50 protein-coding genes (1 of these 50 only partly in view) are annotated in these 57671 nt (G+C 37.0%); 28 read left to right on the forward strand and 22 right to left on the reverse strand.

Translation table 11 applies throughout. The features are described from left to right. Nucleotides 1-25: 25 nt before the first annotated feature. Complete coding sequence (rpsA, locus tag ACYT6F_RS18915) at nt 26-1819, reverse strand: 30S ribosomal protein S1 (RefSeq protein WP_472599158.1); 1794 nt, start codon at nt 1817-1819, stop codon at nt 26-28. A gap of 802 nt (nt 1820-2621) precedes the next feature. Between rpsA and ACYT6F_RS18920 the strand changes: the two genes are divergently transcribed. Next, nucleotides 2622-3929: a DEAD/DEAH box helicase gene (locus tag ACYT6F_RS18920; RefSeq protein ID WP_472601144.1), complete on the forward strand. Its 1308-nt coding sequence runs from the start codon at nt 2622-2624 to the stop codon at nt 3927-3929. A gap of 96 nt (nt 3930-4025) precedes the next feature. Here the strand turns inward: ACYT6F_RS18920 and ACYT6F_RS18925 are convergent, their stop codons facing one another. Then, nucleotides 4026-4919, reverse strand: coding sequence for an SMP-30/gluconolactonase/LRE family protein (locus tag ACYT6F_RS18925; protein WP_472599159.1), 894 nt, complete (start codon nt 4917-4919; stop codon nt 4026-4028). A 209-nt stretch (nt 4920-5128) separates the two neighbouring features. On the opposite strand from ACYT6F_RS18925, the gene ccoG reads away from it, so the two are divergent. Then, entirely contained in the window at nt 5129-6571 is a 1443-nt protein-coding gene (ccoG, locus tag ACYT6F_RS18930; protein WP_472599160.1) for a cytochrome c oxidase accessory protein CcoG, read from the forward strand. A gap of 5 nt (nt 6572-6576) precedes the next feature. Here ccoG and ACYT6F_RS18935 read toward each other — a convergent pair whose 3' ends face one another. Further along, nucleotides 6577-7458, reverse strand: coding sequence for an AraC family transcriptional regulator (locus ACYT6F_RS18935; protein ID WP_472599161.1), 882 nt, complete (start codon nt 7456-7458; stop codon nt 6577-6579). Between the two features lie 157 nt (nt 7459-7615). Here ACYT6F_RS18935 and ACYT6F_RS18940 point away from each other — a divergent pair, with 157 nt between their 5' ends. After that, nucleotides 7616-7960, forward strand: coding sequence for a MerR family transcriptional regulator (locus ACYT6F_RS18940; protein ID WP_029294276.1), 345 nt, complete (start codon nt 7616-7618; stop codon nt 7958-7960). 129 nt (nt 7961-8089) lie between these two features. Next, nucleotides 8090-9388 carry a helix-hairpin-helix domain-containing protein gene (locus ACYT6F_RS18945; RefSeq protein WP_472599162.1) on the forward strand — a complete coding sequence of 433 codons (1299 nt, stop codon included), beginning with the start codon at nt 8090-8092 and terminating at the stop codon, nt 9386-9388. Nucleotides 9389-9617: 229 nt separating this feature from the next. On the opposite strand, the gene rluF is transcribed toward ACYT6F_RS18945, so the two are convergent. The 6 genes from rluF to ACYT6F_RS18975 form a co-directional block, all read right to left on the reverse strand. Continuing rightward, nucleotides 9618-10340: a 23S rRNA pseudouridine(2604) synthase RluF gene (rluF, locus tag ACYT6F_RS18950; protein ID WP_472599163.1), complete on the reverse strand. Its 723-nt coding sequence runs from the start codon at nt 10338-10340 to the stop codon at nt 9618-9620. Further along, nucleotides 10340-10912 (reverse strand): hypothetical protein, encoded by a 573-nt coding sequence (locus ACYT6F_RS18955; RefSeq protein ID WP_472599164.1) that lies wholly within the window; start codon nt 10910-10912, stop codon nt 10340-10342. The genes rluF and ACYT6F_RS18955 overlap by 1 nt, the downstream gene beginning before the upstream one ends. Further along, nucleotides 10909-11607 carry a tRNA pseudouridine(55) synthase TruB gene (gene truB, locus ACYT6F_RS18960; RefSeq protein ID WP_472599165.1) on the reverse strand — a complete coding sequence of 233 codons (699 nt, stop codon included), beginning with the start codon at nt 11605-11607 and terminating at the stop codon, nt 10909-10911. Before truB ends, ACYT6F_RS18955 begins: the two co-directional genes overlap by 4 nt. A 45-nt stretch (nt 11608-11652) precedes the next feature. Beyond that, a complete protein-coding gene (locus ACYT6F_RS18965; protein WP_472599166.1) occupies nt 11653-12471 on the reverse strand; it encodes an undecaprenyl-diphosphate phosphatase in 819 nt (272 codons plus the stop codon). Between the two features lie 74 nt (nt 12472-12545). After that, entirely contained in the window at nt 12546-12845 is a 300-nt protein-coding gene (locus ACYT6F_RS18970; RefSeq protein ID WP_472599167.1) for a DUF3098 domain-containing protein, read from the reverse strand. Nucleotide 12846: 1 nt separating this feature from the next. Next, nucleotides 12847-13746, reverse strand: coding sequence for a cell division protein FtsX (locus ACYT6F_RS18975; RefSeq protein WP_472599168.1), 900 nt, complete (start codon nt 13744-13746; stop codon nt 12847-12849). Between the two features lie 92 nt (nt 13747-13838). On the opposite strand from ACYT6F_RS18975, the gene rsmA reads away from it, so the two are divergent. Further along, complete coding sequence (rsmA, locus tag ACYT6F_RS18980; protein WP_472599169.1) at nt 13839-14609, forward strand: 16S rRNA (adenine(1518)-N(6)/adenine(1519)-N(6))-dimethyltransferase RsmA; 771 nt, start codon at nt 13839-13841, stop codon at nt 14607-14609. Nucleotides 14610-14682: 73 nt separating this feature from the next. Here rsmA and ACYT6F_RS18985 read toward each other — a convergent pair whose 3' ends face one another. Next, nucleotides 14683-15843 carry a THUMP domain-containing class I SAM-dependent RNA methyltransferase gene (locus tag ACYT6F_RS18985; protein ID WP_472599170.1) on the reverse strand — a complete coding sequence of 387 codons (1161 nt, stop codon included), beginning with the start codon at nt 15841-15843 and terminating at the stop codon, nt 14683-14685. Between the two features lie 134 nt (nt 15844-15977). Here ACYT6F_RS18985 and ACYT6F_RS18990 point away from each other — a divergent pair, with 134 nt between their 5' ends. Continuing rightward, nucleotides 15978-16703 carry a class I SAM-dependent methyltransferase gene (locus ACYT6F_RS18990; protein WP_472599171.1) on the forward strand — a complete coding sequence of 242 codons (726 nt, stop codon included), beginning with the start codon at nt 15978-15980 and terminating at the stop codon, nt 16701-16703. Continuing rightward, on the forward strand, nt 16703-17431 hold the full coding sequence (locus ACYT6F_RS18995) for a ZIP family metal transporter (RefSeq protein WP_472601145.1): 729 nt from the start codon (nt 16703-16705) through the stop codon (nt 17429-17431). The genes ACYT6F_RS18990 and ACYT6F_RS18995 overlap by 1 nt, the downstream gene beginning before the upstream one ends. 76 nt (nt 17432-17507) lie before the next feature. Here ACYT6F_RS18995 and ACYT6F_RS19000 read toward each other — a convergent pair whose 3' ends face one another. Continuing rightward, nucleotides 17508-18887, reverse strand: a complete 1380-nt coding sequence (locus ACYT6F_RS19000; protein WP_472599172.1) for an OmpP1/FadL family transporter — start codon at nt 18885-18887, stop codon at nt 17508-17510. Nucleotides 18888-18937: 50 nt separating this feature from the next. Further along, nucleotides 18938-20008 (reverse strand): prolyl-tRNA synthetase, encoded by a 1071-nt coding sequence (locus tag ACYT6F_RS19005; protein WP_472599173.1) that lies wholly within the window; start codon nt 20006-20008, stop codon nt 18938-18940. A gap of 147 nt (nt 20009-20155) precedes the next feature. Between ACYT6F_RS19005 and proS the strand changes: the two genes are divergently transcribed. From proS to ACYT6F_RS19035, 6 genes are all read left to right on the forward strand, one after another. Next, nucleotides 20156-21631, forward strand: coding sequence for a proline--tRNA ligase (proS, locus tag ACYT6F_RS19010; protein WP_472599174.1), 1476 nt, complete (start codon nt 20156-20158; stop codon nt 21629-21631). Nucleotides 21632-21755: 124 nt separating this feature from the next. Further along, nucleotides 21756-23051: a DUF937 domain-containing protein gene (locus ACYT6F_RS19015; protein ID WP_472599175.1), complete on the forward strand. Its 1296-nt coding sequence runs from the start codon at nt 21756-21758 to the stop codon at nt 23049-23051. Nucleotides 23052-23158: 107 nt separating this feature from the next. Further along, nucleotides 23159-24499: an Nramp family divalent metal transporter gene (locus tag ACYT6F_RS19020; RefSeq protein ID WP_472599176.1), complete on the forward strand. Its 1341-nt coding sequence runs from the start codon at nt 23159-23161 to the stop codon at nt 24497-24499. 435 nt (nt 24500-24934) lie between these two features. Continuing rightward, nucleotides 24935-25471, forward strand: a complete 537-nt coding sequence (locus tag ACYT6F_RS19025) for a nucleotide exchange factor GrpE (protein ID WP_472599177.1) — start codon at nt 24935-24937, stop codon at nt 25469-25471. A gap of 103 nt (nt 25472-25574) precedes the next feature. Next, on the forward strand, nt 25575-26693 hold the full coding sequence (dnaJ, locus tag ACYT6F_RS19030) for a molecular chaperone DnaJ (RefSeq protein ID WP_472599178.1): 1119 nt from the start codon (nt 25575-25577) through the stop codon (nt 26691-26693). 114 nt (nt 26694-26807) lie between these two features. Continuing rightward, nucleotides 26808-27788 (forward strand): HNH endonuclease, encoded by a 981-nt coding sequence (locus ACYT6F_RS19035; RefSeq protein WP_472599179.1) that lies wholly within the window; start codon nt 26808-26810, stop codon nt 27786-27788. Between the two features lie 64 nt (nt 27789-27852). On the opposite strand, the gene ACYT6F_RS19040 is transcribed toward ACYT6F_RS19035, so the two are convergent. Next, the gene (locus ACYT6F_RS19040) at nt 27853-28743 is read right to left on the reverse strand and encodes a DUF808 domain-containing protein (protein ID WP_472599180.1); all 891 of its coding nucleotides are present in this window, start codon (nt 28741-28743) and stop codon (nt 27853-27855) included. 258 nt (nt 28744-29001) lie between these two features. On the opposite strand from ACYT6F_RS19040, the gene ACYT6F_RS19045 reads away from it, so the two are divergent. Then, nucleotides 29002-29871 carry an alpha/beta hydrolase gene (locus tag ACYT6F_RS19045; protein WP_472599181.1) on the forward strand — a complete coding sequence of 290 codons (870 nt, stop codon included), beginning with the start codon at nt 29002-29004 and terminating at the stop codon, nt 29869-29871. A gap of 159 nt (nt 29872-30030) precedes the next feature. On the opposite strand, the gene ACYT6F_RS19050 is transcribed toward ACYT6F_RS19045, so the two are convergent. From ACYT6F_RS19050 to ACYT6F_RS19065, 4 genes are all read right to left on the reverse strand, one after another. Further along, nucleotides 30031-30738, reverse strand: coding sequence for a DedA family protein (locus tag ACYT6F_RS19050; RefSeq protein WP_472599183.1), 708 nt, complete (start codon nt 30736-30738; stop codon nt 30031-30033). 85 nt (nt 30739-30823) lie between these two features. Continuing rightward, nucleotides 30824-31936, reverse strand: coding sequence for a peptide chain release factor 2 (gene prfB, locus ACYT6F_RS19055; protein ID WP_472599184.1), 1113 nt, complete (start codon nt 31934-31936; stop codon nt 30824-30826). Between the two features lie 86 nt (nt 31937-32022). Then, on the reverse strand, nt 32023-32499 hold the full coding sequence (locus ACYT6F_RS19060; RefSeq protein ID WP_472599185.1) for a hypothetical protein: 477 nt from the start codon (nt 32497-32499) through the stop codon (nt 32023-32025). Nucleotides 32500-32520: 21 nt separating this feature from the next. Beyond that, nucleotides 32521-33891, reverse strand: coding sequence for an AAA family ATPase (locus tag ACYT6F_RS19065; protein ID WP_472599186.1), 1371 nt, complete (start codon nt 33889-33891; stop codon nt 32521-32523). Nucleotides 33892-34116: 225 nt separating this feature from the next. Between ACYT6F_RS19065 and ACYT6F_RS19070 the strand changes: the two genes are divergently transcribed. The 4 genes from ACYT6F_RS19070 to ACYT6F_RS19085 all read left to right on the forward strand — a co-directional run bounded on the left by ACYT6F_RS19070 (nt 34117) and on the right by ACYT6F_RS19085 (nt 37350). After that, complete coding sequence (locus tag ACYT6F_RS19070) at nt 34117-35019, forward strand: ABC transporter ATP-binding protein (RefSeq protein WP_472599187.1); 903 nt, start codon at nt 34117-34119, stop codon at nt 35017-35019. Nucleotides 35020-35021: 2 nt separating this feature from the next. Beyond that, nucleotides 35022-35867: an ABC transporter permease gene (locus tag ACYT6F_RS19075; RefSeq protein ID WP_472599188.1), complete on the forward strand. Its 846-nt coding sequence runs from the start codon at nt 35022-35024 to the stop codon at nt 35865-35867. 167 nt (nt 35868-36034) lie between these two features. Beyond that, nucleotides 36035-36673, forward strand: coding sequence for a hypothetical protein (locus tag ACYT6F_RS19080; RefSeq protein ID WP_472599189.1), 639 nt, complete (start codon nt 36035-36037; stop codon nt 36671-36673). Continuing rightward, a complete protein-coding gene (locus ACYT6F_RS19085) occupies nt 36670-37350 on the forward strand; it encodes a hypothetical protein (RefSeq protein ID WP_472599190.1) in 681 nt (226 codons plus the stop codon). Before ACYT6F_RS19080 ends, ACYT6F_RS19085 begins: the two co-directional genes overlap by 4 nt. A 314-nt stretch (nt 37351-37664) precedes the next feature. Here the strand turns inward: ACYT6F_RS19085 and msrB are convergent, their stop codons facing one another. Together msrB and ACYT6F_RS19095 are read right to left on the reverse strand one after the other, a co-directional pair. Then, nucleotides 37665-38768 (reverse strand): peptide-methionine (R)-S-oxide reductase MsrB, encoded by a 1104-nt coding sequence (gene msrB / locus ACYT6F_RS19090; protein ID WP_472599191.1) that lies wholly within the window; start codon nt 38766-38768, stop codon nt 37665-37667. A gap of 14 nt (nt 38769-38782) precedes the next feature. Further along, nucleotides 38783-39232 (reverse strand): DUF417 family protein, encoded by a 450-nt coding sequence (locus ACYT6F_RS19095; protein ID WP_472599192.1) that lies wholly within the window; start codon nt 39230-39232, stop codon nt 38783-38785. Nucleotides 39233-39428: 196 nt separating this feature from the next. Here ACYT6F_RS19095 and ACYT6F_RS19100 point away from each other — a divergent pair, with 196 nt between their 5' ends. The 3 genes from ACYT6F_RS19100 (at nt 39429) to ACYT6F_RS19110 (ending at nt 44351) form a co-directional block, all read left to right on the forward strand. Then, nucleotides 39429-39677 carry a hypothetical protein gene (locus ACYT6F_RS19100; protein WP_472599193.1) on the forward strand — a complete coding sequence of 83 codons (249 nt, stop codon included), beginning with the start codon at nt 39429-39431 and terminating at the stop codon, nt 39675-39677. A 118-nt stretch (nt 39678-39795) separates the two neighbouring features. Next, a complete protein-coding gene (gene alaS, locus ACYT6F_RS19105; RefSeq protein WP_472599194.1) occupies nt 39796-42399 on the forward strand; it encodes an alanine--tRNA ligase in 2604 nt (867 codons plus the stop codon). A gap of 974 nt (nt 42400-43373) precedes the next feature. After that, on the forward strand, nt 43374-44351 hold the full coding sequence (locus ACYT6F_RS19110) for an IS110 family RNA-guided transposase (RefSeq protein ID WP_472597785.1): 978 nt from the start codon (nt 43374-43376) through the stop codon (nt 44349-44351). A 23-nt stretch (nt 44352-44374) separates the two neighbouring features. On the opposite strand, the gene ACYT6F_RS19115 is transcribed toward ACYT6F_RS19110, so the two are convergent. Together ACYT6F_RS19115 and ACYT6F_RS19120 are read right to left on the reverse strand one after the other, a co-directional pair. Then, nucleotides 44375-45067, reverse strand: coding sequence for a hypothetical protein (locus ACYT6F_RS19115; RefSeq protein WP_472599195.1), 693 nt, complete (start codon nt 45065-45067; stop codon nt 44375-44377). Between the two features lie 699 nt (nt 45068-45766). Continuing rightward, nucleotides 45767-48046, reverse strand: coding sequence for an nSTAND3 domain-containing NTPase (locus ACYT6F_RS19120; protein ID WP_472599196.1), 2280 nt, complete (start codon nt 48044-48046; stop codon nt 45767-45769). Between the two features lie 325 nt (nt 48047-48371). Between ACYT6F_RS19120 and ACYT6F_RS19125 the strand changes: the two genes are divergently transcribed. The 4 genes from ACYT6F_RS19125 (at nt 48372) to ACYT6F_RS19140 (ending at nt 54649) form a co-directional block, all read left to right on the forward strand. Continuing rightward, entirely contained in the window at nt 48372-49349 is a 978-nt protein-coding gene (locus ACYT6F_RS19125; protein ID WP_472597785.1) for an IS110 family RNA-guided transposase, read from the forward strand. Nucleotides 49350-49474: 125 nt separating this feature from the next. After that, nucleotides 49475-51931 carry a DUF5686 family protein gene (locus ACYT6F_RS19130; protein WP_472599197.1) on the forward strand — a complete coding sequence of 819 codons (2457 nt, stop codon included), beginning with the start codon at nt 49475-49477 and terminating at the stop codon, nt 51929-51931. A 277-nt stretch (nt 51932-52208) separates the two neighbouring features. Continuing rightward, nucleotides 52209-54383: a hypothetical protein gene (locus ACYT6F_RS19135; RefSeq protein WP_472599198.1), complete on the forward strand. Its 2175-nt coding sequence runs from the start codon at nt 52209-52211 to the stop codon at nt 54381-54383. Between the two features lie 29 nt (nt 54384-54412). Next, the gene (locus tag ACYT6F_RS19140) at nt 54413-54649 is read left to right on the forward strand and encodes a hypothetical protein (RefSeq protein ID WP_472599199.1); all 237 of its coding nucleotides are present in this window, start codon (nt 54413-54415) and stop codon (nt 54647-54649) included. A gap of 182 nt (nt 54650-54831) precedes the next feature. On the opposite strand, the gene folP is transcribed toward ACYT6F_RS19140, so the two are convergent. Beyond that, entirely contained in the window at nt 54832-55620 is a 789-nt protein-coding gene (gene folP / locus ACYT6F_RS19145; protein ID WP_472601146.1) for a dihydropteroate synthase, read from the reverse strand. Nucleotides 55621-55912: 292 nt separating this feature from the next. On the opposite strand from folP, the gene ACYT6F_RS19150 reads away from it, so the two are divergent. The 3 genes in view from ACYT6F_RS19150 to ACYT6F_RS19160 are tightly spaced (at most 45 nt apart) and all read left to right on the forward strand, a layout consistent with a single transcriptional unit that may run on beyond the window. Then, nucleotides 55913-56476 carry a DUF1599 domain-containing protein gene (locus ACYT6F_RS19150; protein ID WP_472599200.1) on the forward strand — a complete coding sequence of 188 codons (564 nt, stop codon included), beginning with the start codon at nt 55913-55915 and terminating at the stop codon, nt 56474-56476. 6 nt (nt 56477-56482) lie between these two features. Further along, nucleotides 56483-57592 (forward strand): BT_3928 family protein, encoded by a 1110-nt coding sequence (locus ACYT6F_RS19155; protein ID WP_472599201.1) that lies wholly within the window; start codon nt 56483-56485, stop codon nt 57590-57592. 45 nt (nt 57593-57637) lie between these two features. Next, nucleotides 57638-57671: the 5' portion of a tellurite resistance TerB family protein gene (locus ACYT6F_RS19160; RefSeq protein WP_472599202.1), read on the forward strand. Its footprint extends 317 nt past the window's final position; only the first 34 of its 351 coding nucleotides appear in the window; the start codon lies at nt 57638-57640; its stop codon lies off the right edge, out of view.

Raw genomic sequence — 57671 nt, forward strand, 5'->3', positions numbered from 1 at the left:
CCTTTTTTAAAAATATGTGTGAAGATTATTTACCTTCTTCCATTTTTCTTTTTAATTCTGCTAATGCATCGATATCTCCAAGAGTTGATCTTTCTTCATTGTTAGAAGATGTATTATTAGATCTGTTGTTAGAAGATTCTCTTGCATTCTTTTTCTCTTCATCTCTGAAGATTCCTGTATGAGAAACTACGACTCTCTTGAATTCCTTGTTGAACTCGATTACTTTGAAATCAGCTTCTTCACCTTTCTTGATCTTAGATCCGTCTTCCTTCTCTAATAATCTTGATGGGCAGAAAGCTTCCACTTCAGCATCTTCGAACTGTACAGAAGCACCTTTATCGTGTACCTCTACCGCTTTACCAGCGTGGATAGTTCCTTCAGCATACTTCGTTTCAAATGCATCCCAAGGATTTTCTGTCAATTGCTTGTGACCTAAAGATAATCTTCTAGCCTGGATGTCTAATTCAAGAACTACAACATCTAGTTTGTCACCAACTGCACAGAATTCAGATGGATGCTTGATTTTCTTAGTCCAAGAAAGATCAGAGATGTAGATTAATCCGTCGATACCTTCTTCCAACTCTACGAATACACCGAAGTTAGTGAAGTTTCTTACCGTTCCTACATGCTTAGATCCTACAGGATATTTAGCTTCGATATTTTCCCATGGATCTTTGCTTAATTGCTTGATACCCAAAGAAATTTTTCTTTCTTCTCTATCTAAAGTTAATACTTCAGCTTCCACTTCATCACCTACTTTCACGAAGTCTCCTGCAGATCTTAAGTGAGTAGACCAAGACATTTCAGAAACGTGGATTAATCCTTCTACACCAGGAGCGATTTCTACGAATGCACCATAGTCAGCAAGAACTACTACTTTTCCTTTTACTCTGTCTCCAACTTTAAGGTCAGCAGAAAGAGCATCCCAAGGATGAGCTTCTAACTGCTTCATACCTAACTGGATTCTTGTTTTCTCATCATCGAAGTCAAGGATAACCACTTTCACAGTTTGTCCGTCTTCAAGGATTTCAGACGGGTGGTTCACTCTAGACCAAGAAAGGTCTGTAATGTGGATCAATCCGTCTACACCACCTAAGTCGATGAATACACCGTAAGAAGTGATATTCTTAACAGTACCTTCAAGAACCTGACCTTTTTCAAGCTGAGCGATGATTTCTTTTTTCTGACCTTCGATATCTGCTTCGATCAATGCTTTGTGAGATACTACTACGTTTTTGAACTCAGGGTTGATTTTCACAACTTTGAACTCCATAGTTTTACCTACGAACTGATCGTAATCTTTGATTGGCTTAACATCAATTTGAGAACCAGGTAAGAATGCTTCGATTCCGTGTACGTCTACGATCATACCACCTTTAGTTCTTGATTTTACAAAACCGTTTACGATTTCACCTGTTTCGTGAAGTTCGTTTACTTTATCCCAAGCTTTAAGCGTTCTTGCTTTTCTGTGAGATAACTGTAACTGACCGGTTTTGTCTTCTCTCCTGTCTACCATTACTTCTACCTCGTCCCCTACTTTAAGGCCTTGGTTGTAACGGAATTCGTTAAGAGAAATAACACCTTCAGATTTGAAGTTGATGTCTACGATAGCCTCTTTGTCAGTTAATCTAACTACTTTACCAACCAATACGTCATTATCGTCCAGGTTGTTTAAAGATCCATTGTAGATTTCCTCAAGATCGCTTTTCTCTTTTCTAGCATCAGCATCAAGACCAGATTCGAAAGAATCCCAGTCAAATTGTTCAGGTGCTACGTTTTGATTTAATAATAATTCTGCTGAATTTGTCTCTTTTGACATAATTCTAATAAAATTTGTATTCCTTCTCTTTCAACGGTTTGAATGAATGTGAATTGAAAAATACGGAAGTAATTAATTTATAGTTATTTACTTTTCAAACCTTTAGCCACAAAAGTGGGTGCAAAAGTACAAAATTTATTTGAAATAAACAAGTCCTGTAATGAATGTATTCTTAATCATAACTCACTCATTGCCAATATCATTAAGGAGCTTTATCTTGCTATCCACTTTTACTCCTCGTTCCCACGCGCTCCTTCCCAAGTCATTTCACGCCCATTCTTACTGCGGGGTAACCGTTTCTATCAAGGCTAGGGTCTTTGGTCAGGTGGCTTCGGGAGCCTCAGCCACCTTTGAAATGGCAGTCTTTTCATTGTAAATTAATCTTTATGAATGATAGTGTTGAAAATTAGGAATTAGAATACTGATGAAATTCTATACATGACAAAAATTGAACGATCAACCTACATAGTAACTGCAAAGACAAGTATGTTGGTGAATAGGTTCCAAACTTGTGATGTTAGGTTCCCGAAGACGTTTCTTTAAATTAGCCCGGATTGCAGCAATTGTCTGAGCTCATTTCATTGTTTAGGGCGCGGCAGCTTCGCTGCCGCGCCCTAAACAATGAAATAGCGAGTGCGGAAAGCCGGAAAAAGCTACTGAAATTAAGTTTAAGGGTTGAGGATTTGAGAGTTTGAGAGTTCGGAATATAAATTAAATGGCTTCCTAAAACAATATTATACATTCATATAGGCCAAACCATTACGACTCCAAACTTTCAAACATGATTCAGTATCTTTGCACCATGGAACTACAATCAATCTACGAAAAACTGCAGATTCAGGATATGAATCAGATGCAGAAATCTACTTATAAAGCAACGAAAAACAGCCAGGATGTTGTTCTGCTTTCTCCTACCGGTTCGGGGAAAACACTTGCTTTTTTATTGCCTGTACTGAGAAATTTAAAGAAAAATACATCCGGAATTCAGACTTTAATTTTAGTTCCGGCAAGAGAACTGGCATTGCAGATTGAGCAGGTTTTTAAATCGATGGGAACAGATTTTAAAGTTTCGATCTGCTACGGCGGTCACGACAAAAAAATCGAAGTCAATAATCTCATCGAAGCTCCGGCAGTGTTGATAGGAACTCCCGGAAGAGTGGTTTACCATATAAGAAATAATAATTTTGATCCGAAAACGATTCAGACACTTGTTCTGGATGAGTTTGACAAAGCATTGGAACTTGGTTTTCATGATGATATGGAATTCATCTGTCAGTCATTAAAAAGTCTTTCGCAAAGAATTCTGACATCTGCAACCGCGATGGATGAAATTCCGGCCTTTACCGGACTTAAAGATGAAAAAGTTATCAACTTTTTAAAATTAAATGAAGCAAAGCCTGATATTCAGTTAAAAAAAGTAATGACGACATCCGAAGAAAAGCTCGATACCTTATTTAATTTAATCTGTAAGATAGGAAATAAGAGAACCCTGATTTTCTGTAACCACAGGGATGCCGTTGACAGAATTTCTGAGCTGCTGCGTCAGAAAGGAATTGACAGGGAAACTTTTCACGGTGGTATGGAGCAGGATGAAAGAGAACGTGCGCTTTTAAAGTTCAGAAATGATTCGGCGAGAATCTTAATCACAACCGATCTGGCAGCAAGAGGATTGGATGTTCCTGAAGTTGAATCAATCGTTCATTACCAATTACCCCCGAAAGAAGATGCTTTTATCCATAGAAACGGACGTACAGCGAGAATGAATGCCAAAGGTTTTGCTTACCTCATCATGACGGAGGAAGAGAATTTTCCATTCATTAAGAATGATACTCCCGTAGAAAATGTGGCCGGATTTGAGAAGGTTCCCGAGAAAACGCCGTTCCAGACCATTTACATCAGTGCCGGAAAGAAAGATAAAGTGAACAAAGTGGATATTGTAGGGTATCTGCTTAAAAAAGGCGAACTGCAAAAAGAAGACGTCGGTTTAATCGAAGTGAAGGACTCCACTTCCTATGTTGCGGTTTCCAGAAATAAAGTAAATTCTGTTTTACGCAAGCTGGCAAACGAGAAGCTGAAAGGTAAAAAAGTAAAAATGGAAGTTGCCTATTAATACAGTCACTGCAAGGAGCGAAGCGACGAAGCAATCCCGATTTATTTGATTAATTATTTTTGAGATTGCTTCACCGTTGGTTCGCAAGATTTTTATTTATTCCACTCCTTTTACCTTCGTTGGCAGAATATATACGGATTTGGATGCGGTTATAAACAATACATTATTGTCTTTTCCGCCGAAAGTAATATTGCCCGTCCAATCCTCATCGATCGGAATATGGTAAATCTTCTTTCCTTCGTGATTGAAAACATGCACGCCGTTTCCGGTAAGATATACGTTTCCATGCTTATCCAGAGTCATTCCGTCTGAACCCATTTCACAAAAAAGTTTCTTTTCAGACAGCTTTCCTTCACCCAACATATCGTAAACGTAGGTTTTTCCGGCGTCAATATCCGATACGTACAGCTTTTTGAATTTTTCGCTTCCTATGATACCGTTAGGCTGCGTAAAGGTTTCTATTTTTTTCACCGCTCCGTCTTTGCTTCTGTAATACAGACTTTTATGCGGCGTTTCTTTCTTAAAATCTACCCAATAATCCCTTTCATACAAAGGATCTGTAAAATACATGCCTCCGAATTTGTCATTCCATATGTCATTAGGACCATTCAGCCTTTTACCATCAACATTTTTCAGCAATACTTCAATTTTTTTATCTTTTGAAATTTTCCAGATTTCACCTTTATTATCAGAACAGGTGATAAGATTATCATCTTTGTCGAAATGGGTACCGTTGGCTCTTCCCGTATTGCTTAAAAATTCAACAATTTTATTGGTTTTCCAGTCCCAGTAATAAATCTTATCATTAGGCTGGTCTGTAAAATAAACATTTCCTTCTTTATCTGAGGAAGGACCTTCCGTAAAAGTAAACTGATCGGAAATTTTTTCCGGTTTTACATCTTCATAAAACATAGTATTGGTATTTACTGATTTGCAGTTGAGTACTGCTAAAACCAAACCAACGGAAGCAAACCGCAGAATATTTTTCATACAACATTAATTTTAAGGCCACAATTTACGATTTGTAAAATCAGATTCAAAGATTATTTCTTTATTTATGAATGATATCAACAACTTTAAAAATGTCCTGATAATCCTATTTAAAGAGCATATCATATTAGGAAAGAAAGTCATTATTAATGAGCTTTGCATATCCGGGACAATCATAATTTCCGGTTCATAACGTAATCGTAAAAAAGATGAATATGCAATCTAACAGCTTTCAGACAGTGGGAAAAGACGATGAGAATTTCAGAAATTCAGTAGGCACAATGGATGAAAGCGGAAAAAGAAAATGGGTATATCCCAGAAAGCCTAAGGGGAAATTTACCAATTACAGGAATTATACAAGCGTCCTTCTGCTCACTCTTTTTTTTGGACTGCCTTTTGTGAAAATCAATCACAATCCGTTTCTGCTGTTAAATGTGATCGACAGAAAATTTTTCATTTTCGGACAGCCGTTTTATCTGCAGGATTTTTTTATTCTGGCGTTGGGAGCCGTTACATCAGTAATATTCGTTATGCTTTTTACCGTGGTTTTCGGAAGGATATTCTGTGGATGGCTCTGCCCGCAAACCATTTTCATGGAAAGCGTATTCAGGAAAATAGAATATCTTATCGAGGGCGACCGAAATAAACAGATGAAACTCGACCGACAGGAATGGAATGCCGAAAAGGTCAGAAAGAGACTTTTAAAATGGTTCATATTTGCCATTATTTCAGTAACGATTACCAATTTTATGTTCATGTACATTGTCGGCTATGAGGAAGTCTTTAGAATTATTTCCGATGGACCCGTCGGCAATCCGTTGAAATTTCTGGGCATGATCGCTTTTGCGGCTGCTTTTTATTTCGTATTTGCCTGGCTGCGTGAGCAGGTCTGCACCCTCGTATGTCCGTACGGGAGACTGCAGGGTGTTCTCATTGATAAAAACACCATTAATGTCTATTATGATTTTAAAAGAGGTGAAAACCGTTCGAAATGGAGAAACAATGAAGACAGGAAAGCCACAGGAAAAGGAGACTGTATCGACTGCAACCAATGCGTTATCGTATGTCCTACCGGGATAGATATCAGAAACGGCCAGCAGCTGGAATGCGTAAACTGTACCGCCTGTATTGATGCCTGCGATGAAGTAATGGAAAAAGTAGGTCTCCCGAAAGGGCTCATCCGCTACGCTACGGAGGCTGAAATTGAAAACAGGGAAAAATTCATATTTACTTCCCGAATGAAAGCTACTGCTGTTTTCCTTGCCTTGCTGATCGGGTTTTTAGGATTTCTGATGTATGACAGAGGCTCCATGGAAGCAAAGTTCATCAAGCCTGCTGGCTCAACATTTTTCGTTAAAAATGGCAAAATAACAAATACTTTTATTTATACATTTTTAAATAAGTCCAATGAGAAGAAAACATTAACCATAAAGGTGCTACAGCCTAAGCATGCAGAAATACAATTTTTCGGTAATGAAAAAATTAGTGTGAAAGGAGATCAGATTTTAAAAGGAAATATTAATATTTCTTTCCCTGAAGAAGAGATTAAATTTTCAAAACAAAATATGACTATCGGTGTTTATGATGAAAAAGGTAATCTTGTAGACGCTTTCGAGACCGTTTTTGAAGGTCCTTTCCGACTGGTATTGTAGCAGGATTATGATGCATACATTTTAATAAACTGTGTAGGAGTGGTTCCCGAAGATTTCCTGAATACCCTCACAAAATAGGAATACTCTTCATATCCTAAACGGAACGCAATTTCCACCAGGCTTTCATCAAGATAGATCAGCATTCTTTTGGCTTCCAAAACGACTCTTTCTGTAATGAGATCTGTTGCCGTTTTATGAACGACAGTCTGAATGATCCGGTTTAAATGTTTCGGGGAGATTTTCATGGCTGACGCATAAAATGCTACCGATTTTTCCGCAGTAAAATTTTCTTCCAGCAAATGTTCAAAATCCTGATAATGCTTAAAATAAGAAAGTCCCGCCGAAGACGAGAGATGATCGAAATCTTTCGAAAAAAGCCTCGCTGAAGAAATAAAGATCTGTGACAATAGTGACAAGATCAGTCCGTTTTTCATATAATGCTGAGAATGGTATTCTTTTTCGAGCTGATGTATAACGGAAATGAACTCTTGTAAATGACCACCATCAAGCTGCAGCTTCCTGGGAAAATGTACCGATCCGAAGAAAGGAAAACTCCTGAGCTTCTGATTCACGTAGTGCATTTCATAAAAATCCTGGGAACAAAAGAAAATATAGCCGTCAATATCAGGAGAAAGCTCCCAGCTGTGGATCTGCCCCGGAGACATGAAAAAGAGACTTCCCGAAGAAACATCATATTTATGAAAATCTATTTCGTGAAATCCTTCACCCTGGGTAAAAAGAATAGCAGCATAAAAATCGTGCCGGTGAGGTTTTTCCAAATGCCGGTGACCGACAATCAAATGGTTTTTCAGGGTGCTGAAATAGAAATCTGAGGTATTTCTGCCTCCCTGAAACAAATCAATATTGAGAACTGAAATAGATTCCACGCCGGATGTAATTTAGATCAAAAATAGTAAAAACAACAATAAGTATCGGTTCTGAAGATGATTTGTTCTGTAAAATCAGGCAAAGATCAACTTTTAAGACCCAGTATTGCTGAAGAAAATCAAAAAATTTTTATCTTTGAAAATTAGGATTCTAAAAATGAAGATAAATTTACCCGATAAGCTGTATTATTCCATAGGAGAAGTTGCGAAAGCATTTGATGTGAACACTTCACTGATACGCTATTGGGAACAGGAATTCCCCATTATCAAGCCTAAAAAAAACAAAAAAGGCAACCGTTATTTCACGCCTGAAGACATCAAAAATCTTCAGATCATTTATCATCTGGTTAAAGAAAAAGGTTATACGCTGGACGGCGCAAAAATTGCCCTTACCACCAACAGTAAAATTTCTGAAACTATTACCCTTATCGACAGGCTGGAATTTGTAAAAGCGGAACTGCTGAAACTTAAGGATTCTTTGGTGGAAAAAGATTCTGAATAAGTAAATTTTAAACCCATTTTATTCTACCAACTTATTTTTTTCAATCATTTCTCTGAATTTATATTCTGAAATCATTCAATTGCAATCTGCTCATTGCTATTATTTGACAGAATTATTAAGTTTGGAGCAATGAAAAAAAATTATTATCAACAGCTGGCATTTATGGGCTTTCTGCTCATCATCTTATTTGCTTTTCAAAATTACAGAAGCAAACCGAAAGAAAATTTCTCAGATGTACATTTCATCACGAATAACACAGCAGCTTTACAGCTGACTGAATTTAACCCTAACGATCTGGATGATAAGCAATGGCAGAATTTAGGATTTACAGAGAAGCAGACCGCTACCATTCTTAACTATAAAAAGATCGTAGGCGGGAAATTTCTCTCCAAAGAACAGTTCCAAAAATGTTTTGCCGTTTCCAAAGAAAAATTTTCGGAACTGGCACCTTTTCTCTTATTGCCGGAAAGCAACCGTGAAGCAAAAATTAACCGTTTTAAATTTGAAAAGAAATCAATAGTCGTTTCACGAAAATTCAATCCGGATCTTTACACTAAGGATGACTGGGTAAAGATGAGGTTTTCAGAACGTCAGGCAGAAGCTATTGTAAAATATAAAAACTATCTGGGCGGCAGTTTTGTTAGTAAAGAAAAATTCAGGGAATGTTTTATCATCAGTGAAGAAAATTATCAAAAGCTGGCGAATTACCTTATTCTCCCCGAAAAGACACCTGCCGGATTTAGCCGTTATGCTAACAATTCAATTTCTAATACATCCAAAATTCAATACCGTCCTTTCGACCCGAATATATTAGATAAAGAAGGATGGAAATCGTTGGGTTTTTCCGATAAGCAGGCACAGACAATTGTCAATTATCGGGACCGCAATTTAAAAGGAAGCTTTAAAAGTATTGAGGATATTCAGAAATGTTTTGTTATTTCTGCCGAAAAGCTCAATGAAATGAAAACTTTTATCAGATTAAATGCTACATCTATGGGTACTATCGACAATACGCGGTCCGAAACGAAACAGCAGGAAAAAACAGACTTTTCAAAAGTTGATCTGAATGCTATTACTTTCAGACAGCTCCTGGAATTTGGATTTGACGAAAAAGCAGCCGGTTCAATGATCGGTTTCAGGAAAAAACTGGGTGGATTTATGAATAAAGATCAGATCTTAACTACCTACAATATTGATATTACACTGATGCAGAAACTGCTTTCAACAGCGCAGCTTAATACTTCGGGTGTTGCAAGATATACGATTTACGAAGCTCCCGAAGAATGGCTGAAGAATCATCCTTATTTCAAATATTCCGCAGATAAAATCATTTTTTACCGTCTGAGTGAAAAAGACGAGAAGAAACTCTGGAAACTCTTAAAGATCAAACCGGAATATGAGGCTAAAATGAGACTGTACCTTAACTAAATTGGGAAGTTAGATTTGTCGAAATTATGTATCCGGAGCGTCGGGCTTTAGCCCGACGTTTCAATAAGGAACAAAATAAAGGCTTTAGCTAAAACCTACAAATAAGTTTTTGGCTAAAGCCGTTATTTATTCACGATCTGAATGGGCTAAAGCCCATTTCTATTGATGTTACAAAATTATATTATTCTAAAACTTAGGTTAAAATAATATAATTCGGTTAATATCTTAGCTAATCAAAAGTTTTACTGGAATCTTCAACAAGCTTCTGCAGTGTGGCAAGCTCGTCATCGGTAAGGTCTCTCCATTTTCCGATGGGAAGATCCAGCTTGATATTCAGGACCCTGATCCGTTTCAGTTTTTTAACTTCATAACCGAGGTATTCGCACATTCTGCGGATCTGGCGGTTTAAACCTTGTGTCAGGACAATCCGGAAATTCATTTCATCAATTTTTTCGACCTCACACTTTTTGGTAACCGTATCTAAAATCGGAACACCATTCCGCATTTTGTCTAAAAATTTAGGCGTAATCGGCTTGTCGACCCTTACGATATATTCTTTCCCGTGGTTGTTTCTGGATCGCAGTATTTTATTGACAATATCACCGTCGCTGGTCAGAAGAATCAGGCCCTCACTCGGTTTATCAAGCCTTCCGATAGGAAAAATTCTTTTCGGATGGTTGATGTAATCAATGATATTATTTTGTTCCCTTTTGGTATCTGTAGTACAGACAATTCCCACAGGTTTATTGAATGCAATATACACATGGTCTTCCTGCGGCTCACGGATCGGCTTGCCGTCTACTTTTATCACATCTTCATCGGAAACTTTGGTTCCCATTTCCGGAACTTTTCCGTTGATCTTGATTCTGCCTTCTTCCAAAAGTTTATCTGCCGCTCTTCTGGAGCAGTAGCCGACTTCTGATAAATATTTATTGATACGCGTTTTTTCCATTAATCTTCTCCGTAACCTGTATAATTTTTATTACTGAAAATCGTCACCCCATAGCTTATCCCGATAAAAAATGGGTTTGAATTCCCTAATTTATGACTCTCCATGAAAATACCTCCCTCCTGGCTGATCCTTTTTGAATAAGAAACCTGTATTCCCAGTCTCGCTCCCCAAAATTCGGCATCAGAAACCACTGCATGATTAAGCTGTTTCCCATAATTCAGCTCAATATAGAATGGCCTGTCTCCCGGATCAAATATAAATTTAGGCTGCACTATCAGATAAATTAAATGATAATTATCCTCAATAAAGCTGTACCTGAAACCTGTTCCTAAAGCAAAGTTAGGAAGAAAATTGTAACCGCCGATTGCAGTAATGCCATAGGTAAATTTCCGTGGTGGTGTGGCTTGAATGTATTGTGTTGTATTCGGGGCTTCTTTTTCTTTATTCAGTTTAAACCCCAGATTCAGAGAAGGGTTAAAATAAAAGCCCATTGTCTGCTTTGAAATTCCGGTTTCCTGAGAGAAAGCTGCTGAAAAAGAAATTAAGGCAGATACTATTAGTAACCTTTTCATGGCTGATTAAATCTAAAATCTTTTTCTAAAAAATCGGATGTGGCATCTTTAATATGATACTCGCCGATTTTTGTTCTTCTTAATTGGGTAAGGTAAGCTCCAACACCAAGTTCCTGTCCGATATCATGTGCCAGGCTCCGGATATAAGTTCCCTTTGAACATCCTACAGTAAAGCTTATCAGTGGAAGATCAATTGTAACATCGTTGATATAGAAAATTGTTGTTTTCCGTGATTTCATTTCTACTTCTTCTCCTGCCCTCGCCAGATCATAAGCTCTTTTCCCTTCAATTTTTATCGCAGAAAAAACCGGCGGCGTCTGGTCAATTTCTCCTATAAACTTTTCCAAAGCATTATGAATCTCATCTTCCGTAATATGCGAAAAATCCTGATGAAGAGTTTCGGGTTTTTCGGTATCGTAAGATTCGGTCTGAACACCAATTTTTATCTCTGTCCAATACTCTTTAGGCGCATCCTGGATTTCCGGAATTTTTTTGGTGAACTTTCCGCAGCATACGATCAGAAGTCCGGTAGCTCTGGGATCTAATGTTCCGGCATGCCCTATCTTGAATTTCTTAGGTAGATCAAACTCTCTTTTGAGCTTGTATTTCATTTTATTGACCGCCTGAAAAGACGTCCAATCCAAAGGTTTGTCCAGTAAAAATATCTGTCCTGACTGTAAGTCTTCAGCTGTCATGGTCGAATGATAATGAGTAATGGGTAATAATTGATTTACTTTAGTTTACTGGAAAAAATAAAAATAAATCAGTAAAGCTACACCAACAAAGATACGATACCAGCCCCACGGCTTGAAACCATATTTATTCAAAACACCGATGAATGCTTTAATCGCAATTAACGCAACAATAAAAGCGACAATATTTCCTATAACAAAAATGATCATATGCTCCTGTGAAGACATGATCATCTCATATCCTTTCTGCGGATTTGCCGTTTCTTTGCCCCACGTTTTTACAAAAACGGAATAAACTGTAACCGCCAACATCGTTGGAACCGCCAGGAAAAATGAAAATTCTGCAGCTGCCTTTCTCGTCAGGCCCTGGGTCATTCCTCCGATAATAGAGGCTGCACTTCGGCTGGTTCCCGGCATCATGGCCAGACATTGCCAAAAACCGATTGTAACGGCTTTCTTTATGGTAATTCCTTTCTCGTCGTCAATTTTAGGATTTTTAAACCATCGGTCTGCAAATAAAAGAACGACACCACCCAATACCAAAACCGATGAGATCGCAATCTGGTTGCCAAGCACGGCTTCAATTTTATCGTCAAACAGATAACCCAGCACAAGAGCAGGAATTACTGCAAAACCGAGTTTGAAGTAAAACTGTAAATTTTTGAGATCAAAAAACTTTTTCCAGTAGGCAACAACTACGGAAAGTATCGCCCCAAACTGAATGGAAACCTGGAACATTTTTAAAAATTCATCTTCCGGCAAGCCTAGTAAGCTGGCCGTAAATCCCATGTGAGCCGTTGAAGAAATCGGGAGATATTCTGTTAATCCTTCGATAATCGCTATGATTATTGCTTCGATTAAATCCATAATTTTCTGTATTTATCAAAAAAAACTTTGTCAAAGTGCTTGAACTCTGACAAAGTTAACATGTAAAATATTGTTTATTTTCTTTTTAAAATCGCATATACTTCGATGGCAAAACCAATCACCACAAACAGAGGGGCAATTCTGATCCTGCGAATAGAAAATATCCCGTCGTTCCAGGAATTCGGGTCAAATTTCCCGTCTACCGTATTGGCATCAGGACCCATCATCAAAAGAAAACCTACGATGATAAATGCCAGACCTATCAGCATCCACTTAAAGTTTTGTTTCCCGAAATAAAAGGTGCTTTCCTGAGGAACTTCATTCGGTCCTTTTCCGAAGTCGTCTGCGGAAAATTTATTTGTTTTTTTGCTCATTTTAAGAATAGTATAAATCGTCAACGTTTGATCTTAAGAATCTCCAGGTAGCAACCACGGTACTCAGCACGGTAATGAATATTCCGACGCCGATTACCAGTAATACCAGCCAGAAATACTGATTATTGTCCTGTACAAAGGCAGAACCAATCTGGCTTGTAAAATAATACCAGATTCCGAATAGTGCCAAAAGCCCGATTAAGGAACCAATGGCTCCTAGAATCACCGCTTCGATGATGAAAGGTTTAAGAATAAATCTTCTTTTGGCCCCAACCAGCTGCATAGTCTTGATAATAAATCTTTTGGAGAATATTTTCAGACGGATCGAGTTATTAATCAGTACAACTGCCAGAATCAAAAACAGAATGGAAAAACCTAAGATCCACTTTAAAATCCTGCTCAGGTTGTTGTAGACATCCACCATCAGGGTACTGTCGTTTTTCACTTCAGCAATTCCCGGAACAGCTTTAATCACCTTTAGAGCCTGGTCAATTTTTGCAGGATCTACATATTCAGGTTTAAGGGCAATTTCTATAGATGAAGGAAAGATATTTTCTTCGAAAAGCGCATCCGTATCAATTCCCATGCTTTTTTTAGCTTCCTGAGATGCCATTTCCCGTGAAATATAAGTTGCCTTTTTCACCGGAGCAAGTGTCTGAATTTCCTTGAAAACCTCAGCTTCCATTTTCGCAATCTTTACAGAATCTTTAGCGTTATAATTTTCAGCAAAGTACGCATTGACAACGAGCTGCTCTTTGATATAATCGGAATATTTCTGGGCATTGATTAAAATAAGCCCCATTAATCCCAATAAAAATAACACTAAGGCGATACTTATTACGACTGTAATATTGCTAGACCTAAGCCTTTTCTTATTAAACTCCTCTACAGATTTAGCCATTAATATTAAAATTTTTGGCTAAAATAGAAAAAAACTTCCGAAATTTGGGAACGAAAAAGAGAAAATCACTGTTAATAAAATCATAAAAAACATTGAGTGTAAAAGCAAAAAAGCATCTTGGTCAGCACTTTCTGACAGATGAAAACATCGCAAGAAAAATCGTGGAAGGTCTGAGTTTTGAAGGCTATAAAAATACCATGGAAGTAGGACCGGGAATGGGTGTTCTTACCAAATATCTGCTGGAAAAAGAACAGCATATCTACCTCGCGGAAATCGATAATGAATCTATTGAATACCTTAAAAACAATTACGATAAAGTAACGGAAGAAACTTTCGTGGGTGATTTCCTGAAACAGGATTTTCAATTTACCAAAGGTGAGCAAATCGCTATTATCGGGAACTTTCCGTATAATATTTCTTCGCAGATCCTGTTCCAGATTGTAGATCATTACGAACTGATTCCTGAAATGGTAGGCATGTTCCAGAAAGAAGTAGCTGAAAGAACGGCTGCTGTACCGAGAACCAAAGATTACGGAATCCTTACTGTTTTAATACAGGCGTATTATGATACTACGTATTTGTTCACAGTTCATGAAAATGTGTTCAATCCGCCTCCCAAAGTAAAATCGGGAGTCATCCGCCTGACGAGAAATCCCAAAGAAGGACTCTCAGGAAATGAGGTATTATTTAAGCAAATCGTGAAAGCAGGATTCAATCAAAGAAGAAAAAAACTTTCAAACGCCCTGAAAGTACTGAATATTCCGGAAGCATTAAAAACCCATGAATTTATGGATAAAAGAGCGGAGGAACTGAGCGTTGGAGATTTCATTTCATTTACTCAACTATGGAAAAATAACTTGTAAGACATTTTTTAAAACTCATAAAAAAACCTCCTGGATTATTAGTTCAGGAGGTTTTTTACTATTTCAAAGTATTTTAATTTTCTAATTTATGGACTTTTTTAGTTCCTTCATACATTTCATACTGTAAAAAACGAGTCTCCAGTTTCCCATTAAAAAGCTTGATCTTTCTTGAAGGGCGAAGTCCTATTTTCTTTACCGCTTCCAGATCGGAAGAGATCAGCCAGGCTAAAGTATTCGGATAATTCGTTTTAAACGTATCGCCTATTTTCTTATAAAAATCGTCATCATTAATGGAAATCCTTTCATCATAAGGCGGATTGAAAACCATCAGTAACGGGAAAAGCTCTTTTTTAGAATCAAAGAAATTCTGCTTTTTCACTTCGATAACGTCTTCCATTTCTGCGGCTTCAATGTTAATTCTTGCGGCATTCAGCATTCTGGCGTCAATATCATATCCTACAATCTTTCCGGTAAATTCTTTAATCCTGTTGACCCTGAATTCTTTTATTTTGGAAAATAAATCTGCATCGTAATTTTTCCAGTTCTGGAAAGCAAATCTTTTCCTGAAAATCTGTGCCGGAAGATCCATAGCAATCATCGCCGCTTCAATCAACAGCGTCCCGGAACCGCACATCGGATCAAGGAAATTTCCTTTTCCGTCCCATCCTGCCAGCTGAAGCATTCCGCTTGCCAACACTTCGTTGATGGGTGCCTCACCCTGCTCTCTTCTGTACCCCCTTTTAAACAGAGGATCTCCGGATGAATCAAGAGAAATAGTAATCAGCTCCCGGTCGATATGTAGATGGAATTTAATATCCGGATTTCTTGTTTCAACATTCGGACGCCTTTTAAATTTGTCCTGAAAATAATCAACAATCGCGTCTTTCATTTTCAGGGTTACAAATTGTGAATGCTTAAACGTCTCCGAATTAACCGTAGAATCAATTGCAAACGACTGCTCAACATCCATAAATTCTTCCCAATTGAATTTGAAAAGCCTGTCATAAAACTGATGTTGATTAAACGCTTTAAATTCATGAATCGGCACCAGAATTTTCAACGCTGTTCTTGCAGAATAGTTTATTTTGTATAAAAAACCGAGATCGCCCTCGCAGTTGACAGCCCTGTTCTTCACTTCCACCTTTCTTCCGCCAAGCTTTTTAATTTCTTCCGCCAAAATCTGTTCTAATCCGAAAAATGTTTTTATTTGAATTTCTATATTTTCTGTATCCATATCTTGCTATTAAAAGTTTAAATATTTAAAAATTAAAAGATTAGGTATTCCGATTGTTGCATCATTGAATGTTTCAATCTTTCAATGTTAAATACTTTTTCCTTTTACCGCACAAATTTAGTTATTTTTGCATTATGGAATGGTTTGAATCTTGGTTTGATACCCCTTATTATCATTTGCTTTACAGTAACAGAGATTATACGGAAGCAGAAAACTTCATCACAAAACTTACGGCTGACCTTCAGTTACCGCCAAATGCCAAGATTATCGACCTTGCCTGCGGAAAAGGAAGACATTCTGTTTTTCTTAATAAATTAGGATTTAATGTTCTTGGGCTCGATCTCTCAAGAAAAAGTATTGAGTTTGACAAACAGTTTGAAAACGAAACATTAGTATTCGGTGTTCATGATATGAGAAATCCCATCGATGCAGATCCTAAGGATGCCGTATTCAATCTTTTTACAAGCTTTGGTTATTTCGATAATGAAAGTGATGACAAAAAAGTCTTTCAGTCGGTGTATGACGTTTTGAAACCCGGCGGTTTTTTTGTTCTTGATTATCTGAATGAAGAATTTGTACGAAAAAATATCATTCCCGAGTCGACCTTAATACGCGGAGATATTGAGTTTAAAATTACCAAGAAAATAGAAGGCAGACATGTGATTAAAGATATCCGGTTTGAGGACAATGGTAAGCCGTTTCATTTTTTTGAAAAGGTAAAACTTCACACACGGGAAACCATCAATATGTACGCCGAGGAGTGTGGCTTTGAAAGAGTTAAAATCTGGGGAGATTATCAGCTGAATGCATTTGACAAAGAAAATTCGTCCCGTTGTATTAATTTATTTAAGAAAAAATGATAACTGCTCTTTTACTTATTTTAAGTGTTATTTCCGGGGTATTTCTGGGAAAACATTTCGGCAAAAAGGAAAAATTGGCCAAAAACTTATTGATATTAAGTGCGGGATTTCTTATTACCATTTGCCTTAATGAAGTTTTTCCGCAGGTATATGCTGCAGAAACAGGAAGCAGCCTTGGAATCTTCGTGATTATCGGGGTTTTATTGCAGATGATCCTGGAAGCTCTGACCAAAGGTTTTGAGCATGGCCATTTCCATCATCACAGCGATCACAATATTCTTCCGGCAGCTTTAATGGTGGGACTATTCATTCATGCATTTATTGAGGGAATTCCTCTTGCCAGTGATGAACATCAGCTTTCTCCTTATCTCTGGGGAATTGTTTTTCATAACCTTCCGATCTCTTTTATTTTGGGAGCTTTTTTATTTAACAGAAAACATGAATCCAAATCTGCACCCTCTTATCCTTCTTTACTGATTGTGGCGCTGTTTGCATTGGCTTCGCCAATGGGAATGTTGTTGGGGAATTACTTTAACCCCGATTTGCAGCCTTATTTCTTAGCGATTGTAGGAGGGATTTTCCTGCATATTTCTTCCGTCATTATTTTTGAAAGCAACAAAAACCATAATATTGACTGGTTAAAGATCGGTCTTGTTATTCTCGGCGTTTCATTAGCTTTGGTAATGCATCTTTTCCATGATCATTCTCATTTGGAACACCATCATTAAAAAATTATTTTTTTTTAGATAAAATAAAAAGCTTCGAAAAATTTCGAAGCTTTTTTTATTTAGCTGTATTATTATCTTAGAATTTCCATCCGAAGGTAATAAAGAAATTATTTCTCACGTTTTTCACATCGGATACTGCATACGCATCACTTGAAATCAGACGGTTTGGAGAATAGTATCCTGCCTCATAGCTGTTGTTAACAATACCATATAAAAATGGATTGCTATACTTTGAAGTTATATTCTGATAAGATGCATCAATATAGAAGGATCTGAAATCATATCCCAAACCTACCGAAAGTGCATTTCTGTCATTAAGGATAAGTTTGTTATCAGAATACGCTGCTGCGATCCCTCCATCATTAGTATATCTGTCAGTAGAAAGAGCATCAAACGGGCTTGAAGAATAAGCATAACCACCTCGTAATCTGAACTGTTTCATGCGGTATTCTGCCCCGATTTTTAATTCTGAAAGATTTTTGTAGTTGTCCTTAAAGAAATCATTAAGTTCAGTTTCTGCATCTCCGTATACTTTGTATCTAGGTTTCGTAAGACCTAAGGTATAGTCAACGTTCAAGGCAAAACTTTTGCTGGCGATAAAAGCAGCACTTACGGTAGCTTTCATAGGTGATGTCAGCTTTCTGTCCTCAACTGCATAATCATCTCCGTAAATCGGGTCGTTGTAGAAATTATAGCTTCTGTCGATATTCCAAAAAGTAGGTGTTTCAACTGATGCACCCAATCTGAAGTTCGGACTTAATTTTCCGATTACCCCAAGTGAGGCTGAGAATCCATTTCCTCTTTCATAAAAAGGAGTATTCTGCTTACTGAAATATTCTGAGCTCCCGTTTGCTAAAGAGTTGAAAATAGCCGTATCGGACTGGTCGATGGATGAATTGAAGAAGTTCAATCCGGCTCCAAGGTATAGATTATTGTTATAATTTGCTCCTACACCAAAACTTGTTTTTGACATATAACCGTATCGGTCATAGGCATGTCTTCCAAATGAAGAAAGTGATGTATCTGGAAATTCATAAACCAAATTAGCATTTCCCGGAGTTTCAATATAATTATCTATTGACTGATTAGAATAGTTCACCCCGATATTGATAAACTTCCATGCACTTTCAGTCATCAGCTGAAAAGTCATTACTGCTCCTATATTTCCAAGATCACCTTTATTGATCGTGTATCCGTAAGATGATCCTGCATAAGATGAGGTGTTTTTGTTGCTTGTGATAGAAAGCGTTCCCGAAACCTCACCTGAAATAGCAACTCCTAAACCGGCCGGGTTAGTAAGAAGAGAATTCGCATCCCCTCCTAAAGCTCCGTTGGATCCGGCCATGGCATTAAATTTCGCTGAACCTACATTCGGTGCATTAGAATAAACATCCACCGTATTTCTTATTACTGAAACATCTTGAGCCTGCGCAAAAAATGCAGCAGAAATACTCATTATTGCTAAAGATTTTTTTAACATTATTTTTTGAATAGTTTTAATTTAAATTATCTGCCACCTCGGAAGCCTCCGCCTCCGCCGCCACCGGATCTGAAACCACCACCGCCGCTTCCGCCGCCGAAGCCACCGCCTCCTGACCGGAATCCGCCTCCACTGTTGGAATTATTGTAACCTCCGTTATTTCTGAAACCTCCGTCATTTCTCGGTTGAGATGGCTGCTGATAATTGTAATTTGGTCTCGGCTGCCCCTGATTACGGAATCCACCTTGAGGTCTTACACTATTTTGACCTCTGAATCCTCCGTTGGCACTATTTCCTTGTCTGAAACCACCGTTGTTGCCATTCCCTCTGAAACCGCCGTTATTTGAATTATCTCTGAAGCCTCCTGTACTGGCACCGGTATTGCTTCTTCTGAAGCCTCCAGAGCTGGTTACCCCATATTTATTGGCAAAACTTCCGTTGTAGGTGTTGAATCCTCTTCCATTGGTACTGCTTCTTCTGTAATAAGGTGCATAATAGTTACCGCCCCAGTAGCCGCCGCCCCAGCCCCAGTAAGGATTTCCTCCCCAGCCCCAGTAAGGGTTATAGCCCCAGAATGGTGAGTATCCCCAGCCCATATTCCAGCCGCCGCCCCAACCCCATGAGCCTCCCCACGAAAGTCCGATGCCCCAGCCTCCGCCGTAGCCCCAATACGGATTATATCCTCCGTACCAGCCGCCCCAGCCCCAAGGGTTTCCCCAACCCCAACCCCACGAATTATCGTAGTAATTGGTCTGGCTTCCTGCATACATTCCCCAGTCTGAATCGGTTGCGGTAGAATTCCAGTTGTAGTTATTCCAGTCTTCATAACGGCCTGTTTTCGAGTTGGCCTGTGCATTTTGAATAAGATTGGAATCATCCTGATAATAGTTATAATCCTGTCCTACTCTGTTTCCGCTGTCGTTAATAATAACTCCCTCCGGAAGGGTATCTTTATTCGGGTCGTAATAAACGCCATCTGTCTCGCTGTATCCACCCATCTGGGCGCCGCATGACACAAGTAATAATCCGCCTGCCACCGCTAAAATCCCTTTGGATTTAATAGCACCAAGCAAATTTTTATGTATATTTCTTTTCATGATAACGTAAAAATTTTTTATTTAAATTATATTTGCAAAATGTACCAAAAATGTACCATCACCAGAGGTACAAAAATCTATCAAAAATAGATTTTTATTTTTAGATAACAATAATAGCGAAAAGTTAAAAAAATTAAAAAAAAATTAATGGCAAAATTAACCTCAAGAAGCGAAGATTACAGCAAATGGTATAACGAATTGGTGGTAAAAGCCGATTTAGCTGAAAACTCAGGAGTAAGAGGATGCATGGTGATCAAACCATATGGCTATGCAATCTGGGAGAAAATGCGTGACGAAATGGATAAAAAATTCAAGGAGACAGGTCACGTAAATGCATATTTCCCGCTTTTTGTACCCAAGAGCTTGTTCGAGGCTGAAGAAAAGAATGCAGAAGGTTTTGCCAAAGAATGTGCTGTTGTTACCCACTACAGATTAAAAACGGACCCTAATAATCCTTCCAAACTTATCGTAGATCCTGATGCCAAGCTTGAAGAGGAACTGATTGTAAGGCCTACATCCGAAGCGATCATTTGGAGTACATATAAAAACTGGATTCAGTCTTACAGAGATTTACCTATATTGATTAACCAATGGGCGAATGTTGTACGTTGGGAAATGAGAACACGTCTTTTCCTGAGAACTGCTGAGTTTCTTTGGCAAGAAGGACACACCGCTCACGCTACAAAAGAAGAAGCCATTGAAGAAGCCGAAAAAATGAATAAAGTGTATGCTGATTTTGCAGAAAACTTTATGGCGATCCCTGTAATCCAGGGGTTAAAGACACCTTCTGAAAGATTTGCCGGAGCCGATGAGACTTATTGTATTGAAGCATTAATGCAGGATGGGAAAGCACTTCAGGCAGGAACTTCTCACTTTTTAGGCCAAAATTTCGCTAAAGCTTTTGATGTAAAATTCACCAACAAAGAAGGTAAAATTGAGCACGCATGGGCAACCTCATGGGGAACTTCAACACGTCTTATGGGAGCATTGATTATGACCCATTCTGACGATTTCGGATTAGTACTTCCGCCTACGCTGGCGCCAATTCAGGTTGTTATTGTTCCTATCTTTAAAGGAGAAGAGCAGCTGGAGCAAATCAGTGCAGTTGCTTTAGATATCCAGGCTAAATTGAGAGCGAAAGGAATTTCTGTGAAATTTGATAATGATACGCAGAACAAACCGGGATGGAAATTTGCAGAATATGAACTAAAAGGTGTTCCTGTAAGAATTGCAATGGGACCAAGAGACCTGGAAAACAGATCTGTTGAAATCGCAAGAAGAGATAACCTTACAAAAGAAGTACGGTCTATTGATGGTTTAGATTCTTACATTGAAGAATTATTGAAAACTATTCAACAGGATATTTACAATAAAGCCTTCGAATTCAGAAAGAACAACATTACCAAAGTGGATTCTTATGATGAATTCAAAAAAGTTCTGGAAGAAAAAGGCGGATTTATCTATGCACACTGGGATGGCACTGCAGAGGAAGAAGAACAGATCAAGGAAGAGACTAAAGCAACGATAAGATGTATTCCTTTGGATGATGACATCGAAGAAGGAGTTTCTTTAATTTCCGGGAAATCTTCAAAAAGAAGAGTTCTGTTTGCAAAAGCATACTAACTTATCTTAAATAAGATTTTGAATCTGCAAAAATCCGATGGATTTTTGCAGATTTTTTTTTATCACAACCGTTTGGACGAATTTTTGATAGCACTCTACAACATTAATATCAAAATAATTTACTATGTCTCTAAACATTATTGATCTTATTAAAGGGCAGCTGGGGCCGGCTTTCGTAACTCAGGCTGCTTCACAGTACGGAGAAAGCGAATCCGGAATTTCAAAAGCAATCGGAGGAATGCTGCCTGCTGTTGTAGGCGGATTGGCTAATAATTCTGATAACCCTCTTGTTCTGGACGCTATTATGAATTCTTCTTCTCCTGGTATGCTCGGAAACCTGGTGGGAAGCACCACAAATAATTCATTGATTTCCAGTGTTCTGACCCAGATATTTGGCGATAAACTGAATAGACTGGTTAATTCTGTTGCTACATACGCCGGAATCAGTAATAATTCTTCAAATTCTCTTTTGAATCTGGTTACCGGAGCAACTGTGGGCACCATAAGCAAATATTCTGTAGATAATAATCTGGATAAAGCAGGAATTTCAGGTATTCTTAATGATCAGCAGGGAGTTGTTTCTACGTTATTACCGGCAGGTCTTTCTTTCGCTTCTTTAAGTATGGGCGACTGGGATGCAAGATATAAATTTGACAATGACAGAGATGCCATTAATATGCCTGCTCATGAAGAACCAAAGCCTGAAGTTACAAGAAGTACCACCCTCAACGGAACTTTTCCTGACAGGAATAAAGATAAAGACGGATCTATCTGGAAATGGCTCCTGCCTCTTTTATTGCTGATCGCTGCTGCTTATTTCATCTGGAGACAGTGCGAGGAGAAAGAAACGACCACGACTACCATTGTAACTGACTCAGGAGAAGTAGTTACCGATACAGCAACAACTACTGTTAACAACACAGCAGCAGATATGTCGTCAACTAAGGTAGATGAAGATATTGATTTAAACGGTACTCCGTTAAAAGGCTACAGAGGCGGTATGGAAGATCGTATGATTGCTTTCCTAAAGTCTGACGGTTATAAAAATGCACAAAATGATGACGCATTAAAAGATACTTGGTACAATTTTGACCATGTAAATTTTAAAATGGGAAGCGCCAACCAGCTTGAAGCAGGATCTGAAGGGCAACTTCAAAATCTGACAGCTATTTTAAAAGCATATCCTGATGTTAAGGTTAAAATAGGAGGTTATACGGATAAAACCGGTGATGAAAACACTAACCAAAAATTATCTGACGATCGTGCAAAATTTATAAGATCATGGCTTGATAAGCAAGGCGTAGGATCACAGATTATTGGGGCAGACGGATACGGAAGTGAGTTTGCTACTGTTGATGCATCTGCTTCTGATGCTGAAAGAGCTATTGACCGTAAAATGGCGGTAAGGTTTGCAAAATAATCTGTGCTTAAAATATATGTAAAGTCCCGAAGTATTTCGGGATTTTTATTTGTGATTTTGTAGTTTTCATTTATTTAATTACATTTGTTAGTCATTCCTAACATTTTATGAGTCTGAATTTAAAAAACGCCTGGCGTAGAGATAAAACATCCAATTCATTGTCTGAAGTCTATTCTTCCGTAAAAGTTCCACAAAACGGAAGTTTCTGGAGGAAATACCTGGCTTTTGCAGGTCCGGGTTTAATGGTTGCCGTAGGTTATATGGATCCCGGAAACTGGGCAACCGATATTGCGGGAGGAGCCCAGTTTGGATATACCCTTCTTTCGGTGATTCTGATTTCAAATATCTTTGCAATGGTTTTGCAGCATTTATCGGTGAAATTGGGTGTTGTTGCAGAGAGAGATCTTGCTCAGGCATGCAGGGACCACTTTAGTCCCACCACTAATTTTATATTATGGATATTCTGCGAAATCGCTATTGCAGCCTGTGATCTTGCAGAAGTGATAGGTTCGGCTATTGCACTTAATCTTCTTTTTGGAATTCCTCTTACCTGGGGAATTGTAATAACAACTGTCGATGTACTGATAATCCTACTGCTTCAATCGAAAGGATTCCGATGGATCGAAAGTATTGTAGGAGGGCTTATTTTCATTATTCTTGCTTGTTTTATTTATGAACTTGTTATTTCAAAACCTTCTATTAACGAACTTCTGGGAGGCCTTGTTCCTAAAGCGGAAATTATGCAGAATCCTGCGATGCTTTATATTGCTATAGGAATTCTGGGAGCTACCGTAATGCCTCATAATTTATATTTACACAGCAGCATTGTTCAGACAAGAGATTACCCGAGAAATACCAAAGGAAAAAAAGAAGCCATAAAATTTGCCACGCTGGACAGTACTTTTTCCTTAATGCTGGCTTTTTTTATTAATGGAGCCATTCTCATTCTGGCAGCGGCCACCTTCCACATTTCGGGAAATCATGATGTAGCGGATATTCATGATGCTTACAAATTACTGACCCCTATTTTAGGAGCTTCCATGGCAAGCATTGTTTTCGCGATTGCTTTATTGGCTTCGGGACAGAATTCTACCTTAACGGGAACTCTTGCCGGGCAAATCGTAATGGAAGGTTTTCTGAATATTAAATTAAAACCCTGGCTACGGCGTCTTATCACAAGGTTAATAGCGGTAATTCCGGCGCTGATTGTGGCCATTCTGTATGGCGAACAGGGCACTACGGATCTTCTGGTTCTGAGTCAGGTTATATTATCCATGCAGCTGAGCTTTGCGGTGGTGCCTTTGGTGATGTTTACCAGTGACAAAGCGAAAATGGGAGAATTTGTGAATAAACCTTTCTTAAAGATATGTGTCTGGATTATTTCTTTTATTATTATAATCCTGAATGTTTATCTTTTGTATCAGACTTTTTTCGGAGAAGGAGTTTAAAGTGAATTTGTTAAGAACTTTTTATATTTAAAAATTCTCAGTTTTACAATTACCATTCTATTTAATTAATTTTAAACCACCCCGTCTTCTCTCATTGGTCGAATCCACCCCTCCAGAGCAGGGGAATTTCGCTATGCTAAATTATACATATTAAAATAATAGATTTAAACAGACTGCAATTTCAATGGTGGCTGAGTTCCCGTAGTCACCAAACCTACTACCCTAGCCGTGATAGTAACGGATACCCCACAGCACGCGTTGGCGATGAAAGTATGCGGCTGCGCGAGGAGTATGAGTGGATAGCGCGAAAAAGCTCCTTAAAAAGTCAATGTTGAGTTGTGAATTATGAATTTTAAATCACAATATCTGCCTAAATGTCACCCTTTCCCCTTTGGCAGAATGTTTGTCAATACTAACCCAAATAAATATTGAATTATGGAAAATCAGGATATCAACGAAGAAAGCATCAATAATCAGGAAGAAACGAATATTCAGAATGAGGCGGTATCAGAAGACAATGTGACAGCAAAACCTTCTGCTGAGGAACTTTTGGCAGAGGAAAAAGACCGTTACATCAGACTGTACGCAGAATTCGAAAACTATAAAAAAAGAACATCAAAGGAAAAAATGGAATTTTTCCAGTATGCCAATCAGGATATGATGGTTTCCATGCTGGGCGTTCTGGACGACTTTGAAAGAGCATTAAAGGAAATTGCCAAAAACGGTAATCCTTCGGATCTTCAGGGCGTTGAACTGATCTACAATAAATTTAAAAGCAAACTGACCGAAAAAGGACTGAAAGCGATGGAGGTAAATGCGGGAGACAGCTTTAATGTGGACTTCCATGAAGCAATCACTCAGATTCCTGCGCCATCGGAAGACCTTAAAGGTAAAATTGTGGACGTGATTGAAACAGGATATACTTTAGGAGACAAAGTGATCCGTTTTGCAAAAGTAGTAACAGGTAATTAAAATTTATGAATGATAAATGATGAGTGATAATTGATGTATATTCATTTATTTACCCATTTTAAATATCTATTATCATTTATCAATAATCAATTATAGAATAGAGATGTCAAAAAGAGATTATTACGAGGTTCTTGAGATCAGCAAATCTGCATCAGGCGACGAGATAAAGAAAGCATACCGTAAAATGGCCATCAAATATCACCCGGATAAAAATCCGGGCGACAAAGAGGCTGAAGAAAAGTTCAAAGAGGCTGCTGAAGCTTATGAAGTGCTGAGCGACGAACAGAAACGCGCGAGATACGACCAGTTCGGTCATGCCGGAGTGGGCGGAAACGGAGGTTTCGGCGGCGGCGGCTTTGGAGGCGGAATGAACATGGAAGATATTTTCAGTCAGTTTGGAGATATTTTCGGTGGCGGCTTCGGCGGATTTGGCGGCGGTGGCGGTGGACGTCAGCAGGTGAAAGGTTCCAATTTACGAATCCGAATCAAGCTGAACCTTGACGAAATGGTAAACGGAACGCAGAAGACCATCAAGGTAAAGAAAATGAAGTTAGCTGAAGGCGCAACTTCAAAAACCTGTCCGACCTGCGGCGGTTCAGGAGTTCAGCTGAAAGTTATGAATACGATGTTCGGGCAGATGCAGACACAGACTACCTGCGGAACCTGTCAGGGAATCGGTAAAGTAGCCGATAAAATACCGGCCGGAGCTAATGCACAGGGACTCGTTAAAGATGAAGAAGAAGTTACTATTAATATTCCTGCAGGAGCAAGAGACGGTATCCAGCTTAATGTGAGAGGAAAAGGGAATGATGCGCCTTTTGGCGGTATTCCGGGTGACCTTCTGGTGATCATTGAAGAGGAAGTTGATAAAACCATCAAAAGAGAAGGGGATAATCTTCATCAGGAACTGTATATTTCTTTTGCTGAAGCAGCCTTGGGAACAAAGAAAGAAGTACCAACCGTTGGCGGAAAAGTGAAAATTACCATCGATCCCGGAACACAGTCAGGTAAAATCCTGAGATTGGCAGGCAAAGGTCTGCCAAGCATCGACAGCTACGGAAAGGGCGATATGTTTATCCATATCAATGTTTGGACTCCACAAAAGCTTACTAAAGAACAGAAAGACTTCTTTGAAAGACAAATGGACAGCGGTGAAATGGTTGCAGAACCATCCGGAAAAGAAAAAACTTTTTTTGATAAAGTGAAAGACTTGTTCAATTAATATAAAAAAAGAGGCTTTAAGGCCTCTTTTTTTATTTAATAATTTTCAACATTTTTAATTATATTTTTGTTTTAAATTTAAAAAATAAACTAAAAACAAAAAAACAAAAGAAAAATGTTACCTCAAATTAAAGAAAACCAAAACGTCTATTTTGAAATTACAAACTTAAAACATGGAGGAATCGGATGGGAATTAGGATCTTGTTTATGGAGTCCAAAATTTAGCCGCAATTCTTACACTAGATCTTGGAAATTAATGGAAAGAGTAAATATAAATGATACTATAATACATCTTGTAAAAATCAAAAACAAATATCATTTCTATGGCATTTCTACAGCTAACTCTGAACTACTTGAAACGAATGAAGAACCACCATTATCCGAAGACTGGAGCAATAGAGGAATTTATCAAAGAATTAATATCACCAATTTTACAAAAGTTGAAGTCCCCTATCCAATCGATAAAATTTTTATCGAGTATCACCAAAGTTTAAAAGATATTCTTAAAAATAATAAAGGTGGACAATTCTATAATTTATATAGGGAAGAACTTAGAGTTGCACAAAAATATTTTGCTACATGTTCTCCAGAATTGTATAATGTTTTTGACTTGATTTCAAGATCAATTAGTTTTAAGCCCGAATTGGGTATAGAAAATAATATTAATGTACCAACTAAAAATGAACCACAGAGTCCAGATTACAATTCTGCAGGGCGTGTTAAAACAGTTATTTCAAGACTAATTAGGGATACTAAATTATCAAGATCAACTAAGTCTGAAAACAATTGGAAATGTCAAATATGTGGAAAAAGTATTCAACTGCCAAATGGGTTTTATTATTCTGAAGGTCATCATTTGAAACCATTAGGTGGAGAACATCAAGGACCAGACGCTAAGGGAAATATAATTATCCTTTGTCCTTATCACCATACTGAATTTGATTATGGAAGCATTGCCATAAATCCTGAGACAAATTTAATAGAGCATATTGATTCTAATAATCAATATCACCTTAAAGAATTAGCTTACAATCGAGAAAATCTAGGATCTGAATTCTTGCGATATCATTATAGTCTTATTTTTAACAAATCATAAATTTAGTTTCGGGGGGCGGCTTCTTCGAAGCCGCCCCCCGAAACTAAAGATTATAAAAATAAAATTAATTCCTTTTAAAAGCCAATGAATAAATCCCCTTCCCAGCTGTAAAAAGCGCTACCGCAAGCAATCCGCCACTTAAACCAAAGACAAGCTCTTTCAGAATAGAAGGCCAGGTTGGTAACAGGTGATGAAAATAATCGATTCTATGGGCAAAAATCCCTCCGGCAACGAGGATCAGTGCAATCGTACCAATGATTCCCAATGCTTTAATGACAATCGGTAATGATTTTACCAAAAGATGTCCCAGCTTTCCAAAGAATCCTTTATTATTGCTTTTTTTAATCAATTTGAATCCTGCATCGTCCATTCTTACGATTAACGCAACAATACCATATACCCCTACTGTTGCAATAAATGCGACAAGAGTAGTTACAAGAATCTGGGTGATGAAAGGGTGTTTTTCTTCTAAAACCGTTCCCAACGCAATAATCACAATTTCAACAGATAAAATAAAATCTGTTGTAATGGCTGATTTGATTTTGGATTTTTCAATTTCCTCCGGACTTTCGCCTTTTGGATTTTCAATTTCCTCTTCCACTTCATGTCCTTTTTTGTCACGGTGGAAAAGAAATTCAATTATTTTTTCCATTCCTTCAAAGGCGAGGTACAGTCCGCCGAGAATCAGCACATAATTAATTGCGGGAGGATATAACCAGTTCAATACAAATACAACAGGCAGAATAATGAGCTTATTAACGAAAGAGCCTTTGGTGATTGCCCACAATACGGGAAGCTCGCGGGATGAAAGAAATCCCGTTGCCTTTTCGGCATTTACGGCCAGGTCATCCCCCAGAATTCCTGCCGTTTTTTGAGTTGCAATCTTACTCGTTACCGCTACATCGTCCATCAGAGCTGCGATGTCGTCCAGAATAGCAAAAAATCCAGATGCCATATATTTTAATATTTTTTTAATAATTGTTAAACAAAAATAATTATTTAATTTGACTTGCTCTATGATGCATTCGCGTTTTAGAAAGAATTATTATCATTAATTTTAATAAAATTGATTGTGAGCATTTCAAAAAGATACGTAGCCAACTGCAAGATCAAATTATCATCTAACATTATCAACTTCCATGCAAAAGAAAAAGCGATGAAGTGTAAATCCCTTACGGATATTACTTTTGTAATTTTTATGTACCTTTAATTTATGAAAAAGCTGGTTCTAAAGTATCATTTTTTCGTCCTGGGATTAATCAGCTTTGTATTCCAATCGTGCAATACAAGATTCAGAGTCTGGGTGGGAACGAATAACGAACAGAAAATATACAATCTTAAATACGGTGAACATAAAAGGCAGAAAATGGATGTTTTCCTTCCTTCGGATTATCCTCAGGATGCACCCGTAGTTTTGCTCATTCACGGCGGCGCCTGGAAATACGGAAAGAAGGAGCATATGATCCACATTCAGAAAATGCTTTTTAACCACAATATTCCGAGCATCAATATAAATTACCGGCTGGTTTCAAAATCAAAAAAAATCACGTACCGGGAACAGCTGGAAGATATTAATGCCGTAATTACAAAGTTCAACAAACTGGCAGATAAAGCTGAACTACAGCCTGACAATTATATTCTTCTCGGCGAAAGTGCAGGCGGGCATCTTGCTTTGCTCTACGGATATCAGAATCCTGAACGGATTAAAAAGATTATCTCTATGAGTGCACCCACCGATTTTTATTCCCCGGAATATTTAAATTTATTTTATTCAAAATATTCATCTCCGACTGTTCAGGCCGTTGTAGGAGCGAAATTTCACAGGAAAAATATGTCGGAGGAATTCAGAAAAGCAAGTCCGATAGCCAATGTCTCCAATGTTCCCACTCTGATCTTTCAGGGAAATCAGGATTTTTTGGTGAATAAGCAACAGGGATTGGCTTTAGATTCCGTATTAACGGCACGAGACATTCCGCATAAACTTATCTTTATGAAAAATACGGGGCACGCTCCAAGGTTTTTTAACAAGAAAAAGAGAGACAGCATTATTTATCCGAATATCAGGGATTGGATAAGATCATGAGCAATGATTGATGATTAATGGTTGTTTGTTGATGGTTGATGGTTGACGACAATGGTGGATTGTTTTGAAATTGCATTTTTGCAGGCTTTTAGATTTTTAAAACATACTTCATAAAAAAGCCTGCTCATTAAGCAGGCCTGTATTATTTAATTTAATGAATTAATCTTCGTCTTCATCAAATTTATAATTTTCATATTTCGAAAAATCTTCTTTTTTGCCGAATAAAAACTTTAGGATTACCGGTACTGTAGTAATCAGAACAATAACGATAATTATCAGTTCCAGCTTTGTCTTAAGATCAATTCCAAATTCTTCCTGAAAGAGTTTATCTAGATAATGTCCTGCAAAAATCAAAAGGAAAGACCATAAAATTGCTCCGATGATGTTATCTCTTAAGAAATCTTTTTTATCCATCTTTACGATTCCGGCTACAATCGGTGTAAATGTTCTTACCACCGGAAGGAATCTTGCCATGATGATCGCCAACGCCCCATTTTTTTCAAAGAAATTGTGTGCCTGATATAGATATTTCTTTTTAAATAACCAGGTATCCTGCTTTTTGTATAAGGCAGATCCAGCCTTTCTTCCGAAATAATATCCCACTTCATTTCCTATGATTGCAGCAAGTGCTACAGAAGAAGCTAAAATTGTTGTATCTAAAAGATCGCTTCCCGTTGATCCAAAAGTTTCTGAAACAATTCTAACCGCATAAATTCCCGAAACAAAAAGAAGCGAGTCCCCCGGCAGGAAAAAACCTACAAAAAGACCTGTTTCAGCAAAAATAATAAACAGAATAAGCCAAAATCCTCCAAGTTTGATATAAAACTCAGGATTTAATAAATCTTTCCAACTATTGAAATCTTCCATACGTTTTGATAAGTAACAAAAATAGGATTAATAAACGTCATTCCGAAATTTATTATAAGATTTTAACGAAAATTAAACATCGGTTTTATAAGTCCATATCATCGTCTGAAACCGCGGTTCCATCGGCCATGAGAAATGCTTTCAGGAATGGGGTGAGATTTCCGTTCATGACCGAATCCACATCCGAAGTTTCATATCCGGAACGTACATCTTTTACCAATTTATAAGGATGCATTACGTAATTTCGGATCTGGCTTCCCCACTCGATTTTCATTTTGTTGGCTTCAATTTCATTTCTGGCCTTCATTCTTTCTTCGAGCTCCATTTCATATAACCTGGAACGAAGCAACTGCATCGCCTTCTCTTTGTTCTGAAGCTGTGAACGGGATTCGGAGTTTTCAATAATGATCCCTGTCGGCGCATGGCGTAAACGAACAGCTGTTTCCACCTTGTTGACGTTCTGCCCTCCCGCTCCGGACGACCTCATCGTTTCAAAGGAAATATCGGCAGGATTAATGTTGATTTCTATCGTATCATCTACCAAAGGATAAACATACACCGAAACGAAACTGGTATGTCTTTTAGCATTGGAATCAAAAGGTGAAATTCTTACCAGCCTGTGAACGCCGTTTTCTCCCCGAAGATATCCGAATGCAAATTCACCGTCAATTTCAAGCGTTACGGTTTTTACACCCGCAACATCGCCTTCCTGGTAGTTGAGTTCACGTATTTTGTAACCCTGCTTTTCCGCCCACATGGTGTACATTCTCATCAGCATGGAAGCCCAGTCGCAGCTTTCGGTTCCTCCGGCTCCGGCTGTAATCTGCAATACGGCGGAAAGCTCGTCGCCTTCATTAGAAAGCATATTCTTAAATTCAAGATCTTCGATCTTTTCTACCAGTTGGGGAAAGGTTTCATCAAGCTCTTTTTCAGAATCAGGATCTTCTTTGGCAAAATCCATCAGTACCTGAATGTCTTCAAACTGGGTATGGATCTCTTCGTAGGCTTCCACCCATTTTTTCTTGGAACGGAGCTGTTTCAGGAAAGCTTCTGCTTCCTTTGGGTTGTCCCAGAATTCCGGAGCGGCGGTTTTTTCGTCATCATTCGCAATTTCAATCTTCTTTTTGTCGATCTGAAGATATTTATGAAGGTCGTCGATTCTTGACTGAATTTCTTTTATCTGGTCGGTGTTTATCACGATTTTTTATTTTTGCAAAAATAAGAAATTTTTATTCCTTCTTTATGAATTCATACAATCTGAAGAATCTCTTATTTTTCTATTACTTATTGGGCCTTAAAAATTTTCATCAGCTCAGCTTTTGATTTTGTGCTTTCATACCTGAAACAAAAGAGGGTTAAAAAATAAATAAAAGCGAGCATTACTAAAGGCACAAATGAATCTATTGTAATTTCTGCTGTTGAAAAAACGGCAAACAGAAACGACAGCAAAACCATTGAACAGCAAAATATTACAAGTACAGTAACCATCATATCTAGCTGCATTTTAACTTCCACCTGTGTTGTGCGGCCGTCATTTCGTACTGTTCCTGTAATTTGAGGCAGAAAAGAGTTTCTATATTTTATGATCCTGCTGATCTTAAAAGTGTTTTCATCAATAAAGCCTTCATACTTTTTCAGAGGATTATCAGTCCGAAAAAAACGGATTTTTTTATCCTGAACGCAATCTGAAAGTTTTCCGAGAACTTCCTGTTCGGATAATTCGGTCTCATAAACCACTAATTCGAAGGGTAAATATTTCATTATGTGATAATTTGGAGTACACTATCCTTTTTCCTTACCTGTGTTTTTGTCTTCCTCCTCATTGTGAGCAAAACCGATGACCCTTCTCGGTTCCTCAACAGCTCTGTAAGAATCCAGCTCGGTTTTAAGGTCTTTCACCCTGTTCTGAAACTGGTCAAAATTATTGACAATGACATCCGCCAAAAATCGGGCAATCTGATCCAGATATTCTTTGGTCAGCTTTCCTGCAGCATCTCGTAAAGCGGCTTTCAGGAGATTCTGATCGATCTTAAGATTTTCATTTCTGGTTTTATGATACAGATTTTTAATTCTTTTCTTGAGGCTTTGTGTAAAATCGATCAGCATGGTGTTGCTGAAAACCTTCATCTGGGAAGAGATTTCGTACCAGAAAGGAATTTTATCGGCTTTGTTATTTTTTAAAATTTTAAACAAAAGAGAATCACTTTCCAGGTTTCTGGTCATGGCGTAAAGGATTATTTCTGATCTTTCTGCGAGGTTGGGCGGAAAAACAGGAATCATGACATCAAATCTTCCCGGAGCCAGGATTTCTTCGTCGATTTCAGAAACCGAATTGGCAGAACCCACCATCAGCAGTTTTTCCTGCTCAAATTTCGAAATATAATGCAAAATAATCTCCTGGGTTTCAAGATTGCAGGAAGTCACGTTGTTTTCGGCTTTTCTGGCCATCATAATATTATCAAAGTCTTCCAGGAACAGCAGTACTTTTTCTTCTTTCATCATGGCAACAAGGAAATCATTAAAATTTGTACGGTTCCCGTCCACAAAGGAAGTTCCGAGATAATGTTTTTTCACTTCTTTAAATTGATACCCGATAATTTCTGCGATTTTGGTAGCCCAGAAAATTTTCCCGCTTCCAGGAGGACCGTATAAAATAATTCCCGCAGGCTTATTGATTCCCCAGTCTTTGATCTGCTGCGGATTAAGAAAAGGCTCCAAGATACCGGAAATATAGAAAAATAAGTCTCTGTATCCTATAAAATCTCTTTTCTGAAGACTGGTTTTATGCCCGAAGTAATCATAAACGAATTTATAATTCCCTCCCAGCCTGTTATCGATCCCGTAGCTGGAAACGGAAGATTTGAAGAAGCCGTTATCAAAAATATTGGGATCTGCTTCTTTGATTGCCTTTTCTACTTTTTCTTTAGGCTGATTGATCTTTTCGGCGATTTGCTCAAGGGTTTTTGCCTTGTCGAGGTCTTTTTCGTAAAGCCTTAAAAACTCTATATTTTCACGGGCAAACTTTTCAAAGTCTTTTTTTATTTCAAAATTGGTACTGATACATTCTGCAAGATCAAGATCAAAATCCTGAATGAACTGTTTTATTGCTTCTGCCGAAACGTTCAGTTCTTTTGCCAAATCAATTAATTTCATAACGATACATTAATGCTAAACTGTTTTAAACTTATTTTAACCACAATGACAATAATTTTCTGAATCTATTGAATCCGTCGAACTTTCGGTGTGGTAAAATTTAAATTGTTTTAAACAGATTTAATACCAAAAATAGCGTATTTGAAATTAAATTTAAATTGATTTATCGTAATTTCTGTAACAATTCAATATTTATATAGACTACTACTATGTAAAACAAATTACATGGAAAAAGTTTTGTCAGTAAAGAATTTGACTAAAAAATTCAAGAGAATCGTTGTAAACAATATCTCTTTCGACGTCGAGAAAGGTAATGTTTATGGCCTTTTGGGCCCTAACGGAAGCGGAAAATCCACAACCTTCGGTATGTTGCTCTCCACCATTAATCCTACAAGCGGAGAATGGTACTGGTTTGGTAAAAAAGGAACTGATCCCGATACGCTGAAAAGAATCGGCGCTATTATCGAGCAGCCGAATTTTTATCCGTACCTGAGTGCGGAAACGAATCTTAAAATTGTGGCCGAGATCAAGGGAACGCCATATCACAGAATTGATGAGGTTCTTAAGACGGTAGGCTTACTTGAAAGAAAAAAGGACACCTTCAAAACCTTTTCACTGGGCATGAAGCAGCGTCTGGCGATTGCTTCTGCGATGCTGAACAATCCTGACGTGATGATCCTGGATGAACCAACCAATGGTCTCGATCCTGAAGGAATTATCCAGATCCGTGAAATCATCAGCAATATTGCAAAACAGGGAATCACGATTATAATTGCAAGCCATCTTTTGGATGAGATCGAAAAAATCTGCAGCCATGTGATTGTACTGAAAGAAGGAAATTCCATTTATAGCGGAAGGGTGGATGAAATGACTGCCAATAATGGTTATTTTGAACTGAAAGCAGACAACAACACATTGCTTCTGAATGCGTTAAATTCGCTTGGGTGGTTTACAGCCGTTCATCCGGAGGGAGATCTTCTGAAAGCCCAGATCCGTGATGATGCTTCTATTTCTGCTTCTTCTTTAAATCAGAAGCTGGCCGAACAGGGAATATTTCTTTCTCATTTAACCAAGAAAAAAATGTCTCTTGAATCTCAATTCCTTGAACTTGTAAAAAACACGAACTAATCATGATCAAATTATTAAAACTAGAATATTATAAAAATCTGAATTACAAACCGTTCAAGATTTTTACCATCCTTTATTTTGCAATTCTTATTGCATTGCTTTTTATAGGACTTATTGACTTCGACCTTTTCGGGGGAACCATCAATCTTAAAGAACAGGGCATTTATAATTTTCCCGGAATATGGAACTTTACGACGTGGATTGTTGCATTGCTGAAAATATTCCTGGGTCTGATTATCGTTTTTTCGATTTCACAGGAGTTCAGCAACCGCATGTTTAAGCAGAATACAATTGACGGATTAAGCAGAAAGGAATTTATTTTCTCAAAATTGCTAACGATCAGCTTTTTTACTATTGTTTCAACAATTATCGTTTTTGGAATTACAATCTTCCTGGGATATAAATATTCTGATACTACGGAATCTGCCAAGGTTTTTGAAGAGATCTTTTTTATCGGAAATTATTTTGTAAAACTGTTCACTTTCTTTTGTTTTTTAATGTTTCTCTCTGTTTTATTGAGAAAGTCGGTTTTTGTTTTTCTCGCACTTTTTGTCTTCTGGATAGGAGAAGCGATTTTATCAGGAGTAGAAGTTTTTATGAAAGTACGCGGACTGCAGGAAGCTCAAAGAAATGCAGTACTTCAGAATGATTTCTTTATTACCCATCTTTTGCCACTGGAAAGTATGTCCAGCCTGATTCCGAATCCGATAATGAGGCTGAAAATGGCAAAAATGATAGGCCTTAAATACGAGTTCCACTATCCTACGGAAAGCTTAATTGCCTGTTTGGTTTGGTGCGGTATTTTTATTTTCGGATCGTACTGGATTTTAAGAAAGAGAGACTGGTAATTATTGATTCAAGGTTCAAGATTTAAAGTTTAAAGTTTAAAGTTTAAAGTTTAAAGTTTAAAGTTTAAAGTTAGAATTTATTCATTACATAATAAAGTGATCCGTTTTTCGGGTCACTTTTTTTATTTTTATTGAAGTTTTATTTTATATTTAATAAAATTAATCCCATGAAGAGAATATATTACGTGCCCGGACTCATCAGCGCTTTGCTGATTCCGGTTTTGTTTTGGTTTTACGGGAGCCAAAGAACTCATGAACCATACACCGTGATGGATCTGGGACTTCCCGCAAAAGTAAACAAAGGAGGGGAAAATTCATTGAATACTTTTGAACCCTACCGAAAATGGAATTATAAAAAAATTATTGTTCAGCCTAACACCGCTCTTCAAAATCAACAATATTACGTTTCTGAATTGCAACAGCTTCAGGCAAGAAATGAAAAGGAAACTGGAATTGAATTTGTGATCGGAAATAAAAATAATTATCAGGATTTTATTGCCTTAATTGATGCCATGAAGCTGGCAAAGCAGGAAACCTACGGAGTAGACGTGGAGAAAACCAATCATTTCTTTGCGGTCCATATGTACAAAGATCCGAACGCTGTAGAGAGAGAATATATTTGTGGAGGCGTTGTAGGGGGCGAGAATTATGAAGAGAAAATTGCATTGAATTTTCTTAAACCTGAGACCTTCATCAATCATGTTCCCAACCAAACTTATTACATCATCTTTGGGTTTTTGTTATTCTTAAATATTTCAATGTTTAGCATTAAAGAAAATCTTCAACTCAAAAAAAAATTTGCATGAAAAAGATATATTATTTCCCCGGGCTTATCAGCGCTTTGATTGTACCTGTTTTATTTTGGTACTATATTAATCCCTACATTGATAAAACTAAATATAATGTAGTTGATATTTGGCTTCCCCCAAAATTAACAGGAGATAAAATCAATAGTACTCTTAGTTTTGAATCCGTACGAAACTGGGATTATAAAAAAATAAAAGTTGATCCTTCAAAAGCTAAAGAAAATTCGAAATTTTATGTTTCGGAAATTAAGTCACTTCAAAAACGCAATGAAAAAGATACCGGAATAGAATTTATTTTAGAAAACAATAATACGTACGGTGACTTTGTTTCTTTACTAAATGATATGGCCATTGCAAAACATGAAACGTATGCCTTAGATCTGGAAAAAACAGGACATTTATTTGCCACGGTAAATTACATGGATCCCAAAGCGGAAAAATTTGAAGAAATGGATTGTCTTCTGTGTAATGACGTGATCGATAATTTTTATGAACCGACTTTTTCTGATAAAATTTACGATTTTATTAACCGTCAATATTATCAGACAGTTTTTGAAAATGTTTCTAAACTCCCAAAAGGAGCTTACTACATCATGTTTGGATTTTTGCTGTTCTTAAATATTTCCATGCTCAGCATTAAGGAAAGGTTTCAGATCCAAAGATTCCGTTTCGTATAATGAATCCTTTTAAAAAAATGGGAAGATGTATTTTACCGCAAAGTTTATCATAATTAGCATTTTTATTTCAGGATCAAAGAATAATCAACAAGTTGATCTGATAAAGCTCATGATTGAATTGCACTAACTATATCTGTTATATACATTTAAAGTCTGCGTAATCCGTGAAATCTGTGGGATATTTTATTTCGGAAGCTATACTATTTGTTTTATAGATTCTTCACTGCGATAAGTTAAGAATGACATTTTTCAAAAATAAAATAAAGAGAAAGGACTGCCTTTCGGCAGCCCCCTCAATCACTTCACTTAAAATACTATTTTTTATCTTTTTCAAGAAGAGCAATATACTCTCCGTACCCTTTTTCTTTCATTTCCGCTTTCGGGATAAACTTCAGGGAAGCACTGTTGATACAGTAACGAAGTCCGCCTTTGTCCGCAGGGCCATCATTGAAAACGTGTCCCAAATGCGCATCTCCGGTTTTACTTCTTACCTCTACCCTTGTCATTCCGTGTGAACGGTCCAGCTTTTCATCGATGAGTTGTTTTGTGATCGGTTTTGAGAAACTTGGCCATCCACATCCGGATTCAAATTTATCAGTAGAGATAAACAAAGGCTCTCCGGTAGTGATATCCACATAAATTCCTTCACGCGTTTCGTCCCAGTATTCATTTTGGAAAGCGCGCTCCGTACCATTTTCCTGGGTTACATTATATTGTTCGGCAGTCAGTTTTTCTTTTAAAACTTTTTTATCCTGCTTCTGATATTTGGTTTCTTTTTTCTTAGGAGGGTTTGCATTTCTTGCCATTTCAAATAATCCCGGTTCAATGTGGCAGTAACCTCCCGGATTTTTATCCAGGTAATCCTGATGGTAGTCTTCTGCTTTATAAAAGTTCTTCAACGGAATCGTTTCTACCAGCACAGGCTTGCTGTAATTTTTAGCCAGTCTCGCCACTTCGGCTTTTACAATAGCTTCCGTTTCTTTGTCAGTAGAGTAAATTCCTGTTCTGTACTGATCTCCCCTGTCATTTCCCTGCTTGTTTAAACTTGTAGGATCAATGGTTTTGAAGTAAAGATCAATTAACAGCTTAAGGTCTACTTCTTCAGGATCGTATTTTACTTTTACCGTTTCTGCAAAACCTGTAGTATGGCTTACAACTTCTTCATAAGTAGGATTTTCTTTATTCCCATTCGCATATCCCACTTCAGTTCCGACGACACCTCTAATCTGTTGAAAAAAATGTTCTGTTCCCCAAAAGCATCCTCCTGCAAAATACACTTCTTTTAAATTTCTATTGTCCATAATGGTCTCATTTTCTTTTTTTGTTTCAGCGGACTTCATTTTTTTTGAATCTCCGCAGCTTGTTGCAAATACTGCTATTCCCAGCACCACGCCGAGTAAAATCAATATGTTCTTCATTTTTATATTTTTTTTCATTTTTTCAGATCTAAAATCATTAAACCAAATCCTAAAAGCATCACATCTTTTACAATAAAGAAATCGGTTACCGGAATTCCGTCGACTGTTTTCCAGATTCCGGGGGTTGTAAATAGATAGCTCAATGTTATCAGGAAGGTAATAATCATTCCGGCTGCGGCATACTTTCTCAGTGATGCAAATTTCGCACTAAACAGCAGAAGTACAGCAATGATAATTTCTATCACTCCGATAGTATCAGACACTGCCTGAACGCTTACAATATCATATACGAAAAAAGTAAGGAAGTGGTTTTCCACTAAAGGTTTTATGGCATTTGCTTCTGTTGGGGTAAATTTGAAGATTCCGATCCAGAGCAGAATTACAGCGGCTCCGAAAAGCGAAATATAATATCCGGCCTTCCCGACGAGGTTATTGTTGTCAATTTTAAGTACAGTTCCGTTCATTTTTTTAAGATTTTGATTGAATACTTTATTGTCTTCCAGGATATAGTCGGAATGTTTTCATAATCCTGACAATTTATTTTATGAAATATCAATATTGTAGGCATTTTCTCTTTAAAACCCTGAATTTCAGAATCATTAATTTTCAACAGTATGCGCTCCGATGGCCATCCTGCTAAGCATAAACTGTTTCAGGATTATGATAAACTATATCGGGATGCATGACAAATCTTTTGGGAAACTGCAAAAACAAGTATACATTGATCTGATATTTACAACTCATTATTCAGGATTTTGTACTTCAATTGATAATGATGACTGCAGCCTAGCCCCGATTGCAGTGAAAATCCCGGAATGGAGCGTGTTAGCCAAAGGCCAGGCTTACGCCCGGCCTTTGGCTAACACGCGAAATGAGGAATTGCAACGGAAAGCGGGAAACAGCTCCTGAAAAATGTTCAGATTATTAAAACATTCTTCGCAAAAGTGTCAAATATTTCAACCTAAATCCCCCAAAAATCTTAAATTTGCATCTTATCAAAAATGTAAAAAGCAAAGCAACATAAATTATGACATCACAAGAGATTCGTCAAAAATTTTTAGATTATTTTAAAAGCAAAGGCCACCTCATCGTTCCTTCAGCACCAATTGTTCTGAAAGACGACCCTACCCTTATGTTTTCCAATTCGGGGATGACGCAGTTCAAGGATTTTTTCCTGGGCTACAAGACTCCTACTGCACCGAGAATTGCCGATACCCAGAAGTGTCTGCGGGTTTCCGGGAAACATAATGACCTGGATGATGTGGGCCGTGATACGTACCACCACACCATGTTTGAAATGTTGGGGAACTGGTCTTTCGGGGATTATTTTAAAAAAGATGCTATTGCTTTTGCCTGGGAATTGCTGACGGAAGTGTACGGAATTCCTAAAGAAAACCTGTATGTAACGATTTTTGAAGGAGACGCTTCCGAGAATCTTGACAGAGACCAGGATGCTTATGATTTCTGGAAATCCCACATTTCCGAAGACAGAATTATCAATGGAAATAAAAAAGATAATTTCTGGGAAATGGGTGAAAGCGGACCGTGCGGGCCGTGTTCGGAAATTCATGTGGATTTGAGAACTGAGGAAGAGAAAGCTAAAGTTTCTGGATTAGAACTGGTGAATAACGATCATCCGCAGGTGGTGGAAGTGTGGAACCTGGTTTTTATGGAATTTAACAGGAAAGCGGATAAAAGCCTTGAAAAGCTTCCTGCACAGCATGTGGATACAGGAATGGGCTTTGAGCGTCTTTGTATGGCGCTTCAGGGTAAATCTTCCAATTACGATACTGATGTTTTCACGCCTTTAATTGCTAAAGTGGAAGAACTTTCAGGAAAAAAATACACCGGGATTTTAGAAGACGAAAAAGATATCGCCATCCGCGTGGTGGTAGACCATATCAGAGCGGTTTCTTTTGCAATTGCCGACGGGCAGCTGCCTTCCAACGGAGGAGCAGGTTATGTGATCAGAAGGATTTTGAGAAGGGGAATTTCCTATTCTTACCGTTTCTTAGGAATGAAAGAACCTTTCCTTTATCAATTGGTTGCTGTTTTACAGGAGCAGATGGGTACATTCTTCCCTGAACTTGAAAAACAAGGAAAACTTGTTTCTGAGGTGATTAAAAGTGAGGAGGAATCTTTTTTAAGAACCATTGAAAACGGACTGATCCGGGTTGAAAAATTAATTCAGCAGACGATTGCCAATAATGCGAAGGTTTTGCCAACGGAAGAAGTTTTTGAATTGTATGATACGTATGGTTTCCCGGACGATCTTACCAGAATCATTGCGGAAGAAAAGGGTTTAACAATTGACCAGGAAGGATTTAAACACGCTTTAAATGAACAGAAACAGCGTTCAAAGGCCGATTCTGCTCAGAAAGTCTATGACTGGGTAACATTAGAAGAAAAACCTGAAAACTTCGTAGGTTATGATCAATTTGAATCTGAAACCTATATTACCAGATACCGGAAAGTAGAAAATAAAGACGGAGAATTTTACCAGGTGGTTTTAAGCGAATCTCCTTTCTATCCGGAAGGCGGTGGCCAGGTTGGAGATAAAGGAATCCTGGAAAACGCTGTAGAAAGCTTTGAGGTATTAGAAACAAAGAAGGAAAACGGACTGATTATTTCTTTAATCAACGGTCTTCCGAAAGATGCGGGCGCTGTTTTCTATGCTAAAGTAAATGCAACGGAAAGAAAAAATTCCCAGGCCAACCATTCGGTAACGCACTTACTGCATGAAGCGCTTAGAGAAGTTCTGGGAACTCACGTAGAGCAGAAAGGATCTTTTGTTGGTCCGGATTACCTGCGTTTCGACTTCTCTCATTTCAATAAAATGACGGAGGAGGAATTAGCCTTAGTAGAAGAAAAGGTTAATGCCAGGATCAAGGAAAATATTGCTTTACAGGAATTCAGAAACATTCCGATTCGGGAAGCTCTGGACAGAGGCGCCATGGCTTTGTTCGGCGAAAAGTATGGGGACAGTGTAAGAATGATCCAGTTTGGAACTTCTATGGAACTTTGTGGAGGAACCCATGTGAAAAGCACCAGCGAAATCGGACATTTCAAAATCATTTCGGAAAGTTCCGCAGCCGCAGGAATCAGAAGAATTGAAGCGATTTCTGGAGATAAGGCTGAAGAATATTTCAAAAATCTTGAAAAGCAGATTGCTGAGCTTTCACAGTTGCTGAAATCAAAAGATGTCGTACGTTCTATTGAGAAATTAATGGAGGAGAATGCAACATTGAGGGCTGAAGTAGATGCGATGAAGAAGGAAAAAGCCAAAGGAGAAATTGGCAACTGGAAAGGAGCTTACGAGCAAAAAGGCGATAAATTACTTCTGGTAAAAAGAACTTCTCTGGATGCCGGTTCGGTAAAAGACATCGTCTTCCAGTTAAAGAAAGAGATCCCGACTTCCATTACGATTATTCTGTCCGACGCAGACGGAAAACCAATGATTACCGTTGGCGTTTCTGATGATTTAGCCGGAATTTATCAGGCAGGAGCATTGATTAAAGATTTGGCTAAAGAAATCCAGGGCGGCGGCGGTGGAAATCCGGGCTTTGCCACAGCAGGAGGAAAAAATCTTGAAGGACTGGAAAATGCCTATCAGAAAGCGTTGAATCTATAAGAGAATATTTTTAATAAAATTTAAATAATAATCATCCCTTTCAGTTTTGAAAGGGGTGATTTTGTTACACGTCACTTCGGGTAGCTTTGAAAAAGCGTATCGAGAAGTTATTGCTATAAGTCTTTTTATTTACTCGTTCTCGATACATTTTTCTCCGCTCTGCTGCGAAAAACACTCGAACTGACGTAGGAATAATTCTTATTGATATCGTACCCAACGTCACTTCGAGTAGCTTTGAAAAAGCGTATCGAGAAGTACCTCCACCAGTTTTTTTCATTCACAAGTTCTCGATACATTTTTCTCCGCTGCGCTGCAAAAAACACTCGAACTGACGGAGTATTGATTATTATGACATTATGCTCAACGTCACTTCGAGTAGCTTTTGAAAAAGCGTATTGAGAAGTACTTCCACCAGTCTGTTCATTCACAGGTTCTCGATACATTTTTCTCCGCTGCGCTGCAAAAAACACTCGAACTGACGGAGTATTGATTATTATGACATTATGCTCAACGTCACTTCGAGTAGCTTTTGAAAAAAGCGTATCGAGAAGTTACTTCCATCAGTCTGTTCATTCACAGGTTCTCGATACATTTTTCTCCGCTGCACTGCGAAAAACACTCGAACTGACGAAATATTGATTATTATGACATTATGCTCAACGTCACTTCGAGTAGCTTTGAAAAAGCGTATCGAGAAGTTACTTCCACCAGTCTTTCCATTCACAGGTTCTCGATACATTTTTCTCCGCTGCGCTGCGAAAAACACTCCTTTAGATTTGTAAAAAGAAATTAATACATTTATTAACAAGAGAAAAGTGTTTAAGTAAACTAATATCTACTCAGAGAAAAACTCATAGTTCGATTGAGACTTAAACACTTTCTTATCAAAAACTCAGATAGAAATTAGGGATTGGAGCCCATTATTAAGGAGTTGAGATGATGATAAGTTTCTCTTTATTAATCAAAACAAATTTATGGAAAAAGTTTTTATTGGAATTGACATTAGTAAGCTAACTCTGGATGTTTTTGTTAACAGTTGCTCTAAAACACAACATTATCAAATTGAAAATTGTTCAAAAGCGATTAAAAAGTTTTTTAAAAGCTTCTCCAATGATGCAAATACCGTTGTAGGCATGGAAAATACCGGAAGATACAATTTTGAACTTTACGAAGTTTTAAGTAGTACGAACATACCGGTTTTTGTTATAAACCCACTTCATTTAAAGAAAAGCATCGGTCTTTTAAGAGGTAAAAACGATAAATTAGACAGTCAAAGAATCTGTGCGTTTTTGGAAAAAAATTACATGGATCTACAACCTTGGGTTCCTAAATCCTTGGATATTCAAAAAATAAGCTTACTTAATACGGAACGCAGACACAGAGTGAAAATAAGAGCAGGTTTATTGAGACAGATGAAAGATTTAAGCTTTCTTAAAAATCATGCAGATAAAGAAATTATAAAGCTTAACAAGCAATTGATTTTACTTTTAGATAAACAGATTAAAACAATTGAAAAAAAGATGGTAGAGATCATTGAGTCAAATACAGAACTGAAGGATCAATATATAAGAATCCAGACCGTTCCAGGTGTTGGGAAAGTGTTGGCTACTATGCTCATTGTTAAGACCAATGGTTTTACAGAAATTCAATCGGCAAGGAAGATGGCTTGCTATTCTGGTGTTGTTCCATTTGATCATCGCTCCGGTTCGTCAATTTATTATAAACCCAGGGTCTCTACAATGGCTGATAAAGAACTAAAAAAGATCTTACACTTAGCTGCTCTGAGTTCCATAAGATTAAAGAATGATCTCGCTTTATATTTTCAAAGAAAAGTTTTAGAAGGGAAGAATAAGATGTCTGTTTTAAATGCAATTAGAAATAAAATCATACACAGAGTTTATGCTTTGATAAAAAATAATTCTGTGTATGAAAATAATTTGCAGATGTCATAGAAATCGAACTGACGGGAGACTTTTCATACAGGATTCACAGGCGGAACTTCCGGTAAGCCGCTTGGGGTGTCATAGATAATGTAGTCGTTATATTTCGCTTCATTTATTTCATAGAAAATATCCTGACCTGTTCCTGCATATTTGGTAAGCAGCTGGTAAAGTTTATTCAGAGCTTCAATACGTCCTTCGGTAGCGACATCCCTATCGGAAATACCCTGAGCCTGTGCATCAATCGCGAGATCCAGTGCCTCCCGCTGGGCAACGAGGGTATTGATTTTATCTGAAGTAAGTCCTTCATCCGAAAGCTCGGTAAGATATTTCTGAGCTGTGGCAGTCATTATTTTAGCGGTACGAACGATTTCCGCATCACTTTGCTGACTGATTGCAGCATTGCCAAACTCCTTATATTTGGCAGCATACAGTCCGAAAACATTTTCGGCCATATTGAAAATACTGCGCATGGTCTTTTCAAGGGCATCTCTGGCGGCATCTTTTTTTTCGGTGAGATTCATTTTGATGGCTTCCAGCTGTTCATCTTTGGGGAAATCATCTACCGCGTTTCGTGCGGCCATCAGTTCAGTCCTTTTTTCAGCGTTGTAGCCACGGTCAGTAAATTCGGCGATATCTCTGTCGATTAAAGCGATTAATTCATCTGCTTTTTGTTTCAGGACAGCATCTGCCAGATTAAAATCACGTTTTACCTGATCTTTTTTCATAATGGTATTGATTATTTGTGTTTAAAAATATAATTGAAGTCTAATGTATATGGATTGCTGAATACATTCATTTCCTTAAAAACGGCTGTAAAGCACTGTAAAATAACAAATTGTACTTGATTGCCTCTTCGGAGTGGTTGATCGCTTCTTCGGAACGGTTGATTTTGTCTTCGGAATGCTTGACGGGCTCAACGGAACGGTTGATTGCCGTTACTAAACACTTGAACGTCCTAACAAAGTGGTTGCTGATCCCTACTGAATGCCTGAACACCGTTTCTAAACGATTGAAGCTGTCTTCAAACTCCTTGAAAGATCTAACGTACTACTCTACCGGTTTTTAGAATCAGTAAGTTGCTTATTAAAGTTGAAATTTTTGTGGAAACCAGTAGTACCGGAAGCCTGCGCATGAACTGCGGGATTATTTTTATAGATCATCATTTTGTTTTTTCGTTGTTCGTACAGCAAATATAAAAATATTTTTGAATGGGATGGGATTGGGAGGTTGTTTTTTTAGTGAGAATCTTGCAAGTTGCTTGAGTTTTTTATTTATTGATAACTTTTTTAATGGTTAGGATTCTAACTAAATCTCATGTTAACGAGGAAATATAATAAGCTGTTGCAACAGAAGGAGAAACATTAAATTTCTCTCTTATAATTTCCATTTCGTCAATTAATGTTAAAATAGTTTCACTTACCTTATTAACGTTCAAATATGCCATCAATATCATCTTCACCTGAGCTTCCTGAATAATAACTGCCATAACTATCACGGTCATAGTCAGGTTCATAACTCTCCAAATATCTTGTAACTTTGTAATCTATATCTATGCTTGAAACTATGTTAGATGTAGAGAAAGAAATTTTTTCTAAAACATTTTCGTTGAAGCCATCTAAACAAGAATCAAGGTTCTCTCTGATTTCATCTTCAATACCATGTATATCAACATCTACTTCAGGATAATCTTCGTAATAGTTGTAAGTTTGATTAATATGTTTATTATAATCTATATCTAAATCGTTGCTATCAATAAAGCTTCTCAAATATCGTTCAATTAAAATATCAATTTGCATTAAAATATACTCATCTTCAATTTTGTATTCATCTACAAAATCTAATAGCTTTTTTAATGTTTCTTCATCATATACGTCATTTATGAAATTGTATAAAAATTCAAAATTTTTAAATTCAATTCTTGGTTCAAAATCTGTTAAAATTATTAATAATTCCCATAATCTACTTCCATTCGGATTATTGGTATTTATTAATTTATTTAAAAAGAACTCTACTTTTTTATTATAAGAATGAAAATAGCATAAGGAGATTAAAAAATCCCAATTTTCCTCTTTTAATTTACGTTCAAAAAAATAATCAAATAAATTTTCAAAAATTCTATTATTATATGATTTATTAATCTTATTAGACGTTAACAGAACATGTAGATAATCTATGGAAACTTCGTTATCTAATGCCTTAATAATATTACAAATCAAATCAATTTCATTAGAATATGTACTTATAACGAAATCAGCAATTGATGGGTTGAATAAAATATATTCATATCTGTTTTCTTCAATTTGATTTCTGTTTAGCAGTGATTTTGTAGCTAATTTTCTTACTGCTTCAAAGCTTTTATCAGAACTATCTCCCATATTTACTGGGTGAATCTTCAGAAAGATTGTGTAAGAGTTTCGTAAATTATCCTCACTTATTTTTCCATTATTAAAAACAGTTAAATATGTGAGAGCTCTTATGCAATCATCAGATTGATTTTGAAAATAATCTGCCCAAATAACCTCGGGCTCATTTAGACTTTTGATTATATATGTCCAATAATTTTCGGGTTTTAAATTTCCAATAAAAGAAGAGTCTGTTATAAAATCTATTATTCGGGGATTAAAATTTTGATGTTTAATTATTTCCTTATATCTTTTATCATCGTATATAACATCAATAAATTCTTCCGGTAAATTTGAATGATATATGTGATTGTAAAGAATTTTTGCTTTATCTATATTAGTCAAATTTTTAATTGTTAATAAAAATTCATTATCGCGAATTTTTAGATTTTGGAAGCTGTGACTTAAGCTGTATGCTTTGTTTAAAATATTTGTTCTTGATGTAAGAATAAATTTTTTGCTTTTGTCTTTTTTGATTCTATTTATAAATTTGACAATGTGAGAATCTTTTTTATTGTTGATTGCATCATACATATTACTTCCTAAAAAATCATCACAATAAAATAGAATTTTCTTTTTTTCATTTTCGCGAAACAAACTTTCAGCTTCACTAACATTTTCTTCTATATCACAGAATTCATATCCTTTTGCTATGTAATAAATTGCCAAGTTATCAGCAAGCGTCGTTTTACCTATTCCGGGTTCACCAGTCAAAATGATTACATTATTTTCTTCTAGTATTGTTAGCCCTTTATTATGATTTTCAGTTACTACATATTTATAAGCCTTTTCTTCAATTTCAAGTATTGTAGCTTGGCTTCTTCCTTTTATAGCACTGTTATAAAGAATATTTAATACGCTTGTACTGGTAATCCATAGTTTATAATTTCTTTCAACAATATCTTGATTTTCCTTTTTAGATAAAAAATTATTTAAATCTTCTAGTCCCCAAATATCTCCCTCTGTATGAATATATGCTTGGAAGACTTCTTTAATTTCTTGCTTATTTCTTATAGAAAGCTTTTTTGAAGTAACAAAAATATACTTACTTGGGTTTAGTTTTTTTACTTTAGCGAACTCTTCAGTTTTTAATTTTAAAATCAATTGAGAATAAGGTGTTTCTAAATAATGCTTACATTGTATAATGCCTTCGTTGTTTTCACCAATCCAAAATCTACCGTCAACACCACCATCTCGTCCGGACTTAAAGGTTTCTACTTTAACTTTTAGTTCTTTCTCAATAATAGAAGCAGCTAAAATTTCAAATTCGCGATCATTTAATTTTGAAAAGTCATAGTCCATTTTATTTATTCGTTTTATTCAAATTTAAGGAATAATAATTTTCAATTTCATATGACTTTTTATCTATGTCAAAAGCCAAAGTTCTCGATACAAAATTATTTTTCAAATAATTTTTACTCCTTTAGATTTGTAAAAAGAAATTAATACATTTATTAACAAGAGAAAAGTGTTTAAGTAAACTAATATCTACTCAGAGAAAAACTCATAGTTCGATTGAGACTTAAACACTTTCTTATCAAAAACTCAGATAGAAATTAGGGATTGGAGCCCATTATTAAGGAGTTGAGATGATGATAAGTTTCTCTTTATTAATCAAAACAAATTTATGGAAAAAGTTTTTATTGGAATTGACATTAGTAAGCTAACTCTGGATGTTTTTGTTAACAGTTGCTCTAAAACACAACATTATCAAATTGAAAATTGTTCAAAAGCGATTAAAAAGTTTTTTAAAAGCTTCTCCAATGATGCAAATACCGTTGTAGGCATGGAAAATACCGGAAGATACAATTTTGAACTTTACGAAGTTTTAAGTAGTACGAACATACCGGTTTTTGTTATAAACCCACTTCATTTAAAGAAAAGCATCGGTCTTTTAAGAGGTAAAAACGATAAATTAGACAGTCAAAGAATCTGTGCGTTTTTGGAAAAAAATTACATGGATCTACAACCTTGGGTTCCTAAATCCTTGGATATTCAAAAAATAAGCTTACTTAATACGGAACGCAGACACAGAGTGAAAATAAGAGCAGGTTTATTGAGACAGATGAAAGATTTAAGCTTTCTTAAAAATCATGCAGATAAAGAAATTATAAAGCTTAACAAGCAATTGATTTTACTTTTAGATAAACAGATTAAAACAATTGAAAAAAAGATGGTAGAGATCATTGAGTCAAATACAGAACTGAAGGATCAATATATAAGAATCCAGACCGTTCCAGGTGTTGGGAAAGTGTTGGCTACTATGCTCATTGTTAAGACCAATGGTTTTACAGAAATTCAATCGGCAAGGAAGATGGCTTGCTATTCTGGTGTTGTTCCATTTGATCATCGCTCCGGTTCGTCAATTTATTATAAACCCAGGGTCTCTACAATGGCTGATAAAGAACTAAAAAAGATCTTACACTTAGCTGCTCTGAGTTCCATAAGATTAAAGAATGATCTCGCTTTATATTTTCAAAGAAAAGTTTTAGAAGGGAAGAATAAGATGTCTGTTTTAAATGCAATTAGAAATAAAATCATACACAGAGTTTATGCTTTGATAAAAAATAATTCTGTGTATGAAAATAATTTGCAGATGTCATAGAAATCGAACTGACGGAGTCGTAAAGTGGATACAGCTGATTTCATTTTTAACAAAACATTATATTTTCTTCTGTGGTATTGTAACTTTCTTATCAATAGTTTTGTCTAACTATTAAAAAAAGACTAATGACAAAACTTTTATCCACCCTTTTTTTATTGTTAACAGTACTTGTTTTCGGACAGACTCAATTGAAAGTTTTCAGTAAAGCTTCCCAACAGCCTATCTATAATGCGGCCGTGTATTGCGATGATGAGCTTTTAGGAAAAACCGACCTTAACGGAGCTTTATCCTTTAAAACGAAATGTAAAAAAGTTGAAATTCTGGCCAGCAATTTTGAAGATCTGACGGTGGATGTAAAGAAAAGCATGGAGGTTTCCATGCAGCCATTATCAGAGAAAAGAGGGAATATCGACCGTGTTGTTATTAATGATAAAAGTGACCCCCGCGCCCTGAAAATTCTTGATGAACTAAACAAAAGAGCGAAAGAAAATTCCCCAAAGTCTTTAGATTCCTACAATTTCAAATCGTATGCTAAATTTTCCATTGACCTGGATAAAGACTCGATTGACATGTACAGGAATTTTTTAGCAGTGAGAAAAGATTCGCTTTCTAGAATAGATCCTGCAACAGTTAAACAGAAAGAAAGTGAAAAGAAAGATTCCCTAATTGCCGAAGACTTTATTGACGCTTCAGCAGAAGGCCAGATGTTTCTCTGGGAAAAAGCCACGGAATACAAATATTCTAAAAAGTTTGGCGAAAAAACCAATATTATCGACAACAGGATGTCCGGTTTTAAAAATCCGATTTATGAGGCGATGGCCATTAATATTTCCAATCTTAACAGAACCCCGAGACAGCTGAGGCCTGAAAACAGGGAATTATTCAATTATTATCTTTCAGACACCATACAGCTGGACGGAAGACAGACCTTTGTGATCAAATTCAAAGAAATCACGGATAAAAAGAAGCAGAATCCGAGAAAATTCAACGGGAAAATATATGTTGACGCCGAAACTTTTGCCCTGAAAAAGTTTGAAAGCATCAGCAAAAAAAGAAATGAAGGCAATATTGTTTCGGTCTGGAAACCGATCAATAATAAATGGTTTCTGGATTATGAGGATCTTAAGCTGAAAATGGGTGATACAAGTTTTGATGTTTCTAAAAAAGACAGTATAAAGCCCGGTGAAAAAAGTAAATACAACCAGAAGAAATTCGGAAATTACCTGTATGTAAAAAACAGGTTCTTTGATTTTGAGATTAATGAACCCCAGAAAGCTTCTGATTTTAAAGGCTACTCGCTTGAGATGAAAAACTCCGACGGAAGCCTGCTGCAGCAATACAGAACCGACAGCCTTACTGCAAGGGAAAGTAATACTTATACCAAAATCGACAGTTTTGTACAGAAACATGATTTTGAAAAAAAATTAAATACTTTAACCCAGCTTTTAAGAGGAAACCTCCGCTATAAAATGATCGATTTTGATCTCACCAAGTTCTTCAGCTACGACAAATACCAGGGAATCCGGTTGGGTGCCGGCATTAAGCTTAATGAAAAATTCAGTAAAACATTTTCTCCGGACGGATATTTCGGATATGGCTTTAAGGACCACCGCTGGAAGTACGGTCTTGGGCTGGATGTAAAACTGTCCGAAAAAAGAACGTCAGTTTTCCGGGTTGAATATCTTGATGATGTGTTTGCAGCAGGAAGATTCAGCAACCACATGTGGGATATGATGATGAAGGTATCTGACATCAATCTTGACCTTCACAATGCAGTTTTCTATAAAAACCAAAAATGGGGCGCTTCATATCTTTATGACATCTCCAATTCTTTAAGCATGAAAATCGCGGTGAACAAAGAAAAACAGGAAGCCCTTTTTGATTATCAGTATAAAAACCTGGGGAACAGCTTTGATAATATCAATGCTATTCTTTCTTTAAAATTTGCACCGAATGACAAGAATATCATGACGCCTTCCGGAAAGTTTACGTATGAAAAGAGCTATCCGCAGGTTTTTGTCAATTATGAAAAGGGATTTGAAACCCTCGGCGGCGATCTTGAATATAACAGGCTGGACGCATTAATTATCCATCAGTTCAGATCGAAACTGGGAACCACCAATATTAAATTATTCGGAGGAATTTCTTCAGGCAGCGCACCGATCTGGAAGAACTTTGAAATTGCGGGGCAAAACGATGCCAATGTTGACAAATGGTACTCCAACATCAGTACGCCTTCAAATCTCGGATTTGCCACGATGCCTTCGGGGACATTCTTTGCAGACAGATTTGCGGCATTTAAAGTTTCCCAGTATCTGCCTTTCAGGTTTAAAACGCTGGGCAAAAGATATTCGTCCATTGAGCTTGAATATCAGTCGGCCATCGGTGGCTTTAAAAACAGGCAGGATCACCAGTTTGAATTCATTGCCCTGGATCATTATTACCAGGAAGCGGGGCTGATCTGGAACCGATTCCTGGGCACCAATTTCGGGGTAGGCTTTTCTTACAGACTCGGATATTACCAGACATCGGAATTTAAAGACAATATCGGAATCAAGATAAAATTCAACCTGTTGAACTGATAGTAATTCATGTTATTATACTTTTTTAACCGCAGTTCGAAATCAAATGAGGTAAAGAGCAATAAAACATTTTTACCGTTAAAAATAAACGGTGTTGTTTGTTAAAATATAATTAGATCAGAAATAATAATCCCGGAAATTCCGGGATTATGTCGTTTAGCAACATCATCAGTGAAAGCGGCTGTTAATATCAATTAATAAACTTTTACAGCATCATAAATATTACTAATTTTGCCATCTCTTTATGAAAAGGATTGTCTTGTTTTTATGTTTCTGTATGTGCATTTTTGGTTTCTCACAATCAAAAGTCACTTCTATTGAAACGGTTGTGATTGAAGATAAAAGTGATCCCCGGGCGCTTGAAATCCTGAAAAAAGTGAATCAGCTGTTCCGTGAAAACTCACCTAAAACATTGGACTCCTATTCCTACAAATCGTATGAAAAAATTTCTCTGGACATTGATGAAGACAGCATTTTACAATACAAACAGTTTTTCGAAAATGCCGATCTATTCAGAAAAAAAAGAGAAAAAGATTCCCTGAATAATATTTCCGCCAGAAAAATATTTTCGAAAAGTAAACTTTTTCTCTGGGAGAGAGCCCAGGAATTCTTATATACCAAAAAATACGGCGAGAAAATCAATATTCTCGATAACAGGATTTCCGGATTAAAACAGCCGATCTATGAAATGATCGCCCTCCAGCAGAGCAACAGAGACCAGCTTCCCGCACAGCTTAAAAAGGAAAACAGAGGACTGTACAGATTCTTTTTGACAGATACCATTGAAATAGACGGAAGAAAGAACTTTGTAATCCGTTTCCGGGAGGTTAATTTTAAAAATCCTGATAAAAAAAGAAAATATAACGGTGCCATCTATATTGATACCGATACATACGGCATTAAAAAAATTGAAAATTTCAGCAAAAATAAAAATGACGGCATCATTACCAGTACCTGGATCTATTTCAATAACAAATGGTTTCTTGCCCATGAAACCGTAAAGCTGAAAATGAGCAATATGGTCATGCAGGAGGATAACAAAGAATATCCCGATGAAAAACACTCAAAAAACAGGAAACAGAGCTTCGGAACATATGCTTTCCTCACTTCCCGGTATTTTGATTACCAGTCGCCTGCCGATCATGACAAAAATGATTTTAAAGGCTATACTTTTTCAGTACAAAATATTGACGGGAAAACTCTGGACCGCTTCAGAACGGGTCCTTTAACGGAAAGGGAACGAAATACCTATAAAACCATCGACAGCCTCGGAAAAATATATAATATTGACCGTAAAGCAAGAGTTTTAAGCGGACTCCTGTTAAACGGACAGATAAAAATAGGCGTTGTAGACTTTGCGGTGGATGAAATCGTGAATTATAACTTATACGAAGGCTTCAGGGTAGGTTTAAAAGCAAAACTTAATGAAAATTTCAATCCGTATTTTTCACCGGACTACACTTTTGCCTATGGTTTTAAGGATGATAAATGGAAATACAGAATCGGACTTGATATTAAGACGACTCTTGAAAAAGATTCTTATTTCAGGATCGATTACTATGATGATGTAACTGCTTCGGGCGAATTTTACAGAAGACTCTGGAACTTCAAAATGAGAACGGCCAACTATGGCAATAATCTTAATAACGACCGCTATTACCATTACAGAGGAGGTTCTGTTTCTTATCTTAACGATGTTACGAACGGATTAACGCTGGTTTTTGCAGCCCGCACCAATCTTGAGGAAGCCATGTTTGATTATTCTTTCCGCGACAGAGGTTCTTCTTTTAATAACTTCAATACACTGTTTACGTTAAAATATTCCCCGAATTCTACCAACATCATGACACCGCAGGGAAAATCCCTCATTGATCAGAAATATCCGGAGCTGTATTTTAATTATGAACAAAGCTACAAGGCATTGAGCGGTGACTTCAATTATACAAGGTTCGATGCTCTTTTCGTACATAATTTCAAGACTATGCTGGGAACAACCGGGTTCCGGCTGTACGGCGGAATGGTGATCGGAGATGCACCGATATGGAAGAATTTTACGATGAACGGACTGGCTTCGCCAAGAAGGGATTTTAACTTCAACCTTACCTCATTTCTTGGGTTTGCCACGCTTGAAGGGGGGAAATATTACAATGACCGCTTCGTAGCCTACTATTTTACGCACAAATTACCTCTGTATTTTAAAAGTTTCGGACTGAATATTTCAAGTTTTGACTTTGTGCTGAGAGGAACCATCGGAAATATGAAACATCCGGAATACCATCAGTTTAAATTTAAACCGCTCGACCATCTGTATCAGGAAGTCGGCCTGGAATGGAATAATTTCCTTTCCACCTACTTTAATCTGGGGCTATTTTACAGAGTGGGCTACTACACTACACGGAATTTTAAGCAAAATTTTGCTATTCAGTTTAAATTGAAGCTTCTGGAATTTTAAAATAATTAATTAAAAAATAGAATATATACATGCAGACCATCCAAATACAGGCAGAACAGTTTTTTGAATTATTAAAACTGAAAGACACTTCCATGTGGGAGATTTTTGCCCAGATGATCGACGGAAATGAGAAAGAAATCATTTTCCTGGATCAGGAAGAAAAAATATTATTCAGCTATATTCTGCCTCCGGATCAGGACAAACTTGAAGAAGACCGAAAGGAATTTTCTAAACAGTTTGCGGATAAGCTTGCGAATCTTAATTGAGTTTTAGAGTTTTAGAGTTTTAGAGTTTTAGAGTTTTAGAGTTTTAGAGTTTTAGAGTTTTAGAGTTTTAGAGTTGAAAGTTATACGATGATCTTCGAAAGAAAAAATTTATTTCGTATAATTCTAAAAATTTATTACTAAAATTACCTTTTATTATCTCAGACCTCTCACCCTAAGACTCTCTAACTATCAGCCCCCTCAAACCTCCCGCTTTTAAACAAGTCAACCGTTTTTTTGGCTGCTGCAACATCATGAACTCTGAGGATTTTTGCGCCCTGCTGTAATACTTTCAGGTGAAGTTTTTGTGTTTCTTCATTGATGTCCAGTGGAGATTTACCTAAGGGTTTGTAAATAAAAGATTTCCTTGAAATCCCTATCAGTAAAGGGAATTTTCCAAATCCCAAATATTTAACCTCATCAATCATTTTCATCTGGTCTGCTACGGTTTTACCGAAACCGAAACCCGGATCAAGAATAATATCTTTAACGCCTTTATTGAGTAACTCGGCAGTTTTCCCTGAAAAATACCGGTTAACCGAAAGTGTAATATCTGTGAATTTTATCTTATCGTGCATGGTTTCGTAAGAAGGATTCACATGCATTAAAATGTAAGGAAGTTCTGTTTCAGCAACGGCATCAAACATCTTTTCATCATAATGGCCTCCGGAAATATCGTTGATGATATCGATTCCTTCATTAAAACCAGCCTTTACCGTTTCAGCATAAAAAGTATCTAAGGAAACAAGAGCTTCAGGGAATTCTTTTTTGATGAATGAAATGATATTCCCCAATCTTCTGATTTCCTCTTCAGCAGTCAGAAATTCGGCGTTCGGTCTTGTGGACTGCGGACCGATATCGATGATTTCAGCGCCTTCTTTCAGCATTTTGTGCGTCTGCTCCAGTGCAGCCTTCTCCGTATTGAATTTTCCGCCATCGGAAAATGAATCCGGCGTAAGATTGAGAATTCCCATGATCTTAGGAACCGAAAGGTCTACCAGTCTTCCGTTACAGTTGATGGAATTGGAGCGTTGGAGCGTTGAAGCATCAGAGAGTGAGGGTACCTGCAAAGCTTATAAATTATGATTAGACTTAAAAAATATACACTAAAATATATTTACAAAAATAAAGAATAAAATCTTCATCAGTCAAAAACATGAAACTCAAAACTCAAGCTCTTATACGCTCCTACCCTAAACCCTAAACTCTCCCACCAAAACAGTGCAACACACAAAATTTCGTATATTTGGGACATTAAGAAAATTTATGTCAGAAACATCAATACAGTTTGAGAAAATTATCAGTCAGTGCCGTGAGCTTTTCAGTAAGAAACTACAGGATTACGGACCGGCGTGGAGGGTTTTAAGACCAAGCTCTATTACGGATCAGATTTATATTAAAGTCAACAGAATCCGTACGCTGCAGATGACCGGAAAAAAAATGGTGGATGAAAGCGAAGAGGATGAGTTTGTGGCGATTATCAACTATTCGATTATTGCGCTTATTCAGCTTGAGAAAGGTTTTTCCAATGATTTTAATGAAAATAAAGAGGAAATTCTGAATCTTTATGATCATTACGCAACTGAAGCAAGACAATTGATGGAACGGAAAAACCACGATTATGGCGAGGCATGGAGAGACATGCGCATTTCCTCAATTACAGACCTTATTTACCAGAAAGTTTTAAGAACCAAACAGATTGAAGATAATGAAGGAGTCACTGTTGTTTCCGAAGGTCTGGATGCCAATTATTTTGACATGCTGAATTATTCCGTTTTCTGCCTCATTAAATTTTCTGAAAAGAAAAACAGTATTGAATCTCAAAACTAATTATATATGATCAAAGGTTTATTACGTTTCGTTATTGCCGTTATTTTCATTCTTTCGGGTTTTGTAAAAGCGGTGGACCTGGTTGGTTTTTCCTTTAAAATGGAGGAATACTTCTCTCCTTCCGTATTCAACATGCCGTTTTTTGAAAAGTTTGCACTGTTGTTTTCGGTAATTGTGGTAATCCTTGAACTCCTGTTAGGATTTATGCTTCTGCTTAAACTGAAACTTAAATTCACCGTTTCCGCGCTCATTGCCCTTTGTGTTTTCTTTGGTTTCCTGACCTTTTATTCGGCATATTTCAATGTAGTAACAGACTGCGGGTGCTTTGGTGATGCTATTAAATTTACACCTTGGCAAAGCTTTATCAAAGATATTGTACTGCTCTTCGCTTTAATTATTTTGTTTATTCTTTATAGAAAAGAGTTCAGGAAAAAAGATGGATACAGCTATAGCGAAAAGAAAGAGTCGAATACGCCGAGATATATCCTTTTAGCAGTATTCTCATTGATAATGATCGGGATCGGTGCCTACGGAATTTTGTATGAACCGGTGATCGATTTCCGTGACTATAAAATCGGTACTGATCTGAAAGCTGAAAAAGAAAAAATCAATAAAAATCCATCGGAATACAAAACGTTTTATTCGCTTAAAAATGAGAAAACCGGAGAAACGCTTAAAGTAAACCAGGATGATTATATTAAAGAAACAAAATACTGGGCAGAAGGATCACCGTGGAAAATTGAGGAAGGCAAAAATGAATCTGTACTGATAAAAGAAGGCTATAAATCTGAAATTGTAAAATTTAAAATTGAAGATCCTACGGGAACGGAAGTAACGGAAGAGATCATCAATGCCCCGAAAGCCATTCTTGTTTTTTCCTATCATCCGAAAGATGTTTCCCCGGAATTGCTGAAGCAGGTAGAAGCCAAAGTAAAAGCACAAAAGGCCAACGTTGTATACGGAATCTCTACAGAACCGAATACTTTTAAAACCCTTAAAAATATGATGATGGACGGCACCGCGATTAAAACAATTGCAAGAAGCAATCCTTTCGTACTTGTTTTACAAAACGGAAAAATTATCGACAAACAGCCGGCAAAGGAATATATCAAATAACCTTTGGGACTTAACAATAAACACTAAACTTAATATATTTAAATAATGCAGAAATCAAATAAACCGATTGCGGGATACC

This window comes from Chryseobacterium sp. NG-CE01 (genome assembly GCF_055695505.1).

Bases quoted from the DNA above. Each gene is read 5' to 3' on its own strand.
- rpsA (WP_472599158.1), bottom strand. From the start codon at position 1,819: ATGTCAAAAGAGACAAATTCAGCAGAATTATTATTAAATCAAAACGTA.
- ACYT6F_RS18920 (WP_472601144.1), top strand. From the start codon at position 2,622: ATGGAACTACAATCAATCTACGAAAAACTGCAGATTCAGGATATGAAT.
- ACYT6F_RS18925 (WP_472599159.1), bottom strand. From the start codon at position 4,919: ATGAAAAATATTCTGCGGTTTGCTTCCGTTGGTTTGGTTTTAGCAGTA.
- ccoG (WP_472599160.1), top strand. From the start codon at position 5,129: ATGAATATGCAATCTAACAGCTTTCAGACAGTGGGAAAAGACGATGAG.
- ACYT6F_RS18940 (WP_029294276.1), top strand. From the start codon at position 7,616: ATGAAGATAAATTTACCCGATAAGCTGTATTATTCCATAGGAGAAGTT.
- ACYT6F_RS18945 (WP_472599162.1), top strand. From the start codon at position 8,090: ATGAAAAAAAATTATTATCAACAGCTGGCATTTATGGGCTTTCTGCTC.
- rluF (WP_472599163.1), bottom strand. From the start codon at position 10,340: ATGGAAAAAACGCGTATCAATAAATATTTATCAGAAGTCGGCTACTGC.
- ACYT6F_RS18955 (WP_472599164.1), bottom strand. From the start codon at position 10,912: ATGAAAAGGTTACTAATAGTATCTGCCTTAATTTCTTTTTCAGCAGCT.
- truB (WP_472599165.1), bottom strand. From the start codon at position 11,607: ATGACAGCTGAAGACTTACAGTCAGGACAGATATTTTTACTGGACAAA.
- ACYT6F_RS18965 (WP_472599166.1), bottom strand. From the start codon at position 12,471: ATGGATTTAATCGAAGCAATAATCATAGCGATTATCGAAGGATTAACA.
- ACYT6F_RS18970 (WP_472599167.1), bottom strand. From the start codon at position 12,845: ATGAGCAAAAAAACAAATAAATTTTCCGCAGACGACTTCGGAAAAGGA.
- ACYT6F_RS18975 (WP_472599168.1), bottom strand. From the start codon at position 13,746: ATGGCTAAATCTGTAGAGGAGTTTAATAAGAAAAGGCTTAGGTCTAGC.
- ACYT6F_RS18985 (WP_472599170.1), bottom strand. From the start codon at position 15,843: ATGGATACAGAAAATATAGAAATTCAAATAAAAACATTTTTCGGATTA.
- ACYT6F_RS18990 (WP_472599171.1), top strand. From the start codon at position 15,978: ATGGAATGGTTTGAATCTTGGTTTGATACCCCTTATTATCATTTGCTT.
- ACYT6F_RS19000 (WP_472599172.1), bottom strand. From the start codon at position 18,887: ATGAGTATTTCTGCTGCATTTTTTGCGCAGGCTCAAGATGTTTCAGTA.
- ACYT6F_RS19005 (WP_472599173.1), bottom strand. From the start codon at position 20,008: ATGAAAAGAAATATACATAAAAATTTGCTTGGTGCTATTAAATCCAAA.
- proS (WP_472599174.1), top strand. From the start codon at position 20,156: ATGGCAAAATTAACCTCAAGAAGCGAAGATTACAGCAAATGGTATAAC.
- ACYT6F_RS19015 (WP_472599175.1), top strand. From the start codon at position 21,756: ATGTCTCTAAACATTATTGATCTTATTAAAGGGCAGCTGGGGCCGGCT.
- ACYT6F_RS19020 (WP_472599176.1), top strand. From the start codon at position 23,159: ATGAGTCTGAATTTAAAAAACGCCTGGCGTAGAGATAAAACATCCAAT.
- ACYT6F_RS19025 (WP_472599177.1), top strand. From the start codon at position 24,935: ATGGAAAATCAGGATATCAACGAAGAAAGCATCAATAATCAGGAAGAA.
- dnaJ (WP_472599178.1), top strand. From the start codon at position 25,575: ATGTCAAAAAGAGATTATTACGAGGTTCTTGAGATCAGCAAATCTGCA.
- ACYT6F_RS19035 (WP_472599179.1), top strand. From the start codon at position 26,808: ATGTTACCTCAAATTAAAGAAAACCAAAACGTCTATTTTGAAATTACA.
- ACYT6F_RS19040 (WP_472599180.1), bottom strand. From the start codon at position 28,743: ATGGCATCTGGATTTTTTGCTATTCTGGACGACATCGCAGCTCTGATG.
- ACYT6F_RS19045 (WP_472599181.1), top strand. From the start codon at position 29,002: ATGAAAAAGCTGGTTCTAAAGTATCATTTTTTCGTCCTGGGATTAATC.
- ACYT6F_RS19050 (WP_472599183.1), bottom strand. From the start codon at position 30,738: ATGGAAGATTTCAATAGTTGGAAAGATTTATTAAATCCTGAGTTTTAT.
- ACYT6F_RS19060 (WP_472599185.1), bottom strand. From the start codon at position 32,499: ATGAAATATTTACCCTTCGAATTAGTGGTTTATGAGACCGAATTATCC.
- ACYT6F_RS19065 (WP_472599186.1), bottom strand. From the start codon at position 33,891: ATGAAATTAATTGATTTGGCAAAAGAACTGAACGTTTCGGCAGAAGCA.
- ACYT6F_RS19070 (WP_472599187.1), top strand. From the start codon at position 34,117: ATGGAAAAAGTTTTGTCAGTAAAGAATTTGACTAAAAAATTCAAGAGA.
- ACYT6F_RS19075 (WP_472599188.1), top strand. From the start codon at position 35,022: ATGATCAAATTATTAAAACTAGAATATTATAAAAATCTGAATTACAAA.
- ACYT6F_RS19080 (WP_472599189.1), top strand. From the start codon at position 36,035: ATGAAGAGAATATATTACGTGCCCGGACTCATCAGCGCTTTGCTGATT.
- ACYT6F_RS19085 (WP_472599190.1), top strand. From the start codon at position 36,670: ATGAAAAAGATATATTATTTCCCCGGGCTTATCAGCGCTTTGATTGTA.
- msrB (WP_472599191.1), bottom strand. From the start codon at position 38,768: ATGAAGAACATATTGATTTTACTCGGCGTGGTGCTGGGAATAGCAGTA.
- ACYT6F_RS19095 (WP_472599192.1), bottom strand. From the start codon at position 39,232: ATGAACGGAACTGTACTTAAAATTGACAACAATAACCTCGTCGGGAAG.
- ACYT6F_RS19100 (WP_472599193.1), top strand. From the start codon at position 39,429: ATGATAAACTATATCGGGATGCATGACAAATCTTTTGGGAAACTGCAA.
- alaS (WP_472599194.1), top strand. From the start codon at position 39,796: ATGACATCACAAGAGATTCGTCAAAAATTTTTAGATTATTTTAAAAGC.
- ACYT6F_RS19110 (WP_472597785.1), top strand. From the start codon at position 43,374: ATGGAAAAAGTTTTTATTGGAATTGACATTAGTAAGCTAACTCTGGAT.
- ACYT6F_RS19115 (WP_472599195.1), bottom strand. From the start codon at position 45,067: ATGAAAAAAGATCAGGTAAAACGTGATTTTAATCTGGCAGATGCTGTC.
- ACYT6F_RS19120 (WP_472599196.1), bottom strand. From the start codon at position 48,046: ATGGACTATGACTTTTCAAAATTAAATGATCGCGAATTTGAAATTTTA.
- ACYT6F_RS19125 (WP_472597785.1), top strand. From the start codon at position 48,372: ATGGAAAAAGTTTTTATTGGAATTGACATTAGTAAGCTAACTCTGGAT.
- ACYT6F_RS19130 (WP_472599197.1), top strand. From the start codon at position 49,475: ATGACAAAACTTTTATCCACCCTTTTTTTATTGTTAACAGTACTTGTT.
- ACYT6F_RS19135 (WP_472599198.1), top strand. From the start codon at position 52,209: ATGTGCATTTTTGGTTTCTCACAATCAAAAGTCACTTCTATTGAAACG.
- ACYT6F_RS19140 (WP_472599199.1), top strand. From the start codon at position 54,413: ATGCAGACCATCCAAATACAGGCAGAACAGTTTTTTGAATTATTAAAA.
- folP (WP_472601146.1), bottom strand. From the start codon at position 55,620: ATGGGAATTCTCAATCTTACGCCGGATTCATTTTCCGATGGCGGAAAA.
- ACYT6F_RS19150 (WP_472599200.1), top strand. From the start codon at position 55,913: ATGTCAGAAACATCAATACAGTTTGAGAAAATTATCAGTCAGTGCCGT.
- ACYT6F_RS19155 (WP_472599201.1), top strand. From the start codon at position 56,483: ATGATCAAAGGTTTATTACGTTTCGTTATTGCCGTTATTTTCATTCTT.